52 protein-coding genes, 2 pseudogenes and 1 riboswitch (1 of these 55 cut by a window edge) are annotated in these 54,240 nt (G+C 72.3%); of the genes and pseudogenes, 23 read left to right on the top strand and 31 right to left on the bottom strand.

Translation table 11 applies throughout. The features are described 5' to 3' along the window. From ABZY44_RS10250 to ABZY44_RS10290, 9 genes and pseudogenes are all read right to left on the bottom strand, one after another. Window positions 1-229: the start of an ABC transporter permease gene (locus ABZY44_RS10250; RefSeq protein ID WP_356651922.1), read on the bottom strand. It extends 1,037 nt beyond the left edge of the window; the window shows 229 of its 1,266 coding nt (coding positions 1-229); its start codon is at window positions 227-229; its stop codon lies beyond the left edge, outside the window. Further along, the gene (locus ABZY44_RS10255; RefSeq protein WP_356651924.1) at window positions 226-1,341 is read right to left on the bottom strand and encodes an ABC transporter permease; all 1,116 of its coding nucleotides are present in this window, start codon (window positions 1,339-1,341) and stop codon (window positions 226-228) included. Before ABZY44_RS10255 ends, ABZY44_RS10250 begins: the two co-directional genes overlap by 4 nt. Further along, window positions 1,338-3,026 carry an ABC transporter ATP-binding protein gene (locus tag ABZY44_RS10260; RefSeq protein ID WP_356652015.1) on the bottom strand — a complete coding sequence of 563 codons (1,689 nt, stop codon included), beginning with the start codon at window positions 3,024-3,026 and terminating at the stop codon, window positions 1,338-1,340. Before ABZY44_RS10260 ends, ABZY44_RS10255 begins: the two co-directional genes overlap by 4 nt. A gap of 230 nt (window positions 3,027-3,256) precedes the next feature. Next, window positions 3,257-4,312, bottom strand: coding sequence for a BMP family ABC transporter substrate-binding protein (locus ABZY44_RS10265; RefSeq protein WP_356651926.1), 1,056 nt, complete (start codon window positions 4,310-4,312; stop codon window positions 3,257-3,259). Window positions 4,313-4,584: 272 nt separating this feature from the next. Then, complete coding sequence (locus ABZY44_RS10270; RefSeq protein WP_356652017.1) at window positions 4,585-5,844, bottom strand: amidohydrolase; 1,260 nt, start codon at window positions 5,842-5,844, stop codon at window positions 4,585-4,587. 137 nt (window positions 5,845-5,981) lie between these two features. Next, window positions 5,982-7,175: a hypothetical protein gene (locus ABZY44_RS10275; protein ID WP_356651928.1), complete on the bottom strand. Its 1,194-nt coding sequence runs from the start codon at window positions 7,173-7,175 to the stop codon at window positions 5,982-5,984. A gap of 95 nt (window positions 7,176-7,270) precedes the next feature. Beyond that, the gene (locus tag ABZY44_RS10280) at window positions 7,271-8,179 is read right to left on the bottom strand and encodes an N-acetylneuraminate synthase family protein (protein ID WP_356652019.1); all 909 of its coding nucleotides are present in this window, start codon (window positions 8,177-8,179) and stop codon (window positions 7,271-7,273) included. A gap of 360 nt (window positions 8,180-8,539) precedes the next feature. After that, window positions 8,540-8,956: pseudogene (locus ABZY44_RS10285) on the bottom strand (NTP transferase domain-containing protein); the annotation flags it as partial. Beyond that, entirely contained in the window at window positions 8,953-10,350 is a 1,398-nt protein-coding gene (locus tag ABZY44_RS10290) for a DUF6716 putative glycosyltransferase (protein ID WP_356651930.1), read from the bottom strand. The pseudogene ABZY44_RS10285 and the gene ABZY44_RS10290, both read right to left, overlap by 4 nt. A gap of 230 nt (window positions 10,351-10,580) precedes the next feature. Between ABZY44_RS10290 and ABZY44_RS10295 the strand changes: the two genes are divergently transcribed. Continuing rightward, window positions 10,581-11,621 (top strand): glycosyltransferase family 2 protein, encoded by a 1,041-nt coding sequence (locus tag ABZY44_RS10295; RefSeq protein WP_356651932.1) that lies wholly within the window; start codon window positions 10,581-10,583, stop codon window positions 11,619-11,621. Further along, a pseudogene (locus tag ABZY44_RS10300) lies at window positions 11,618-13,017 on the top strand (polysialyltransferase family glycosyltransferase). Before ABZY44_RS10295 ends, ABZY44_RS10300 begins: the two are co-directional and overlap by 4 nt. Before the next feature lie 23 nt (window positions 13,018-13,040). Here ABZY44_RS10300 and leuE read toward each other — a convergent pair. Both leuE and ABZY44_RS10310 read right to left on the bottom strand, forming a co-directional pair. After that, entirely contained in the window at window positions 13,041-13,757 is a 717-nt protein-coding gene (leuE, locus tag ABZY44_RS10305; RefSeq protein WP_356651934.1) for a leucine efflux protein LeuE, read from the bottom strand. A gap of 151 nt (window positions 13,758-13,908) precedes the next feature. Further along, window positions 13,909-15,522, bottom strand: coding sequence for a methylmalonyl-CoA mutase family protein (locus ABZY44_RS10310; RefSeq protein WP_356651936.1), 1,614 nt, complete (start codon window positions 15,520-15,522; stop codon window positions 13,909-13,911). A gap of 176 nt (window positions 15,523-15,698) precedes the next feature. On the opposite strand from ABZY44_RS10310, the gene ABZY44_RS10315 reads away from it, so the two are divergent. After that, complete coding sequence (locus ABZY44_RS10315; protein WP_356651938.1) at window positions 15,699-16,556, top strand: peptidoglycan-binding protein; 858 nt, start codon at window positions 15,699-15,701, stop codon at window positions 16,554-16,556. Between the two features lie 255 nt (window positions 16,557-16,811). On the opposite strand, the gene ABZY44_RS10320 is transcribed toward ABZY44_RS10315, so the two are convergent. Together ABZY44_RS10320 and ABZY44_RS10325 are read right to left on the bottom strand one after the other, a co-directional pair. Further along, window positions 16,812-17,921 carry a hypothetical protein gene (locus ABZY44_RS10320; protein ID WP_356651939.1) on the bottom strand — a complete coding sequence of 370 codons (1,110 nt, stop codon included), beginning with the start codon at window positions 17,919-17,921 and terminating at the stop codon, window positions 16,812-16,814. Beyond that, window positions 17,921-18,685, bottom strand: coding sequence for an RNA polymerase sigma factor (locus ABZY44_RS10325; protein ID WP_356652021.1), 765 nt, complete (start codon window positions 18,683-18,685; stop codon window positions 17,921-17,923). Before ABZY44_RS10325 ends, ABZY44_RS10320 begins: the two co-directional genes overlap by 1 nt. 447 nt (window positions 18,686-19,132) lie before the next feature. Here ABZY44_RS10325 and ABZY44_RS10330 point away from each other — a divergent pair, with 447 nt between their 5' ends. From ABZY44_RS10330 to ABZY44_RS10350, 5 genes are all read left to right on the top strand, one after another. After that, a complete protein-coding gene (locus tag ABZY44_RS10330; RefSeq protein ID WP_356652023.1) occupies window positions 19,133-19,699 on the top strand; it encodes a 2-oxo-4-hydroxy-4-carboxy-5-ureidoimidazoline decarboxylase in 567 nt (188 codons plus the stop codon). Between the two features lie 152 nt (window positions 19,700-19,851). After that, the gene (gene sdhC, locus ABZY44_RS10335; protein ID WP_283844494.1) at window positions 19,852-20,232 is read left to right on the top strand and encodes a succinate dehydrogenase, cytochrome b556 subunit; all 381 of its coding nucleotides are present in this window, start codon (window positions 19,852-19,854) and stop codon (window positions 20,230-20,232) included. 5 nt (window positions 20,233-20,237) lie between these two features. Beyond that, window positions 20,238-20,720, top strand: coding sequence for a succinate dehydrogenase hydrophobic membrane anchor subunit (locus ABZY44_RS10340; RefSeq protein ID WP_356651941.1), 483 nt, complete (start codon window positions 20,238-20,240; stop codon window positions 20,718-20,720). Window positions 20,721-20,743: 23 nt separating this feature from the next. Then, a complete protein-coding gene (sdhA, locus tag ABZY44_RS10345; protein ID WP_356651943.1) occupies window positions 20,744-22,498 on the top strand; it encodes a succinate dehydrogenase flavoprotein subunit in 1,755 nt (584 codons plus the stop codon). Further along, window positions 22,498-23,265 (top strand): succinate dehydrogenase iron-sulfur subunit, encoded by a 768-nt coding sequence (locus ABZY44_RS10350; RefSeq protein WP_150518208.1) that lies wholly within the window; start codon window positions 22,498-22,500, stop codon window positions 23,263-23,265. The genes sdhA and ABZY44_RS10350 overlap by 1 nt, the downstream gene beginning before the upstream one ends. 73 nt (window positions 23,266-23,338) lie before the next feature. On the opposite strand, the gene ABZY44_RS10355 is transcribed toward ABZY44_RS10350, so the two are convergent. Together ABZY44_RS10355 and ABZY44_RS10360 are read right to left on the bottom strand one after the other, a co-directional pair. Then, on the bottom strand, window positions 23,339-25,618 hold the full coding sequence (locus ABZY44_RS10355; RefSeq protein ID WP_356651945.1) for a DUF4132 domain-containing protein: 2,280 nt from the start codon (window positions 25,616-25,618) through the stop codon (window positions 23,339-23,341). Window position 25,619: 1 nt separating this feature from the next. After that, entirely contained in the window at window positions 25,620-25,967 is a 348-nt protein-coding gene (locus ABZY44_RS10360; protein ID WP_356651947.1) for a hypothetical protein, read from the bottom strand. A 71-nt stretch (window positions 25,968-26,038) separates the two neighbouring features. On the opposite strand from ABZY44_RS10360, the gene ABZY44_RS10365 reads away from it, so the two are divergent. From ABZY44_RS10365 to ABZY44_RS10405, 9 genes are all read left to right on the top strand, one after another. Further along, a complete protein-coding gene (locus ABZY44_RS10365; RefSeq protein WP_356651949.1) occupies window positions 26,039-26,629 on the top strand; it encodes a hypothetical protein in 591 nt (196 codons plus the stop codon). A 141-nt stretch (window positions 26,630-26,770) separates the two neighbouring features. Next, entirely contained in the window at window positions 26,771-27,529 is a 759-nt protein-coding gene (locus ABZY44_RS10370; RefSeq protein WP_356651951.1) for an alpha/beta fold hydrolase, read from the top strand. 140 nt (window positions 27,530-27,669) lie between these two features. Continuing rightward, window positions 27,670-28,074: a hypothetical protein gene (locus ABZY44_RS10375; RefSeq protein ID WP_356651953.1), complete on the top strand. Its 405-nt coding sequence runs from the start codon at window positions 27,670-27,672 to the stop codon at window positions 28,072-28,074. A gap of 5 nt (window positions 28,075-28,079) precedes the next feature. Continuing rightward, entirely contained in the window at window positions 28,080-28,532 is a 453-nt protein-coding gene (locus ABZY44_RS10380; protein ID WP_356651955.1) for a DCC1-like thiol-disulfide oxidoreductase family protein, read from the top strand. Between the two features lie 11 nt (window positions 28,533-28,543). Continuing rightward, window positions 28,544-29,347 carry a TetR family transcriptional regulator gene (locus ABZY44_RS10385; protein WP_356651957.1) on the top strand — a complete coding sequence of 268 codons (804 nt, stop codon included), beginning with the start codon at window positions 28,544-28,546 and terminating at the stop codon, window positions 29,345-29,347. Between the two features lie 109 nt (window positions 29,348-29,456). Beyond that, entirely contained in the window at window positions 29,457-29,684 is a 228-nt protein-coding gene (locus ABZY44_RS10390) for a hypothetical protein (RefSeq protein ID WP_356651959.1), read from the top strand. Window positions 29,685-29,839: 155 nt separating this feature from the next. Then, entirely contained in the window at window positions 29,840-30,355 is a 516-nt protein-coding gene (locus ABZY44_RS10395) for a hypothetical protein (RefSeq protein ID WP_356651961.1), read from the top strand. Then, the gene (locus ABZY44_RS10400) at window positions 30,322-31,272 is read left to right on the top strand and encodes a hypothetical protein (protein ID WP_356651963.1); all 951 of its coding nucleotides are present in this window, start codon (window positions 30,322-30,324) and stop codon (window positions 31,270-31,272) included. Before ABZY44_RS10395 ends, ABZY44_RS10400 begins: the two co-directional genes overlap by 34 nt. 56 nt (window positions 31,273-31,328) lie before the next feature. Then, the gene (locus ABZY44_RS10405) at window positions 31,329-31,703 is read left to right on the top strand and encodes a cupin domain-containing protein (RefSeq protein WP_356651965.1); all 375 of its coding nucleotides are present in this window, start codon (window positions 31,329-31,331) and stop codon (window positions 31,701-31,703) included. Window positions 31,704-31,761: 58 nt separating this feature from the next. Here the strand turns inward: ABZY44_RS10405 and ABZY44_RS10410 are convergent, their stop codons facing one another. The 3 genes from ABZY44_RS10410 to ABZY44_RS10420 all read right to left on the bottom strand — a co-directional run bounded on the left by ABZY44_RS10410 (window position 31,762) and on the right by ABZY44_RS10420 (window position 35,073). Continuing rightward, on the bottom strand, window positions 31,762-33,321 hold the full coding sequence (locus ABZY44_RS10410) for an ABC transporter substrate-binding protein (RefSeq protein ID WP_356651967.1): 1,560 nt from the start codon (window positions 33,319-33,321) through the stop codon (window positions 31,762-31,764). Window positions 33,322-33,457: 136 nt separating this feature from the next. Then, window positions 33,458-34,816 (bottom strand): metallophosphoesterase, encoded by a 1,359-nt coding sequence (locus ABZY44_RS10415; protein WP_356651969.1) that lies wholly within the window; start codon window positions 34,814-34,816, stop codon window positions 33,458-33,460. After that, window positions 34,813-35,073: a hypothetical protein gene (locus ABZY44_RS10420; RefSeq protein WP_356651971.1), complete on the bottom strand. Its 261-nt coding sequence runs from the start codon at window positions 35,071-35,073 to the stop codon at window positions 34,813-34,815. The genes ABZY44_RS10415 and ABZY44_RS10420 overlap by 4 nt, the downstream gene beginning before the upstream one ends. Window positions 35,074-35,194: 121 nt before the next feature. Here ABZY44_RS10420 and ABZY44_RS10425 point away from each other — a divergent pair, with 121 nt between their 5' ends. Next, the gene (locus ABZY44_RS10425; protein WP_356651973.1) at window positions 35,195-36,439 is read left to right on the top strand and encodes a D-alanyl-D-alanine carboxypeptidase; all 1,245 of its coding nucleotides are present in this window, start codon (window positions 35,195-35,197) and stop codon (window positions 36,437-36,439) included. Here the strand turns inward: ABZY44_RS10425 and ABZY44_RS10430 are convergent. The 4 genes from ABZY44_RS10430 to glyA all read right to left on the bottom strand — a co-directional run bounded on the left by ABZY44_RS10430 (window position 36,390) and on the right by glyA (window position 40,856). Further along, entirely contained in the window at window positions 36,390-37,448 is a 1,059-nt protein-coding gene (locus ABZY44_RS10430) for a YihY/virulence factor BrkB family protein (protein WP_356651975.1), read from the bottom strand. The two genes, ABZY44_RS10425 and ABZY44_RS10430, sit on opposite strands and share 50 nt — an antisense overlap. Window positions 37,449-37,593: 145 nt before the next feature. Next, on the bottom strand, window positions 37,594-38,202 hold the full coding sequence (locus tag ABZY44_RS10435; RefSeq protein ID WP_356651977.1) for a 2'-5' RNA ligase family protein: 609 nt from the start codon (window positions 38,200-38,202) through the stop codon (window positions 37,594-37,596). A 128-nt stretch (window positions 38,203-38,330) separates the two neighbouring features. Continuing rightward, on the bottom strand, window positions 38,331-39,344 hold the full coding sequence (trpS, locus tag ABZY44_RS10440) for a tryptophan--tRNA ligase (protein ID WP_356651979.1): 1,014 nt from the start codon (window positions 39,342-39,344) through the stop codon (window positions 38,331-38,333). Window positions 39,345-39,578: 234 nt separating this feature from the next. Then, window positions 39,579-40,856 (bottom strand): serine hydroxymethyltransferase, encoded by a 1,278-nt coding sequence (gene glyA, locus ABZY44_RS10445; protein ID WP_356651981.1) that lies wholly within the window; start codon window positions 40,854-40,856, stop codon window positions 39,579-39,581. A 35-nt stretch (window positions 40,857-40,891) separates the two neighbouring features. Further along, window positions 40,892-40,982: riboswitch (ZMP/ZTP riboswitch) on the bottom strand. Between the two features lie 110 nt (window positions 40,983-41,092). On the opposite strand from glyA, the gene rocD reads away from it, so the two are divergent. Beyond that, window positions 41,093-42,301 (top strand): ornithine--oxo-acid transaminase, encoded by a 1,209-nt coding sequence (gene rocD, locus ABZY44_RS10450; RefSeq protein ID WP_356651983.1) that lies wholly within the window; start codon window positions 41,093-41,095, stop codon window positions 42,299-42,301. 27 nt (window positions 42,302-42,328) lie between these two features. On the opposite strand, the gene ABZY44_RS10455 is transcribed toward rocD, so the two are convergent. Both ABZY44_RS10455 and ABZY44_RS10460 read right to left on the bottom strand, forming a co-directional pair. Further along, window positions 42,329-43,516 carry a glutathionylspermidine synthase family protein gene (locus ABZY44_RS10455; RefSeq protein ID WP_356651985.1) on the bottom strand — a complete coding sequence of 396 codons (1,188 nt, stop codon included), beginning with the start codon at window positions 43,514-43,516 and terminating at the stop codon, window positions 42,329-42,331. 25 nt (window positions 43,517-43,541) lie between these two features. Further along, entirely contained in the window at window positions 43,542-43,862 is a 321-nt protein-coding gene (locus tag ABZY44_RS10460; protein WP_356651987.1) for a hypothetical protein, read from the bottom strand. A gap of 112 nt (window positions 43,863-43,974) precedes the next feature. Between ABZY44_RS10460 and ABZY44_RS10465 the strand changes: the two genes are divergently transcribed. Then, window positions 43,975-44,871 (top strand): hypothetical protein, encoded by an 897-nt coding sequence (locus ABZY44_RS10465; RefSeq protein ID WP_356652025.1) that lies wholly within the window; start codon window positions 43,975-43,977, stop codon window positions 44,869-44,871. A gap of 25 nt (window positions 44,872-44,896) precedes the next feature. On the opposite strand, the gene ABZY44_RS10470 is transcribed toward ABZY44_RS10465, so the two are convergent. Next, window positions 44,897-46,312: a PLP-dependent aminotransferase family protein gene (locus ABZY44_RS10470; protein ID WP_356651989.1), complete on the bottom strand. Its 1,416-nt coding sequence runs from the start codon at window positions 46,310-46,312 to the stop codon at window positions 44,897-44,899. A 46-nt stretch (window positions 46,313-46,358) separates the two neighbouring features. On the opposite strand from ABZY44_RS10470, the gene ABZY44_RS10475 reads away from it, so the two are divergent. Continuing rightward, entirely contained in the window at window positions 46,359-46,856 is a 498-nt protein-coding gene (locus ABZY44_RS10475) for a carboxymuconolactone decarboxylase family protein (RefSeq protein WP_356651991.1), read from the top strand. A gap of 110 nt (window positions 46,857-46,966) precedes the next feature. Here ABZY44_RS10475 and ABZY44_RS10480 read toward each other — a convergent pair whose 3' ends face one another. After that, window positions 46,967-47,386, bottom strand: coding sequence for a hypothetical protein (locus ABZY44_RS10480; RefSeq protein ID WP_356651993.1), 420 nt, complete (start codon window positions 47,384-47,386; stop codon window positions 46,967-46,969). Here ABZY44_RS10480 and ABZY44_RS10485 point away from each other — a divergent pair. Next, window positions 47,364-47,798: a hypothetical protein gene (locus ABZY44_RS10485; protein ID WP_356651995.1), complete on the top strand. Its 435-nt coding sequence runs from the start codon at window positions 47,364-47,366 to the stop codon at window positions 47,796-47,798. The genes ABZY44_RS10480 and ABZY44_RS10485 overlap by 23 nt on opposite strands. 176 nt (window positions 47,799-47,974) lie before the next feature. On the opposite strand, the gene ABZY44_RS10490 is transcribed toward ABZY44_RS10485, so the two are convergent. The 5 genes from ABZY44_RS10490 to ABZY44_RS10510 form a co-directional block, all read right to left on the bottom strand. Next, window positions 47,975-48,421, bottom strand: coding sequence for a hypothetical protein (locus ABZY44_RS10490; RefSeq protein ID WP_356651997.1), 447 nt, complete (start codon window positions 48,419-48,421; stop codon window positions 47,975-47,977). Next, window positions 48,411-50,141, bottom strand: a complete 1,731-nt coding sequence (locus ABZY44_RS10495; protein WP_356651999.1) for a hypothetical protein — start codon at window positions 50,139-50,141, stop codon at window positions 48,411-48,413. Before ABZY44_RS10495 ends, ABZY44_RS10490 begins: the two co-directional genes overlap by 11 nt. A 161-nt stretch (window positions 50,142-50,302) precedes the next feature. After that, window positions 50,303-51,292, bottom strand: coding sequence for a malate dehydrogenase (locus ABZY44_RS10500; RefSeq protein ID WP_356652001.1), 990 nt, complete (start codon window positions 51,290-51,292; stop codon window positions 50,303-50,305). Window positions 51,293-51,889: 597 nt separating this feature from the next. After that, on the bottom strand, window positions 51,890-52,345 hold the full coding sequence (locus ABZY44_RS10505; RefSeq protein WP_356652003.1) for a DUF3017 domain-containing protein: 456 nt from the start codon (window positions 52,343-52,345) through the stop codon (window positions 51,890-51,892). Then, a complete protein-coding gene (locus tag ABZY44_RS10510) occupies window positions 52,335-53,198 on the bottom strand; it encodes a bifunctional methylenetetrahydrofolate dehydrogenase/methenyltetrahydrofolate cyclohydrolase (RefSeq protein ID WP_356652005.1) in 864 nt (287 codons plus the stop codon). Before ABZY44_RS10510 ends, ABZY44_RS10505 begins: the two co-directional genes overlap by 11 nt. 250 nt (window positions 53,199-53,448) lie before the next feature. Between ABZY44_RS10510 and ABZY44_RS10515 the strand changes: the two genes are divergently transcribed. Then, a complete protein-coding gene (locus tag ABZY44_RS10515; protein ID WP_356652007.1) occupies window positions 53,449-54,090 on the top strand; it encodes a hypothetical protein in 642 nt (213 codons plus the stop codon). Window positions 54,091-54,240: the final 150 nt, after the last annotated feature.

Genomic DNA, 54,240 nt, shown 5'->3' on the forward strand with positions numbered 1-54,240 from the left:
CGGCCCACAGGCCGCCCAGCCCGGCGAGGCCGATCGGCACGGCGAGGGAGAGCGCGCCGGAGACCTGGCCGACCGAGGTCAGGTCGTCGGCGCCGCTGATCACGCGGACGAGCGAGACCAGCGCGAGGCCGCCCGCGACCATCAGCATGATCCAGGGCAGGGTGAGCTTCTTGCGGCCGCCCTGCTTCTTGGGGGCGGCGCTCGTCGCGGAAACGGTGCTGGTGCTCACGCCGCGACCTCCTTGTCGGTCTTGATGGCGCCGCCGGCGGCGAGTTCCTCGCCGACCTTCTGCTGCTGGCGCCGGATCCCGTAGCGGCGGACGAGCTCGTAGGACACGACGACCGCGATCACGATCAGGCCCTTCATGATCGTGCCGATTTCCTTGGCGTACCCGGCCTGGTCGAGCGAGGCCGAGGCCTTGTCGATGAAGGCCATCAGGAACGCGGCGAAGAAGATGCCGACCGGGCTGTTGCGCCCGAGCAGCGCGATGGTGATGCCGGTGAAGCCGATGCCGACCGGGAAGGACAGGTTGTACGTGTGGGTCTCGCCCAGCAGCTGCGGCATGCCGGAGAGGCCGGCGACGGCGCCCGAGATCAGCATCGAGGTGATGATCATCTTCTTGGCGTCCACACCGGAGGCCTGCGCGGCGGACTGGCTGGCGCCGGTGGCGCGCAGGTCGAAGCCGAAGCGGGTCCGGTTCAGCCCGAACCAGTAGACGATGCCCAGCGCGAAGGCGACGAACGTGAAGCCGTAGATCTCCAGGCCGTCGCCGAGCGAGAGCGCCGGGAACCAGCCGGTGGAGGCGATCTCGCCGGTGGTCAGGTCGTTCGAGCCGACGGGCTGGACACCGAGGTTCTTCGGCAGGATCAGCCAGGCGATCAGGCTGGTGGCGATGGCGTTCAGCATGATCGTGGAGACGACCTCGCTGACACCGCGCTTGGCCTTCAGGACGCCGGCGATACCGGCCCAGAAGGCGCCGGTCAGCATGGCGACGACCACGATCAGCAGGATGTGCAGCGGACCGGGCAGGGCCACGGCCGTGCCGACCACGGCGGAGATCATCGCGGCGAGGCGGTACTGGCCGTCGACGCCGATGTTGAAGAGGTTCATCCGGAAGCCGATGGCCACGGCCAGGGCCGCCAGGTAGTAGGTGCCCGCCTGGTTCACGATGAGGATCTGGACGTCCTCGTAACCGGCGTTCTCCACCATCAGGCGCAGGGGTTCGATCGGGTTGATGCCCGTCGCGCCCAGCACGAGCATGGTCAGCCCGAAGGCGGTGACCAGTGCGAGCGCGGGTCCGGCGATACCGAGGAGCAGCCGGTCCTTGTCGAATTTCTTCATCGGGCCTCGTCCTCCGGGGAGTCGGTACGGGCGTCCGTACCGGCGTCGGAGCGGTTGTCGGTGGCTTCTGCGGTGTCGGCGGGGCCTTCGAGGTGCCCGGAGGCGGCGCCCGTCATGGCGGTGCCGAGTTCCTCGGGGGTCACGGTCGCGGGGTCGGCGTCGGCGACCAGGCGGCCGCGGTAGATGACGCGCAGGGTGTCGGACAGGCCGATCAGCTCGTCGAGGTCGGCGGAGATCAGCAGGACCGCCAGGCCTTCGCGGCGGGCCTCGCGGATCGCGTCCCAGATCTGCGCCTGCGCGCCGACGTCCACACCACGGGTGGGGTGGGCCGCGATGAGGAACTTCGGGTTGTGGCTCATCTCGCGGCCGACGATCAGCTTCTGCTGGTTGCCGCCGGAGAGCGAGGCCGCGGTGACCTCGATGCCGGGCGTGCGGACGTCGTACTCGCGCACGATCCGCTCGGTGTCCTTGCGGGCGGCCTTCGGGTCGAGGATGCCGCGCTTGGAGTTGGGGGCCTCGGTGACGTGGCCGAGGATGCGGTTCTCCCAGAGGGAGGACTCCAGCAGCAGGCCGTGGCGGTGGCGGTCCTCGGGGATGTAGCCGATGCCGCCCTCGCGGCGCGCCCGCACCGGGGCCTTGGTGATGTCCCGGCCGTCCAGCGTGATCACGCCCGCGTCGACGGAGCTCATGCCCATGAGGGCTTCGATCAGCTCGGTCTGGCCGTTGCCCTCGACCCCGGCGATGCCGAGGATCTCGCCCTTGTGGATGGTGAAGTTGACGTCGTCCAGCAGGAGGCGGCCGGCTTCGGCCTGCTCGTACAGGGTCGAGTCCTGGGGGGCCTGACGCGACAGGACCTCCGGCTCGGCGACGACGGAGTCACCCGCGGCGAGGGTCAGCCCCGCCACCTGCAGCATCGGGACGCCCGTCACGGTCGACTCGCGGGTCTCCGGCGAGGGCAGCTCCGCGCCGACCATCAGCTCGGCGAGCTGCTTGGTGGTGGCGGTCCGCGGGTCGGCGGTGCCGACCGTCGTGCCGCGCCGGATGACGGTGATGTCGTCGGCGACCTTCAGGACCTCGCCCAGCTTGTGCGAGATGAAGATGACGGTCAGGCCTTCGGCCTTGAGCTCGCGCAGGTTGTCGAAGAGCGCGTCCACCTCCTGCGGCACGAGCACGGCGGTCGGCTCGTCGAGGATGAGGATCTGGGCGCCGCGGTAGAGGACCTTGAGGATCTCCACGCGCTGCCGGTCGGCGACCCCGAGGTCTTCGACCAGGACGTCGGGGCGCACGCCGAGGCCGTACGCGTCCGAGATCTCCTTGATCTTCCTACGGGCCTTGGCGCCGATGCCGTAGAGCTTCTCGCCGCCGAGAACCACGTTCTCCAGGACGGTGAGGTTGTCGGCGAGCATGAAGTGCTGGTGCACCATGCCGATGCCGCGGGCGATGGCGTCGCCGGGGCTGGTGAAGGAGACCTGCTCCCCGTCGACGGCGATGGTGCCCTCGTCCGGCTTCTGCATGCCGTAGAGGATCTTCATCAGGGTCGACTTGCCGGCGCCGTTCTCGCCGATCAAGGCATGGACCGTGCCCTTGCGGACCGTGATCGCGATGTCCTTGTTGGCGACGACGCCGGGGAAGCGCTTGGTGATGCCGTGCAGTTCTACGGCGGGGGGCGGGCTGGACGCGTTGATGACGCACTCTCCTTGGCGCGGAAGGAGCGGAGGCAGGGAGGACAGGGCGGGGGAGAGAAAGTATCGCGTCCACGATGCTTCTACGCGCGTAGCACTGTCGGAAGTGAAAACTTGCGGCCACCCGGCCACAAGATCACATGAAACCACGTGACACGTATCGGGGCCCGGGAGCGGTAGAGACCGCTTCCCGGACCCCGGAGATCACGCTGACCGCAGGTCAGGACGGCACCTTACGGGGCGGTCTTGACCTCGATCTTCTTCGCGATGATGTCGGCCTTGGCCTTGTCCACCGCGGCGATGACGTCGGTCATCTTCTTGTACTCGGGGTTGGAGTCGGCCAGGCCGACGCCGTCCTTGTCGAGGCCGTAGCGGACCTCGCCCGTCTCGGGCTTGCCGTCCTTGACCGACTTGATCAGGTTGAAGACCGAGTCGGAGACGTCCTTGGTCACCGAGGTCAGGATGCTGTTCTTGTACTTCGCCAGACCGGCCTGGTTGTACTGGTCCGAGTCGACGCCGATGGCCCACTTGCCCTTGGCGGAGGTGGCCTCGATGGCACCGGAGCCGGCGAGACCGGCGGCCGCGTAGACCACGTCGGCGCCCTTGTCGAGCTGGCCCTCGGCGGCGGCCTTGCCCAGGTCGGGCTTGGCGAAACCGTCGAAGTTCGGCGGCTGGGTCAGGTACTGGGTGAGCACCTTGGCGTTCGGGTTGGTGTCCTTGACGCCCTGGGTGAAGCCCGCCTCGAACTTCTTGATCAGCGGAACCTCGACACCGCCGATGAAGCCGACCGTGCCGGTCTTGGACGCCTTGGCGGCGGCGACGCCGGCCAGGTAGGAGCCCTGCTCCTCGTTGAAGACGAGGTTGGCGATGTTGTTCGCGGTCACCGAGGTGTCGTCGATGATGCCGAACGTGGTGTTCGGGAACTTCTCGGCGACCTTCTTGATGGCCGGCGCGTAGGCGAAGCCGACGCCGATGACCGGGTTGTTGCCCTTGCGGGCCAGCTCGGTGAGGCGCTGGACCTTGTCGGCCTCGCCCTCGCCATCGGTGGGCTCCGCCTGGGCGCCCTTGATCTGGAGGTCCTTCTCGGCCTTCGCGAGGCCTTCGTAGGCGGCGTCGTTGAACGACTGGTCGCCACGGCCGCCGATGTCGTAGGCGATGGCGGCGCTGCTGGCCTCCTTGGTGGAGGAGGACGAGCTGTCCGAGGACTTCTTACCGCCACAGGCGGTGGCCGAGAGGGCCAGCGCCGCGGACGCGACGCCCACGGTGGCGATCCTGGTGATCCGGCGCAAGGGGAGGCTCCTTCAAAACCTGACCGAAGCGCCACGGCCGGCGCTGGTTTCGCGGCGATCGTAACGCGCGTAGATGTCAGTTAAAGGCCCGTTCATGAGTCGTTATCGGATCGTCGTGAACCAGACAGTGACCGATCAGTAACTCCCGACACGCCCAGCCCTTGCGTACCAAGGGCTGGACGCGCCCGACCCGGCGGCTCCAGATGTTGTACAAGTTTCGGCCAACATGCGGCCGGGGGGCCGGGGAAGCCCGGCCCGGCGGGGAGGGAAGCTCAGCTCGCCGGCCCGGCGCGGCGCGCTTCGGGCGTCCGCCCGTCCAGCAGCACGGCGGCCGTGAAGAACTCCACGCCCACCCCGATCGCCGCCTCGTCCACGTCGAAGTCGCCCCGGTGCAGGTCCCGCTTCGCCGTGTCCCCGGGCGTGCGGACCCCCAGCCGGGCCATGGCCCCGGGCACGTGCTCCAGGTACCAGGAGAAGTCCTCGCCGCCCAGGCTCTGGTCGGTGTCCTCGACCGACGCGGCACCGCACCGGGCGCCCATCGCCTCGCGGAGCAGTTCGGTGACCACCGGGTCGTTCACGACAGGGGGCACGCCGCGCACGTAGGTGATCTCCGACTTGGCCCGGTGCAGCGAGGCGATCTCGTCGATCGCCGCGTGGATCTGGTCGGGGGCCTCGTGCCAGGCGTTCAGGTCCAGGCAGCGCACGGTTCCGGACAGCTCCGCGTGCATCGGGATGACGTTGCAGGCGTGGCCGGCCTCGATCCGGCCCCAGGTGACCGACATGCCCGAGCGGGCGTCCATGCGGCGGGCCAGCACGGCCGGCAGGTCGGTGGCGACCCGGGCGGCGGCCGTCACCAGGTCGGTGGTCAGGTGCGGACGCGCGGTGTGGCCGCCGGGGCCGGCGAGGGCGATCTCCAGCCGGTCGCAGGCCGAGGTGATGGGCCCGCTGCGCAGGCCGATCCGGCCCGCGTCGACCCGGGGGTCGCAGTGCACGGCGATGATCTTGCCGACGCCGTCGAGCACCCCGGAGTCGATGGCCTCGGTGGCGCCCCCCGGCAGCACCTCCTCGGCGGGCTGGAAGAGCAGCCGCACGGGCCGGGGCAGCGCGCCCTGGCGGTCGAGCTCGGCGAGGACGAGGCCGGCGCCGAGGACGACGGCGGTGTGCACGTCGTGCCCGCAGGCGTGGGCGCGGTCCGGGACGGTCGAACGGTACGGGACGTGCGTCTTGGCATCCGGGATGGGCAGGGCGTCGATGTCCGCGCGCAGGGCCAGCATGGGCCGGACCCCGTCCCAGGTCCCCACGTCACAGATGAGGCCGGTCCCCGAGTTCAGCACCTTGGGGCGCAGGCCGGCTTTCTCCAGCCGGGCCTTGATCGCCGCCGTGGTGCGGAACTCGTGGTGTCCCAGCTCGGGATGCATGTGCAAGTCCCGGCGGAAGGCGATCAGTTCGGCACGCAGGTGGTCCGGAAGCTTGCCGGGCAGCTCGGGCCGGGCGGGCGCGGCGGTCTGGGGGATCTGGGACGCGCGGGACATCAACTGGTTCACCCGTTGAAGGGTAGGCGCACCCGCGCCCCAACTGGCCGGAGATCACCAAAAGTTCATGCCGTTAGGGGAAAGAAACCCGGCCTCTGGACGCATGACGGGATGTGAGCGGGGGTAAACTCGCGCGCTCATCGAGCCGCCAGGGCCGTCTGAGCAGGAAGTCTGCGCACGTCCCGGGCCGTCTCCGTGACACCGGCGAGAAATCCGCGAGCCCGCGCCGAGGCGCCGCGCGCGAGCCATCCGGGATCGACCTCGCATACGGCCACGCTCACGCCGGTACCGGCCAGGGCGTACGGCAGCGTGTGGACGACCGTGGACGGAAAGCTGACGATCGTCCGCCCGACCGGGCCGCGCCGCGCGACGAGCTCCAGCGGCAGGTCCGGACGCACGATCTCCAGCCCGGTCGCCTCGCTCAGCGCGCGCAGCTTCTCCGGGGACTCCCGGCGGTGCGCGAAGTAGCGGGTGGCGCCGTGCTCGGCGGCCAGCGCGCACACCGCTTCCCGGTAGCGGTCCGGGTCGACCACACCGGTCTCCACCAGCGAGGTCCCGACCAGGTCGGTGCCCTTCGTCAGACGCGGCGGCCCGTAGCGGGCCCGGGTCCAGGCGAAGTCGTTGAGGCGGACGGTCATCCCGGCGTGCGGGGCGGTGACGGGCATCGAGCTGAACACCTCGACGCCGTGCCCGCTCCCGGCCGCCGGGGTGAAGCGGCGCCGCGCGATCGCCGAGACCGGGGCGTACGCCAGCTCGCGCAGCCGGCCCGGCAGTCCCCCGCCGCCGGCCCGGTGCCAGCGTACGAGCCGTTCGCCGCGGGCCGTCCGGGCGACGAACTCCATGGTCGCGGTGCCGTCGTCGACCACCACGAGCTCCGTGGCGCGGACGAGGGTGAGGAGGAGCTGGACGTAGCGGGAGAAGGGGTCCCCTATGACCACGCGACGCGCCGACCGGACGTCGCGGGCGAGCGCGGCGAGCGCCCGCAGGGGCGCCAGGCGGCCCCCGCGGGCCTCCTGCCACCGCACTTCGTGACCCTCGTCCCGGGCCAGGGCCGCCATGCGGCGCAGCTGGCCCCGCGACATGGGGTCGGTGGGCGGGAGCACGACGATCCGCAGGGGCGGGGGCGGGGGCGCCGCCGCGGCGGCCGGCCGGGGGCCGGCTCCCCCGCCCCGGGCGGGCTGGTGCGGGACGGCCCCGAGGAGCCTCCCGCCGCGTCGCGCGTACTCCCACTCCAGGACGTTGAGGAGCTGGACGGGGCTCTCCACGAAAGCCAGGGTGGGGGTGCCGGTGGGAGTGCCCGTGGGGGCGGGGGTGCGGGCTGGGGGTGTCACGGCGTACTCCTCGTCAGGGGGAGGAAGGGATCGGCGCTCGGTCCGTACGGGCCCGCGGAGCCGGACCCGGCCGTGCGGCGCCGCGCAGGGCCCGCTCAGACGGCGGCCGGCTCCCCGTGGACACGGCGGAGCTTCTTCATCGGGCCGAGCTCGGACGCGTAGACCCGCTTGACGCCGTCGCCCAGGGCGGTCTCGATGGTGCGGATGTCGCGGACCAGCCGGGTCAGGCCGCCGGGCTCGACGGACGCGGCCTGGTCGGAGCCCCACATCGCCCGGTCGAGGGTGATGTGCCGCTCGACGAAGGCCGCGCCGAGCGCGACGGCGGCCAGCGTGGTCTGCAGGCCCGTCTCGTGGCCGGAGTAGCCGATCGGGACGTTCGGGTACTCCTCCTGGAGGGTGTTGATGACCCTCAGGTTGAGCTCCTCCGCCTTGGCCGGGTACGTCGAAGTGGCGTGGCAGAGCAGGATGTTGTCGCTGCCGAGCACCTCCACCGCGTGCCGGATCTGCCGTGGGGTGGACATGCCGGTGGACAGGACGACGGTGCGGCCGGTGGCGCGCAGCGCGCGCAGCAGCTCGTCGTCGGTGAGGGAGGCGGAGGCGACCTTGTGGGCGGGGAGGTCGAACTTCTCCAGGAAGGCGACGGCCTCGGTGTCCCACGGTGAGGCGAACCAGTCGATGCCGCGCCGCGCGCAGTGCTCGTCTATGGCGCGGTACTCGTCCTCACCGAATTCCACGCGGTGGCGGTAGTCGATGTAGGTCATCCGGCCCCACGGGGTGTCGCGTTCGATGTCCCACTGGTCACGCGGGGTGCAGATCTCGGGGGTGCGCTTCTGGAACTTCACGGCGTCGCAGCCGGCCTCGGCGGCGGCGTCGACGAGCGCGAGGGCGTTGCCGAGGTCGCCGTTGTGGTTGATGCCGATCTCGCCGACGACGTAGACGCGGTGGCCCGGGCCGGCGATGCGCGAGCCGAAGGTGCGGTGGCGGGCGGCGGGGGTGGCCTTCATGGCGGGGCTGTCCTTCGGTACGGGAGGCGTGGCGGGGGTGACGGGCGTGGGAGGCGCGAGTACGGGCACGAGCGCGCGGGCGCGGGCCAGGTCGTGGGGATCGTCGATCTCCAGCACCCGGGCGGGGTCGGTGGCGACGGGCACGGTCCGGCCGAAGAAGCGGTGCCGGGCGGCGCGGAAGCCGGCGGCGTCCATGGCGTAGGCGGCGCCGGTCTCCAGCAGGTCCTGGGGCCGGTCCTGCCGGCGGGGGCGGTACGCGGCCTCGTGGTTGACCCCGGCTCCGGAGCCGTCGGGCTCCGCCCGCCAGAGGAACCCGTGGAAGGGGGCCGCGGTCAGCGCGGAGTCGGCGGCGCCGGACGCGACGGCGGCGGCGACCGATTCGACGTCGGAGGCGGTGACGAAGGGGCTGGTGCACTGGACGAGGAGCACCACGTCGACGGTGACCGAGTGCAGCTCCTCGAACGTGTCGAGCGCGTGCAGCAGGGCGGCTTCGCTGGTGGCCGTGTCCCCGGAGATCCCTGCGGGCCGGGGAAGCGCCACGGCTCCGGCGGAGCGGGCCGCGGCGGCGATCGCATCGGAGTCGGTGGACACCAGGACGTCCGTGACGCTCCCGGCCCCGAGGCAGGCCCGCACGGCCCGCACCACCAGCGGCATCCCGCCGACATCGGCCAGGTTCTTCCCGGGCACCCCCTTGGACCCCCCGCGCGCGGGGATCACGGCCAGCACCCTGGGCCGGCGCCCGGAACCGGCGACGGCCGGCGCCTGCGCGGGGTTCACAGCTCCCCCAGGCGGCGGATCACCGGCGCGACCCGCTGGACGCCGTGGCGGTAGGCGCCGCGGGCGGCTTCGCGCAGGTGCGCGCGGAGCGTGCGGCGCAGCCGGGACTCCCCCTCGCGGGGCCCGGCGGCGCCGGGCAGCGGCCTTCCGTCGGGGCCGAGGTGGTGCCGGGCCAGGATCCCCGGCAGGTACCCGGGAGCGGTGGACCCGGTGTAGTAGGGGGCCGGGGCAGGGAGCCGGCCGGCCTGCCCCAGCAGCTCCGCGAGCCGCGTCCGGGCGGCGGCGTGGGGGTCTTGACCGGCACCGGCACCGGTCCCGAGCACGGCCGCGGCCTGCGGCACCGGCCCTCCCCCGGCCCGTTCGGCACGGGCGGCCCGCGGTGGCGCGCCCGCCCGGCCCACGCCGTGGGCGGCCAGCCAGTGGGGGTCCGGTTCCGGCAGGAGGCCCGCGTCGAGCTGGGTCCAGGAGGCCAGGCAGCCCGAGCCCAGGAAGTGGTGGTTGCCCAGGCTTTCGCGGATGCCCAGGTCGGTGAGGATTGCCGTCGGGATGCCGCGGTGGAGGGACTCGAGGGCGGCCGTGGACGAGACGGTGACCAGCAGGTCCGTGGTGTCGAGGACCTCGCCCATGTTCCCGTACGCCAGACGGCAGTTGGCGGGGAGGCCACCGGGCAGCCGCTCCGCCAGACGCTGGTACGGGAGCTCCTCCACGTGGGTGGTGTGCTCCCCGGGGCGGCTGCGCAGTTTGATCAGCACCTCGCGCTCGGGGTGCAGCCGGGCGTGTTCCGCGGCCCGCCCCAGCAGGTACGCGCGGTCCGCGCGGCCCGCCGGTACGGACGGCTGCACCGCGAAGACCACCCGGCGGGGCGGGTCGCCGGCCGGTTGGTACGGCTCCCCGTCGAGGAAGGGCAGCGCCGTCTCCACCACGGCCGCCGCGTCCGCGCCCACGCCTTCGTACACCTCGCGGAAGCGCTCCGCGTCGTGGCGGGAGTTGGCGAGGACGAGGTCCGCCCCGTGCCTGAGCAGCAGCCCGTCGGCGAGCTTCTCGTAGACGACTCCGACGTACCCGGTGACGAGGACCGGCCGGGTTCCCGGTCCGGGCCACAGCGCCCTCGCCCCGTGCAGTACGGCCTGCACCGCACCGCCGACGAGCGCGAGGACGACCACGTCGTACGGCTCCCGCCCCGGGTCCGACAGCTCGGTGAGGAACTCCGTGCAGGTCACCTCGGTCAGCCGGTCGGCCCGGACGCCGACCTCGCCGAGCTGGCGCGCGGTGGGGGTCGCCCGGCCGCGCAGCAGGAAGCCGGTCAGGCGCACGGAGCCGGGCTTCGGGGAGAGGCGGCGCGCGGTGAGCGCTCCCCATTTCCACCGGGTGTCGGAATCGGCGAGTACGGCCACTCGAAGGACGGACCGATGGGCTGCGGCGGGCGCCGCTCGATTGCTTGCTGGCACGCGGCAGAAGCTATTCCGCCTTGCCGGTGACCGGCCCAACGAGCGCACAACAGCGGGTTAACAACCCGTCGAAGAAATGCGAAAGCACCCGGGTTAACGCGCCCGCCGTGCGTCGTTCACACGGATTCCGCGCCCGGGCCACGGCGAATGGCGAGCGGCACCCTAATGTCTCGCGAATGCTCAAACTCTCTCTGGTCGTTCCGTTCTACAACGTGCAGACATACGCCCCGGATGCCCTCAGAAGTCTCGAACTCAATGCCCGGGACGATTTCGAGTTCCTGCTCGTCGACGACTGCTCGACGGACGGGACGCCCGCGCTGCTGGAGCGGGCGGCGCGCGAACTGCCGGGCGCCGTGCTCCTCGGACGCGAACGCAACGGCGGCCTGGCGACGGCGCGGAACACCGGTCTCGACGCGGCCCGCGGGGAGTACATCGCCTTCCTGGACGGGGATGACTGGCTGGCGCCCGGCCATCTGGCCCGCACACTGGCCGCCATACAGGCTCTGAACTGCGATTTCGTCCGCACCGACCATGTCCGGTGCACCGGCAGGACGCGCAGCGTGCAGCGCGTCCCCTACGGCCCGGAGTCGGTCGTGGCCGACCCCCGCACCGGCATCCTGCCCGCCTCGCGCGCCACCTCGGTGGACTACCCGTACGCGTGGGCGGGGATGTACCACCGGCGGCTGCTGGACCGCGGGCTGCTGCACTTCACGGACGGCCTGCGGACGGCGGAGGACCGGCCCTGGATCTGGCGGCTGCACCGGGAGGCGAAGTCGTTCGCCGCGGTCGGCCTGCCCGGCACCTTCTACCGGCGCGGAGTTTCCACCTCCCTGACACAGATCGGGGACGAACGGCAGCTCGATTTCATTCGCGCGTTCGACCAGGTCCTCAGCGATACCGCCGCCGACCGGGAATTCGATCTTCTTCTTCCCAAAGCCGTCCGCACCTACTGCGCAATCATCGCGCACCACATCGGGTCCACCGAAAGGTTCGAACCCCCCGTGGCCAGGAAACTCCGCGCGATGAGCGCGGCCGCGCTCGGCCGAATGCCCCAGGACGTCCTCGGCCAGGCCCTGAACTCGATGGACTCCGACCGCGCCTCCCTGCTTCGCCGTCTGCGCCGCCGTCACGCCGCCACCGCCAGGGCCGGCGGTGTGACCGGCGGGGCCGCCCCCGGCGCTCCCGCGGCCGCGGCCCGCCCGGAGGTGTCCGCATGAGCGGCGCCGGCGTCACCCAGGTGTTCCTCGCCTCCACCCTCTACGGCACGGCGGCCCTCGCGGCCGCGCTCGACGCGGACGCCTTCCCGCCCGCCGCCCGCCGGATCCTGTTGACCAGCAACCACGCCGTCACCGCCGAGATCACCCCCGGCCTGACCGCGATGCCGGGCTTCGCCGCCCTGCGCACCCGCTTCGACGAGGTCCTCGACTGGAACGCGGTCGTCGCCCCGCAGCACCCCTGCGTCTGGGCCCCGCGCACCGAGGACGTCCCCCTGTGGGAACGGCAGTTGCGCGCCGCGTGGGGCCTCGGTACGGACCGGGTCGAGCTGATCGTGGAATCGCTCCAGGTACCGCCCGCGCAGAGCCTGTGCCTGCTCTTCCCCGGGGCGGCCGTAGAGGTCTACGCCGACGGGCTGATGAGCTACGGCCCCACCCGCTTCCGGCTCGACCCGGGCCTCGGCAGGCGCGTACGGCGGGTGCTGTACCTGGACCTCGTACCGGGCCTGCAGCCGCTGCTGCTGACCGAGTTCGAGGTCCGGGCGGAGGTGATCCCGGCGGCGGCCTTCCGCAAGGTCGTCGCCGGGCTCGACGTGCCGGACCACGCGCCCGTGGGCGAGGCCCCGGCACTGCTGCTGGGCCAGTACCTCTCCGCGCTCGACCTGATGCCGTCCCGCGAGGAGGAGGAACTGCACGGGGAGATGGTCCGGGGCGCACACGCGCTGGGCCACCGCGACCTGGTCTTCAAACCGCACCCCAGCGCCCCCGCCGTCTACGCGCGGCGGGCGCGGGAGGAGGCAGAGCGGCTCGGCGCCCGGCTCACCGTGCTCGGCACCCGCTCGCCGAGACCCTCTACGACCGGCTGCGCCCCGCCCTGGTGGTCGGCTGCTTCTCGACGGGGCTGCTGACCGCGGCCACCCTGTACGGGCTCCCGGTCGCCCGGACCGGGACGCAGGCCGTACTCGCGCGCCTGGCGCCGTACCAGAACAGCAACCGGGTCCCACTGGTCCTGGCCGACGCCCTGCTGCCCGACCTGGCGGACGCGGCGGCCGTGCGCTCCTGGACCCCGCCGGGGACGGCGGCGGCCTCGGCGACCTCGGGGATCGCACGGACCCTGGGGGACACGGCGGCCATGGGCGGAGCCACCGCAGCCACCGAGCTCACCGGCCTGCTCACCGCCGTCGGGTTCACGATGCAGCCCACGATCCTCGCCGCGCGCCGGGCGGAGGCCGAGCGCTGGCTGGCCGGGAACCTCACCCCGCGCACCTGGCGCTACTTCACCCGCCGCCGGCTGACCTCGCTCGGTCTGCCCGGCGGCATCCCGGCCCGGCTGTCCTTCCTGCCCCGCAGCCGCGCGGTGCGCAGCGCCGCGCGCCTGGTGCGCCGGGCGATCAGCTGAAGCGGACCGGCGGACCGTACGGGCTAGCTGACGGCGAGCTTGGCCGCGAAGCCCAGGAACAGCACGCCCGCCGCCGAGCTGGCGCCGGCGGACAGCCGCTTGCGACTGCGGAAGGCGGCCGCCAGGCGCGTCCCGCCGAATATCAGCGTGGTCAGGTACAGGAAGCTGCCGAGCTGCAGCAGGCCGCCCAGCAGCAGGAAGGACAGGGCCGGGTAGACGTAGTGCGGGTCCACGAACTGCACGAAGAAGGACATCAGGAAGAGGATGGCCTTCGGGTTGAACACGCTGATGAGCAGCGCCCTGCGGTAGGGCCGCTCCTTCTCGCCGGTCCCGGCCGCCGCGGGCGCGCCGCTCGCGTCCGCTGCCGTGGCCTGCGCCTGGGCCGTGGCCTGGGCCTGCGTCTGGGCCCGCGCCCCGGCCTCCGACCGCTCCCGCCGTGCGCGCCACATCGTCCACGCGCCGCGCAGCATGCCCACGGCGAGCCAGGTCAGGTAGCCCGCGCCGAGCAGTTTGACGATCCCGAAGAGCATCGGGCTGGTCTGCAGCAGGGCTCCGGCGCCGACCGCCGCCAGGGTCATCAGCAGGGCGTCCCCGGTGAAGACGCCGCAGGCCGCCTTGTACCCCTCGCGGACCCCGCCGCGCGCGGCGGTGGAGAGGACGTAGAGGGAGTTGGGGCCCGGCAGGAGAATGACCAGCACGAGGCCGGCGAGATACGTCGGAAGATCTGTGACACCCAGCATGTGCAGGAGTGTCGCATGAGGACGCACCTGTCGCGCCAGTGGGTTTCACCGTGTGGACACGGGCCGGGAACGGAGCGGGCGGAGCGGCGCGACCGGGCACCGCCCCGATGATCACCGCAGGTCACGGCAGGTCACGGCAGTGCGTCCCGGGTCACCAGGTGGAGTCGGCGGGCACGTACGTCCCCCACACCTCCCGCAGCACCCCGCACACCTCCCCCACAGTGGCCCGCGCCCGCAGCGCCTCCCGCATCGGGTAGAGCACGTTCGCCGTCCCCCGCGCCGCCTCCCGGACGGCCGCCAGCGCCGCGGCCACGGCCGCCCCGTCGCGTCCCGCCCGCAGCGCGGAGAGCGCCGCCCGCTGCCGGCCCTCGATGGCCGGGTCCACGCGCAGCGGCTCGTACGGCTCCTCCTCGGCGAGGGCGAAGCGGTTGACCCCGACCACCACCCGCTCGCCGCTCTCGGTCTCCCGCGCGATCCGGTACGCGTTCCGCTCGATCTCCCCCTTCTGGAAGCCCGCCTCGATCGCGGCCACCGCCCCGCCCATGTCCTCGACCCGCCGCATCAGGGCGAGCGCCGCCGCCTCCACGTCGTCCGTCATGCGCTCCACCGCGTACGAACCCGCGAACGGGTCGACGGTGTGCGGCACGTCCGTCTCGTACGCCAGCACCTGCTGCGTCCGCAGGGCGAGGCGGGCCGCCTTCTCCGTCGGCAGTGCGATCGCCTCGTCGAAGGAGTTGGTGTGCAGCGACTGGGTGCCGCCCAGTACGGCGGCGAGCCCCTGCACGGCCACCCGTACGAGGTTCAGCTCCGGCTGCTGCGCCGTCAGCTGCACCCCGGCGGTCTGCGTGTGGAAGCGCAGCATCAGGGATCTGGGGTCCCGGGCCCCGAACTCCTCGCGCATGACACGGGCCCAGATGCGCCGGGCCGCCCGGAACTTCGCGACCTCCTCCAGGAGGGTGGTGCGGGCGACGAAGAAGAACGACAGGCGGGGTGCGAACGCGTCGACCTCCATCCCGGCGGCCAGCGCGGTACGGACGTACGCGATCGCGTCGGCGAGCGTGAAGGCGATCTCCTGCGCGGGCGAGGCCCCGGCCTCGGCCATGTGGTAGCCGGAGATGGAGATGGTGTTCCACTGGGGGATCTCGGCCCGGCAGTAACGGAAGGTGTCCGCCGTCAACCTGAGCGAGGGTCCGGGGGGGAAGATGTACGTCCCCCGTGCGATGTATTCCTTGAGCACGTCGTTCTGGACCGTCCCGGTCAGCGCGGCGGCCTCGATCCCCTGTTCCTCGGCGACCAGCTGGTAGAGCAGGAGCAGCAGCGCGGCGGGGGCGTTGATCGTCATCGACGTGGACACCCGGTCGAGCGGGATCCCGTCGAAGAGCACCCGCATGTCCTCGACCGAGTCGATCGCGACGCCGACCTTGCCGACCTCCCCGTGCGCCTGCGGGGCGTCGGAGTCGTGGCCCATCTGGGTCGGCAGGTCGAAGGCCACGGACAGTCCGGCGGCCCCGCTCGCGATGAGCTGCCGGTAGCGGGCGTTGGACTGCGCCGCGTCCCCGAACCCGGCGTACTGGCGCATGGTCCAGGGCCGTCCGGTGTACATCGTCGGGTAGACGCCCCGGGTGTACGGGTACGCCCCGGGTTCGCCCAGTTCGGTCGCGGGATCCCAGCCCGCCAGGTCGCCCGGCCCGTAGACGGGCTCGATCGGGTTCCCGCTCTCGGTGTGCGCGCGGGGCGCGCGCCCGTCCCCATGACCCGTCCTCATGACCCGTCCTCCGTAGCTCCGAGGGGTCCGGGGCTGGTAGAACCGTCCCCGCGACTGCCGCTGGTCACAATGGCGCAACATCGCGGCGTTCCCTGCAACTGTCCACGCCCGTCAGGCATCACCTAGATACACGTCTGAGAAATCGGGGGAATGCAATGCACCGCCAGAAAGTCATAATGCGCACTCTGGGCCTGGCCACCGCCGTCGCGCTCGCCGCGACCGCATGCGGTCCGCAGAAGTCGGAGTCCGCGGGCCCCGCCTCGTCTGCCCCCGCATCGCCCACGGCGGTCGCCTCCCCCGAGACATCGCCGTCCTCGGACGGCAAGCCCGGAGACGCCTCGCCGTCGGCGTCCGCCTCGCCGTCCGCCTCGGCCTCCCCGTCGGCGTCCCCCTCGCCCACCGTGAAGCAGATCATGGCCAACGGGGACGACAGCGACCAGGTGCGCGAGCTGCAGGCCCGCCTGCGCCAGCTCAAGCTGATGTCGGTCGCGCCCACCGGCTTCTACGGCTCGAAGACGACCGCGGCGGTCAAGTCCTTCCAGACGAAGAACAAGCTGACGGCCACGGGCGGCGTGGACGAGCCCACCTGGAAGAAGATCCAGAGCTCCTCCAAGAAGCCGACCGCCGACGAGCTGCGGCCGCCGGCCGAGAACGAGGCCGACGCGCCCGACCCGCGCTGCATGACGGGCCGCGTCATGTGCATCAGCAAGGAGAGCCGCACGCTCACCTGGATGATCGACGGCAAGGTCGTCTCCACCATGGACGTCCGCTTCGGCTCGGAGAACACGCCGACCCGCGAGGGCGAGTTCAAGGTGGACCGCAAGGAGAAGGACTGGGTGTCGACGATCTACCACACGCCCATGCCGTACGCGATGTTCTTCAGCGGCGGCCAGGCCGTGCACTTCTCGGCGGACTTCGCCGCCCGCGGCTACGCGGGTGCCTCGCACGGCTGCGTGAACGTCCGGGACAAGGGCAAGCTGTCGGCGCTCTTCGGCGCGGTCCAGACCGGCGACAAGGTCGTCGTCTACTGGTGAGTCCGGCCGTGGGCCTGAGGTTGAGGGCGCGGGCGGGATCGGGGGAACGAATCCCGCCCGCGCCATTGGCGCAGAGCCCAGGGGTACGGGGGGAACCCCGGCTCATGCGCGGCCGATGACCAGTCGGCTCGTTATGTACTGCGCCACCGGGTCCAAAAGTGTTACAGCCGGTGCGGGGAGCTGTTTCCGGACACTGTCCGATACCCGGTGTCCCACCGTCGGGAGGCCCCCGGGGCGCCCTGCGGTTCGAGGCCCTCAGCCGCGCGAGCGCAGCCCGAGCGAACCGTCCGCGCCCTGTTCCACGTCGGCCGGGGTGGCCGGGTTCAGCGGCGGGGAGTCCATGGGGACGCCCCCGCCGGTCGCGGGCGACGTCCCGCCGCGGGTGTCGCCGCCGGTGGCCCCGTCGAGGACCGTCTTGCAGTAGCGGGGGATCCGCAGCAGCCCCTTGGCCAGGCGCACCAGCTTCTCGCGCCCGTCGTTGTCGATCTTCCCGGACCGGAAGGCCCGGCACAGCTCCACCGCGCGGGTCCGGCCTTCGGCGTCCTTGAACGCGCCCGTGCCGCCGCCGTCGGCGCCGCCTTCGAGAGAGGGGTCCTTGCCCCCGCGGTCCGGGGTGGGGCCGTTGGCCGAGGGGCCCGTGCTCGCTCCGCCTCCCGCGCCGCCGGCGCCGTACCCGCCGGTCGCGGCGTCCCCGCCGGATCCGTCCGGCGTGCGGCCCTGCGCGTCCTGGGTGTCCCGGGGACCCGGGGTGGTCCCCTGGGTCCCGTCGCCACCCGGTGAGGTGAACCCCGGCTGCGGGACCAGCATCAGGTCGTCGCCGCCCGAGGCGTCCGAGGAGGATCCCGTGCTCACCGAGACGGCCGGGGCGTGCACCGCGCCGTCGTGGGTGCCCCGGTCGAGCAGCCCCGCGCCGGCCGCGGCCGCCAGGCCGCCCACGGCGACGCTCGCCACGGCCGCCGCGAGGACGAAGCGGACCGGCCGCCCGCGCCGCGGGACGACGCCGGGGCCCTGACCGCCACCGCGGCCCTGATGCCGCTCCGGACGCGGACCGGCCGCTCCGAGCGGGCCGAGTGCACCGAACGGGCTGAGTTCCACCACTGTCTCGTCGGAGCCGAGCCCCTCGGCGGCCGCGGCCCCTTCCCGGGGCGCCGGGCCGTACGCGGCGCGGAAGGCGGCCAGCGCGGCGGCCTCTCCGGGCAGTTCTCCGACACCTGACGGCGGGCGCTCGGCGAGTGCGCCGAGGGCCGCGCGCAGCCGCTCGGCACGCGCGTGGGCAGGGTGCTCGGCGGCAGGTACGGCCGGTTCTCCGCGCAGCAGTCTGTCCGCCGCGGCCTTGTCCAGCCACCTGTCGCGCTCGTCGGCCATCACATGTCCTTCTGCGTCCGCCAACGTGAATGCGTCACACCGGTTTGTTCCACGAGTCCCCCACCGCGGCCGCGCTGTGCCGGTACGGCGTCGAGATCCCTCCCGCCCCCGCCGTCCCGTTCCTGGTCACGTGCCACGTGGCCACCGTCGTCGCCATTATGGCCGAGGGTGCGGTCCGCTCCGGAGCCGATGTCGGAGTCAGGCTCGAAGCCGCCCTCCTGGCAGAGCAGCTCGGCCAGTTTCTTCAGGCCCCGGTGCGCGGCGGTGCGGACGGCGCCGGGGCGCTTGCCCAGCGTCTCGGCCGCGGTCTTGGCATCGAGGCCGACCACGACGCGCAGGACGACGGCTTCGGCCTGGTCCTGCGGGAGCTGGGCTATGAGCGCCATCGTGCGCCCGGTGGAGAGGGACTCCATGGCCTCGCCCGCGGTGTCGGAATCCGCGGCGCGGCCCGTCAGCTCGGTCTCGTCGCCGCCCACGGCGGGCCGGCGGCCGCGCATCCGTATGTGGTCGAGGGCCCGGTTGCGGGCGATGCGGGCGGCCCAGCCGCGGAAGCGGTCGGCGTCGCCGGTGAAGGAGTCGAGGTCGCGGGCGATCTGCAGCCATGCCTCGGAGGTGACGTCCTCGGCGTCGCCGTCTCCGACGAGCGTGCGGACGTATCCGAGCAGGCGCGGGTGCACGGCGCGGTACACAGTACGGAACGCGTCTTCGTCGCCGTCTTGTGCCGCGAGCACCGCGGTGGTCAGCTCCGCGTCGTCCCCCAGCAAAGTCCCCAACCCGTTCACTGTCCTGTACGTCTGGCGCAAATCAGCACGTTACGGCGTTCAAGCACCTTCGTCCACGAGTTGTACAACGAGCAACCAAACCTGCGCGGAGCGAGGTGTGACACAAAACGCACCGGCGGCGCTGACAGGGGTACGGGCTTGTCGCACGAGCCCGTGACGGATGGCGGCCGGGGCCTCTCCTGTGGGGGGTGGCGGCCTCGGCCGCCCTCCCCTCTTCCGGCCCCCCGGCCGGCCTTCTCCCTCGCCATCATGCCCCCTCCGCAGGTCGGCCCCGCACACGGCCTCCGACCCGGCGCCCCCGGGTCCCACATCCGGCCTTGTCATCCTTTCGGCTCACTTCCGGGTGAAAACCCAGGATGCGTACGACACTCCCGGCCCGGCGTCGATAGCGTGGCGGGACACCCGCGCCACGCCACGAGGAGCCCCCCGCTGTCCAGCCACCTTCCGGCACAGGCCCGCGGAGGCTCCGACCCTTCTCACGGCTCAGGGCTCGCGCGGTTCAACGCCCTGTCCCCCGAAGCCGCCCACGCCGCCCTGCTGCACTGCTGCGGCAGCACCCGCTGGGCCCAGCGGGTGGCGGCCCACCGGCCCTATCCCGACTCCGGCGCGCTCCTGGCCGCCGCGGACGAGGCCTCGTACGACCTCGCCCAGACGGACCTCTCGGAGGCGCTGGCCTGGGAGTTCCCGCCGGAACTGGAGCCCGGGGCCCCGTACGCCGCGCTGCTGGCGCTCCGCGCGGCCCACTGCGCGTACGAACGCACCTTCGGCCACGCCTTCGTGATCTTCCTCGACGGGCACACCCCGGGGGAGCAGGCGGACCAGCTGCTGGCCGCCATCCGCCGGCGAATGGATCTGGAGCTGGACGAGGAGCGGGCGATCTCCGCGGACGAGCTCCGCCGGGTCGCGCAGGCGCGGCTCGCCGACCTGACGCACTGGCTGACGTCGGCGGACGGGGTGTCTGCGGCCGAATTCGGGCTATTCGCCCCTGTGGGATAGTCCGTCCGTGCCTGTTTGATCACACCGATGGCCCCCGCGCAAGGGAACCGACAAAGCGTCGCTACGATGTCCGGGGCCGGAGGACCGTACCCGGCCGGGCCCGACCGACAAAGAAGCCGGCTGGCCCCCGCCCCGCTTCCGGAGGGTTTTCCGTGCCGGCTGGAACGTTGTACCGCGGCCGGGAAGGAATGTGGTCCTGGGTGGCTCATCGAGTCACCGGCGTCCTCATCTTCTTCTTCCTGTTCGTACACGTCCTCGACACCGCTCTCGTCCGCGTCTCTCCCGAGGCGTACGACGATGTCGTGGCTACCTACAAGACTCCGATCGTCGCGCTGCTGGAGTACGGCCTCGTCGCCGCAATCCTGTTCCACGCGCTCAACGGTCTCCGTGTCATCGCCGTGGACTTCTGGTCCAAGGGTCCGCGCTACCAGAAGCAGATGCTCTGGTCGGTCGTGGGCATCTGGGTCGTGCTGATGGTCGGGGCCCTGTACCCCGTACTCGGCCACGCAGCTGCTGAACTGTTCGGGAAGTGACGCGCATGTCTTCTGACACTTCTTTCGAAAAGGGCATCGGCGACGTGGAGGGCGTGTCCCTCTACGACGTCGACAACCCGGCGCCGTACATCGAGGCCCCGCGCAAGCGGACGTCCAAGACCCCGCGCTCGACCCGTGGCAACTTCGAGATGGCCGCGTGGCTCTTCATGCGCCTCTCGGGCGTCGTGCTCGTCGTCCTGGTCATCGGCCACCTGCTGATCCAGCTCGTCCTCGACGGCGGCGTCTCCAAGATCGGCTTCGCCTTCGTGGCCGGCCGGTGGGCGTCCCCGTTCTGGCAGGGCTGGGACCTGTTGATGCTGTGGCTCGCGATGCTCCACGGCGCGAACGGTCTGCGGACCGTCATCAACGACTACGCGGAGCGCGCCAACACGCGGCTGTGGCTCAAGGGCCTGCTGTACACCGCCACCGTGTTCACCATTCTTCTGGGCACGCTGGTGATCTTCACCTTCGACCCGAACATCCGCTAGGCAACGGGGCTGAGGCGAAACCAATGAAGATCCACAAGTACGACACCGTCATCGTCGGGGCAGGTGGTGCGGGCATGCGTGCCGCCATCGAGTCGACGAAGCGCAGCCGCACGGCCGTGCTGACGAAGCTCTACCCCACCCGCTCCCACACGGGCGCCGCGCAGGGCGGCATGGCCGCCGCGCTGGCCAACGTGGAGGACGACAACTGGGAGTGGCACACCTTCGACACGGTCAAGGGCGGTGACTACCTGGTCGACCAGGACGCCGCCGAGATCCTGGCGAAGGAGGCCATCGACGCGGTCCTCGACCTCGAGAAGATGGGCCTGCCGTTCAACCGCACCCCGGACGGCACCATCGACCAGCGCCGCTTCGGCGGCCACTCGCGCAACCACGGCGAGGCGCCGGTTCGCCGGTCCTGCTACGCCGCGGACCGCACCGGTCACATGATCCTCCAGACGCTCTACCAGAACTGTGTCAAGGAGGGCGTGGAGTTCTTCAACGAGTTCTACGTCCTGGACCAGCTCCTCGTCGAGGAGGACGGCGTCAAGAAGTCGGCCGGTGTGGTCGCGTACGAGCTCGCCACCGGCGAGATCCACGTGTTCCAGGCCAAGTCCGTCATCTACGCCTCGGGCGGCACCGGCAAGTTCTTCAAGGTGACCTCCAACGCGCACACCCTCACGGGTGACGGCCAGGCGGCCTGCTACCGCCGCGGCCTGCCGCTGGAGGACATGGAGTTCTTCCAGTTCCACCCGACGGGCATCTGGCGCATGGGCATCCTGCTGACGGAGGGCGCCCGCGGTGAGGGCGGCATCCTCCGCAACAAGGACGGCGAGCGCTTCATGGAGAAGTACGCGCCGGTCATGAAGGACCTCGCGTCCCGTGACGTCGTCTCGCGCTCCATCTACACCGAGATCCGTGAGGGCCGCGGCTGCGGTCCGGCCGGTGACCACGTGTACCTGGACCTGACGCACCTGCCGCCGGAGCAGCTCGACGCGAAGCTCCCGGACATCACCGAGTTCGCGCGCACCTACCTCGGTATCGAGCCGTACACGGACCCGATCCCGATCCAGCCCACCGCGCACTACGCCATGGGCGGCATCCCGACGAACGTCGAGGGTGAGGTCCTCATGGACAACACCACCGTCGTCCCGGGCCTGTACGCGGCCGGCGAGGTCGCGTGCGTGTCGGTGCACGGCGCCAACCGCCTGGGCACCAACTCGCTGCTGGACATCAACGTCTTCGGCAAGCGCTCGGGCATCGCGGCGGCCGCGTACGCCCACGCCAACGACTACGTCGAGCTGCCCGAGAACCCGGCGCAGCAGGTCGTCGAACAGGTCGAGCGGCTGCGCAACTCCACGGGCAACGAGCGGGTCGCCGACCTGCGCCTCGAGCTCCAGGAGACGATGGACGCCTGCGTGATGGTGTTCCGCACCGAGCAGACGATCAAGACCGCGGTGGAGAAGATCGCGGAACTGCGCGAGCGCTACCTCAACGTGTCCGTCCAGGACAAGGGCAAGCGCTTCAACACGGACCTGCTGGAAGCCATCGAGCTGGGCAACCTGCTCGACCTGGCCGAGGTCATGGCCGTGTCCGCGCTCGCGCGCAAGGAGTCCCGCGGCGGTCACTACCGCGAGGACTACCCCAACCGCGACGACGTCAACTTCATGCGCCACACCATGGCGTACCGCGAGGTCGACGACAACGGTCAGGACTCGGTCCGGCTCGACTACAAGCCCGTCGTCGTCACCCGCTACCAGCCGATGGAGCGTAAGTACTGATGGCCACCCCGACCCTGTCCAAGACGGACGCGATGGAGGCCGCGGCCGCGGCCTCGCCCTTCATCACGGTCACGTTCCGGATCCGCCGCTTCAACCCCGAGATCTCGGACGAGTCGCAGTGGCAGGACTTCCAGATCGAGATCGACCCGAAGGAGCGCGTGCTCGACGGTCTCCACAAGATCAAGTGGGACCTCGACGGCACGCTGACCTTCCGCCGGTCGTGCGCGCACGGCATCTGCGGCTCCGACGCGATGCGGATCAACGGCAAGAACAGGCTCGCCTGCAAGACGCTGATCAAGGACATCAACCCGGAGAAGCCGATCACGGTCGAGGCCATCAAGGGCCTGACGGTGATGAAGGACCTCGTCGTCGACATGGAGCCCTTCTTCCAGGCGTACCGGGACGTCATGCCGTTCCTGGTCACCAAGGGCAACGAGCCGACGCGCGAGCGCCTGCAGTCCGCCGAGGACCGCGAGCGCTTCGACGACACCACCAAGTGCATCCTGTGCGCCGCGTGCACGTCCTCGTGCCCGGTGTTCTGGAACGACGGCCAGTACTTCGGCCCGGCGGCGATCGTCAACGCGCACCGCTTCATCTTCGACTCGCGTGACGAGGCCGGCGAGCAGCGGCTGGAGATCCTGAACGACAAGGACGGCGTGTGGCGTTGCCGCACGACCTTCAACTGCACCGACGCGTGCCCGCGCGGCATCGAGGTCACGAAGGCGATCCAGGAAGTCAAGCGCGCTCTGATCACGCGCCGCTTCTAGCGCCCGCCCCGCCGTACCGAGGGCCCCGCGCCCGGTGTTCACGCACCGGGAGCGGGGCCTTCGGCGTACCGCTTCAGGCCCCGCGGATCTGACTGGTGATCGTCGGATCCGTGATGGCGGTGTCGTCCGCGAGCAGCATCGCCTTGCTGAGGATCACGGCCAGGGTCCGGTCCCCCTCGAAGGGCAGGTAGCCCGCGTCCGGGGCGGCGCCGGCCTTCGGCACGATGCACAGGTACTGGTCGTTCGGCTCCATCAGGATGTTCCCGGAGCCCAGGTGGATCTTGTAGGTCCGCAGCTCGCCCCTGACGTGCAGGAACCGGCCCTCGATCGTGCAGCGGCCGGCGATCGCCAGCCGTGGCACCAACCGCTCCAGCAGGGTCCGCCGCGTCTGGGCGCTCTGGCCGAGCTCGCCGAAGCCGTACGAGGTCCAGTACGCGCGGAACCGGCCCTGGGGGCCGCCGTCGGACCAGGCGGGGTCGTTGCCCACGCTGGCGACCCCGACGAACAGGTCGACGTCGCGCAGGACCTCGCTGAGCACCAGCTCGGGTATGTCGGTGAGCGGGAGCGGGTCCACGGGGGTCCGGCCGCCGTGCCGGTCCATGGTGTACCCGCCGCCGTAGGTGCTGGCCCGGTTCTGCGGGGCGTCGAGGGGGTAGAAGCGCACCTGGTCGGTGCGCAGCCGCAGGTAGCTGCCGGAGTCGGTGGTGTCCGCGTCGTAGTCCCCGCTCTCCTCCCCCTCGATCCAGTACTCGGCCCGCAGCCCCCACTGCGGGAGCTCGCGGACGGCGGGCGGCAGGCTGTCGTCGACGCAGAGCCTGAGCCTGTTGCGCCAGCCGCGGGCGGCGGCCAGGGCATGGAACTGGTGCTGGCGCAGGACGTGGCCGGCGAAGCGGTTGGAGTACGTGCCGGAGTTCCGCTCGGCCTCGGTCAGCGGGTACACCTCGCGGTGGGCCTGCTTGAACGGCTGGGTGATGCCGAGCTCTTCGAGGCGCTCGCGGGCGGCGGCCACCTCGGCGGCCTCGCGGCCGACGGGGTGCCAGAGCCGGACCTCGGCATCGGCCGTGACGCACAGCGGGTCGCCCTCGATGCCGCGGAGGTCCGTGCCGTCGTACACGGCCGGGACTCCGGCGACCGTCCAGATCAGCCGGCGGGCGAGGGTGGCGACCAGCGGGTGGTCGAGGTACCGCTCGCGCCAGGCCCCGTAGGTCCAGGTGCGGCGGGCGAGGAACTGCCGGTCGAGGCGCTCCGCCTGGGCGGTGAGCATCTTGTCGAGGTCCTTGACGGCGGCCTTGAGCTCCTTGAGCTCCTCGGCGTGCTCCTGGCGGACGGCGGCGGGCACGCTCTTGACGGGCTTGCCGGCGGCGTTGCGCCAGGAGAGCACGGCCTTGGTGCCGCGCACCTCGAGCAGGGCGAGGGCCTCCCCGAAGGGGAGGGCGGCGCGCCCTGCCTCCGTCAGGCCGTACGCGGGCACGGCGAGCTCCTCGATCTCCTCCCGGCTCAGCCCGAGCGCCTCGGCGCGGGCCTCCAGGGCCGCGTCGATGACCTTGAGTGTTCCCTTGAAGGTCACCCGGCTCGCGAGCCGCACCAGCTCGGCGAGGGCTCCCTCGCCCTCGGTGCGGGACAGGGAGAGGACTCCGGCGTTGGCCACCTTGGGATTGCACGGGCCGTGCCCCGGGACCTTGCGCAGGCAGGTTTCCACGAGCCGGCCGAGGGCGCGCGGTATCTCGGGGTGCGCGGGCAGCAGGGGCAGCAGCCAGGCCAGTCCGCGCAGGGCGTTGGCGTTGTAGGGGTCGAGCTGCTTCTCGTACCAGGTCTCCGTCAGGGGGAGGGTGCGCGGCCGGTCCACGAGCGCGAGCCAGCCGGTGACGGCCTCGCGCAGGGCGTCGGGGCCGGCCGCGTCGCCCGCGACGAGCGTGCGGGCGGTCTCCTCCCACGCGGCGGTGGGCCGGGCGGCCGTGGCCGTGGCGGCGTGCGCGAGCAGCGCGTCCCAGCGGCCGTCGGCCATGGCCTCGTCGGCCCACTGCTCGCCGACGTTGAGGGCGGGTCCGCGCAACTGCGCCGCGGTGGCGCGCAGGCCGGGTACGGGGTAGGAGGTCAGCGCGCTGCGCCTCAGGGTGGCCACGGCGGCGGGCGGGACGGTGCGGCCGGCGGCCTGCCAACCGCGCACGCGGTCCGACCAGTCGCCGCTGTGCGTGTGGTACCTCTGCCCCAGCTGCTCGAAGGCCTGCCGGGTCGCCTCGTCGAGGCCGACGGCCGCGTGGGCCGCCCCGCCGGACGTCTCGCCCGTCGCCCCGCCGGACGTCTCGCCCGTCGCCTCGCCGGGCGTCTCGCCGGGCGCCGTGTCCTTCGCCATGTCAGCCACCCACCAGCGCGACGAGCTTGAGGAAGGTCACCTCGGTGCCGAGCGGCAGGTCGATCTGCTCGTCGAGGTCGGTGATCTGGCGGTCGCCGACCAGGACGAGGAACCCGTTGCGCCCGAAGGCGGCGAGAGCGGCCCGCGTCTGCGCCTGCGGATCCACCCGGCCGCCCTCCTGGGCCGGGCGCACCAGGCGGCTGGCGGCCGCCTCGGACTCGGCCACTTCCTGGAATATCCGCCGCCGGATCAACTCGCGCAGCGCGAGCCGCTCTTCGGCGATCTCCATTCCCCAGCCCTCACTGCGGCCCCCGGCAGTCGTCTCGTCGACGAACATCACGCTTCCCATGCCCGGAGATTAGGGGCGGGCACTGACATTCGGCTTAACGGGCCGCGCGCGCCTGTGGAATTATCGGCCGCATGAGCGAGCAGCAGCCGAACCCCTACGCGAACGACCCGAGCCAAGGCGGGGCCAACGAGGCGCACAAGTGGGGCCCGGGCACCCCGAGTTACGGCTACCCGGCGCAGCCCGGCTACGGCTACCCGCCCCCGGGCCCCGACCAGGCCGGCTACGGCTACCCGCAGCCCCCCGCCTACCAGCCGACCATCGCCGGCCCGGGCATTCCCGCACCCATGCACGCCCCGGCCCCCATGGGGGCCCCGGGCGCCGCCGCCGGGCTGTCCCTCGGCGACATCACCATCGCGGGGGACCAGATCATCACCCCGTCCGGCAACATGCCGCTGCGGGGGGCGATCTGGAACGCCACGGACCTCTCCCGGACGGAGGAGAAGATCCCGGCGCACGCGATCGTGCTGGCGATCATCTTCTTCCTCTTCTGCCTGCTCGGCCTGTTCTTCCTCCTGATGAAGGAGCGCCGCACGACGGGCTACATCCAGATCACCGTCCACAGCGGCGGCCGCCACCACTCCACGATGATCCCGGCCGTGGACCCGGGCACGTACATGTGGGTGATGAGCCAGCTCAATCAGGCCCGCGCGCTGAGCATGTGACGCCGCCCCGGGGGGATCCGTCCCCCCGGCCCTCCCGCGCCACCGCTGGAGGGCGGGCGGCCCGCGGGCCCTCCGCCGCCCGGCAGGCCGGGCCCGGGAAATCGGGTGGTTCGCGCGGCGGGGCTCAAGGATGATCTCCGGATGATCCTTTCTCATGATGTGGACGGGCCCGCGGGCGCGCCGGCCGTCGTACTGCTGCACTCCTCCGTGTGCGACCGGCGGATGTGGGAGCCGCAGTGGCGGCCGCTGCTCGACGCCGGGTTCCGGGTGGTCCGGCCGGACTTCCGGACGTGCGGGGACTCCCCCGCCGCCGAGGCCCCGTACAGCGACGAGGGTGACGTACGGGAGCTGCTGGACCACCTCGGTATCCGGCGGGCCGCGTTCGTCGGATCCTCGTACGGCGGGCGGGTCGCGCTGACGCTGGCCGCGCTGCATCCGGACCGGGTGAGCGCGCTGGCGCTGCTGTGCCCGGTGCGGCCGGGGCACGAGCCGGGACCGGAGCAGAGGGCGTTCGGGGCGGCCGAGGACGCGCTGCTCGACGCCGGGGACCTGAGGGGCGCGGCCGAGCTCAACGCCCGTCAGTGGCTCGGCCCGGACGCCTCCGCCGAGGCCCGTGACCTCGTCAGGGACATGCAGTGGGGCAATCTGCGGTCCGCGCCGTCCGCGACCGGTGACCACGAGCTCCCCGAGCCCGCGGTCGACCTGTCCCTCATCGTCGCCCCCGTCCTCGCCGTCGGCGGCGCCCACGACATCTCCGACTTCCGCCGCATCCCGGCCGAGCTCCCCTCCCTCGTCCCCGGCGCGGTCCACGTGGAACTGCCCTGGGCCGGGCACCTGCCCTCCCTGGAGCGCCCGGCGGAGACCACCCGGCTGCTCCTGGACTTCCTGCCCCGCCCCTGACCCCGACCGCCGGCGCCGTCGAGCGCCCCCTCGTCCGGGAGGCGTGAGAAGCGGCCGCCCCGGAACGCTTGAACCTGTTCAAAAAGAGGTCTAGAGTCAACGCTGTCAGCAGTTGAACACGTTCAAGGGGGCTGAGGGCAATGGACCTCACCGTGGTCGCGTACGTCATCTACCTGGTCATCAGCATCGGACTGACCGTCTGGGTGGCCCGCACGCTCAGCCGCAACGGCCGCGTCTTCATCGCCGACGTCCTGCAGGGGAACGAGAAGCTCGCGGACGCCGTGAACCACCTCCTGGTGGTCGGCTTCTACCTGGTCAACATCGGCTTCGTGACCCTGTACCTGCGGGCCAGCGAGACGGTCACCGAGGCCCGCGGACTCTTCGAAGCGCTCTCGGTCAAGATCGGCGTCGTGCTCCTGGTCCTCGGCGTCATGCACCTCGGCAACGTCTGGGTGCTCAACAAGATGCGCCGCCGCGGCATCATGGAGCGCCAGCAGACCCCGCCGGTCGCCCCCCAGGGGTGGACCGCGCCCGCCGGGGCCTGAGCGCGATGACCACCACGGCGGTCCGGCACCTGACGGTGCTCTACGACGCGAACTGCCCGCTCTGCGTGCACATCCGGCACTGGCTGCTCGCCCAGCGCTGTCTGATGCCGCTCCGGCTCCTGCCCGCGGCCTCGTTCGAGGCGCAGCGCCGCTACCCGCAGCTCGATCACGCTTCGACCCTGCGGGAGATCACGGTCATCGGGGACCAGGGGCAGGTGTGGACCGGAACCGACGCCTTCATCGTCTGCCTGTGGGCCCTGGCCGAACACCGGCCGAAGGCGAACTGGCTGGCCAGCGCGGCCGGCCGGCCCTTCGCCAAGGCCGCCATGTACACCGCCTCGGCGTGGCGGGCGGCGGTACGGGACGACTCGCGCGACGGGCCGGCCGGACCCGCGGGCGGCGGTCCGGCCGACGCGGAGGAACCGGCCTGTGGCGACCACTGCTCCGCTCCCCGATAGGGTCATACACCGTGACTGATCAGAAGGCGCCCAAGAGCGAGCAGACCCGCACCCTCATCCTCGAAACCGCGCTCCGCCTGTTCCAGGAGCGCGGCTTCGACAAGACGACGATGCGCGGTATCGCCAAGGAAGCCGGAGTATCGGTCGGCAACGCGTACTACTACTTCGAATCGAAGGAACACCTGGTCCAGGGGTTCTACGACCGGATCGGCGCCGCCCACCTGGCGGCGGTCCGGCCGATCCTGGACAGCGAGACCGATCTGCAGAAGCGGCTCGCGGGCGTGCTGACCAGCTGGCTGGACATCGCGGCGCCGTACCACGAGTTCGCCTCGCAGTTCTTCAAGAACGCCGCGGACCCGGAGAGCCCCCTCAGCCCCTTCTCCCCCGAGTCGGAGCCCGCGCGCAAGCAGGCGATCGACATGCACCGCGAAGTGCTGGCCGGGGCGAAGACCAAGGTCCCGGACGAACTGGCCGACGTACTGCCGGAGCTGATGTGGCTCTCGCAGATGGGCCTGGTCCTCTACTGGGTCTTCGACCGCTCCCCGAACAGCGAGAAGACCCGGCGGCTCGCCGACCGCGGCGCGCAGCTCACGACGCGGGGCATCATCCTGGCCCGGTTCCGCGTGCTGCGACCGCTGGTGCGGGAGGTGCACGAACTGTTCGCGGACTTCCTTCCGGGCATGGCCCAGACCGCGGCGACCACCAAGGGCCGCTTCCGCAAGCGGGCCTCGGACCCGGACGCCGGCCCGGACCCGGACGCGAGCCCGGACGCGGACACGAGCCCGGATCCGGACGCGGACGCGTCCCGGTCCTAGGTCCTCGTGCGGTGACGGTGCTCCGCGCACGCGACTGCATCCTTCGGCCTACTGCGTTCTCGGCCTCGAAGAGGACGATCTCGCGGCGCGGCCGCGAGATCGTTGATCCGTGCGGACAACCATCGGATACACCGTCGAAAGCATCGGCTACGTCATAGGGGCCCAGGGGCTCGTCAGCTTCGCCTCGCAGACCCTCTTCGACACGGAGTGGGGCTGGATGCACAAGGTCGTCGACCTGCCGTCCACCGCGTACCTCGGCATCGCCGTCGTGGGGCTGGCGCTCGTCGCCGGCGGGGTGAGGACGCGCAGGACGCCCCGGGGCCGGAAGGCCGCCTGAGCGCCCGGCTCAGGCGGACCGCCGGGGCCTGCTACAGCCTGCGGGCGCCGCTGCGCGATCTGGAGGCCGTCGCCCGGTACACGCGGCGGCGGTACGGCGACGACCCGCTGCTGGCCGCCCGTACGGCGCTGATGGGGTGCTCCTTCGGCGGGAACATGGCGATCGCGCACGCCGGGACGGCGGGCCGCCACTATCCGGCGGTGATCCTCGACTCCACCCCTCTGGTGCGCTGGCAGGACATGCTGCGCGCGCTGCTGCGCACGGAGCGCCGCGCCAGCCGCTCGCCCCGGCTGCGCGCGGCGGCGGACCGGGCCGTCGTCCGGGCGGTGGTCCTGCGCACCGGAGCCGGGGCCCTGTACCGGCAGGCCGTGCGGTCGGCGCGCGGACTGCACCGGACGCAGCTGATGTACATCGTCGGCGAGCGGGACACCTTCTTCGACGTCGACGAGGGCTGCCGCTTCCTGGACCTGTACTACGCCGGACCCCGGGAGATCTGGCGGGTCCGGCGCGGACGTCACCTCACCAACCACCTTGTGGACGAGGGCGCTTACGGGGAACGCATCGTCACGTTCCTTCGTTCGGCCTTCCCGGAAGCCGAACCGTCCGAGAGCCGCACCACGACCTCGCAGGAGCCGTCATGCCAGCAGCCTCCCAGCCCTCCGGAAACGTGACCGGAACGGACCCGGTCACCGCCGCGCCGGGCGAATCGGTCGCCACCGAGAGCCGGATCCCGCTCGAGGTGCCCGACCTCGACGCCGGGCTCAGGATCAAGGTGCGCTCCCTGATCGGCTGGTTCGCGCCCCTGATGTACGAGGGGATCAGCCGGTCGGTCGACGTGGGTGCGATGCGGGGCCGCGGAGTGGCCTCCGTGGTCAGCTACCTCGACTTCCGGCGCGGCGAGGACCCGGCGGCCGTGGCCGCCCCGCTGCACACGGCGGTCGAGACGCGGCACAGCGAGCTCTCCGGCGAGGGCCTCGGGCATCCGACCAGCAGGCTCGGCTTCGACATCCGCTACGCCTTCTCCACCCCGCTGGGGGCGGGCGACCCGCGCCGCTACCGCGAGCAGCTCTCCGAGGAGCCCCGCCCGTGCGGGGAGGGCCGGGTGGTCCTCACACTGGTGCGCCCGTTCGGGCCGGCCGCCGACCGCCTCGTACGGGAGCCCCAGCCGGAGCTTTCGCACCTGCGGCTGCACGTGTTCAAGGAGCCGCACCCCACGGTCGAGTCGCTGAGCGAGACGGGGCCCGGATTCGTCGAGGCGGTGGCCGAACCGGTCGAGGTGCGGGGCACGTACGGGCTGCACCACACGGACGTGAACCAGTTCGTCTTCACCGGCGAGTACACGGCGGCCATGGAGGACATGGCGACGCGACTGGTGGCCGAGGCGGGCCCGTCCGCGGCCGGGCACCGCGTGAACCGGATCGCGGCGGTGTTCAAGGCACCCTTCGCCGCGGGCGAGGCCTACGCGGTGCGGGGCCGGCTGCTGCGCGACGGGGACCGCACGGTGGCGCTGGTGGGCATCCACTCGATCGGTCCGAACGGGCCGCGGCTGCGCCCGGCCGTCTTCGGCCGGGTGGAAGGCATCTGCTGAGCCCGCCCGGCCCGGCAGGCCCCCGCACGACCCGAGCACTCTGCACAGGAGGATCCATGGCAAGGCCCGACACGACGGTCAACATCGACGAGAAGCTCGCGAAGATCACCACGCACTGGGAGCCGAAGACGGTCCTCGAGGCGAACGGCCTCGAGCTGAAGGCCGTGAAGGTCAAGGGCGAGTTCGTGTGGCACAACCACCCCGAGGGCGACGAGCTGTTCATCGTCGTCGGCGGGGACCTCGTCATCGAGCTCAAGGACCGCGACAGCGTACGGCTCGGACCCGGTGACATGTTCGTCGTCCCGCGCGGCCTGGACCACCGGCCGGTCGCCGAGGAGGAGTGCCGGATCCTGATCATGGACGCGGCCGGGGTGGTCAACACCGGGACCGCCGAGGGCGCCGCCCAGACCGCTCGGGAGGAGTGGATCTGACGGACGGCGGCGCCGCCGTGCGGCCGCGACGGCCGGGTGGGCCCGCAGGCCCGCCCGGTCAGATCCGGTTCAGCTCCCACAGGCGCCACACGCCCGTGCCGTCCGAGAGGAACTGCGCGCCGGTGACGGCCTCGCGGTACATCACGTAGTCCTTCTTCTGCCAGATCGGCAGCATAGGGACCTGCTGGGCGACCAGCTTCTGGAGGTCCCGGAAGTCGTTGGCGGCGGCGCCCCGGTCCGAGAAGGACTGGGTACGGGTGATCAGCTCGTCGACGGCCTTGTCGGAGTAGCCGTTGTTCATCGAGGAGTCGGCGCCGACGAGCGGGGCGAGGAAGTTGTCCGCGTCCGGGAAGTCGGCGATCCAGCCGATGGTGTAGACGTCGTACTCGCCCGCCGCGTACCCCTTCTGGAAGTCGGCCCACTTCTCGACCGGCTTGATGGTCACGTGGAACAGCCCGGTGGACTCCAGCTGCTTCTTGATCTCCTCGGCCTCGGCCACGTTCGAGCCGCGCACGTTGACGCCGAGGGTGATCGCGACGGAGGTGGTGACCCCGGCGTCCTTGAGGAGCTTCTTCGCGGCGGCGGCGTTGGGCGACGGCCACGCGTCGAAGAACGGCGTGTTGTGCGCGGCGATGCCCGCCGGGACGAGCGAGTAGAGCGGGGTGACCGTGCCCTTGTAGACCTCGCCGGCCACCTTGGACCGGTCCAGGACGGCGGCGACGGCCTGGCGGACGGCGGGCTGCGCCACCGGCGAGCCGGCGCGGACGTTGAAGACCATGCTGCGGGTCTCCGTACCGCCCAGGGCCTGGTAGCGGGTGTCCTCCAGGCCCGGGTTGAGGGCGGCGAGGACGGCCGGGGGCATGTCGCGGTGGGCGACCTCGATCCCGTGGTCCTTCCAGGCCTGCTCCAGCTCGGCGGAGTCCTTGAAGTACCTGACGGTGACGGGGGACTTGGAAACCTTGCCCTGGCCCTTGTACGCCCCGTTCGGCTTGAGCTCGGCGCTGGTGCCGGACGTGTAGCCGGCGAGGGTGAACGGGCCGGAGCCGTCGACCTTCTCGTCCTCGCGCAGGGCCTTGGCCGGGTACTTGTCCTTGTCCACGATCGAGGCCGCGCCCGTCGCGATCTTGAACGGGAACGTGGCGTCCCCGGCGGAGAGGTTGAAGGTGATGGTGTTGCCCTCGGCCTTGACCGAGGCCAGGGTGTTGAACAGCGGGGCCGGCCCCTGGTCGGAGTTGATCGCCTTGATCCGGTCGAAGGAGAACTTCACGTCCTCGCCGGTGACGGCGCGGCCGGAGGAGAACTTCACGTCGGGACGCAGTTCGCACTGGTAGGTGGTGAGCTTGTCCCCGATGAACTTGCAGGAGGAGGCCGCGTCGGGCACCGGGACGTCCGACCCGGTCCGCATGGTCAGCAGCGACTGGTAGACGTTGCTGAACAGCGCCCAGGAACCGGCGTCGTACGCCCCGGCGGGGTCGAGCGAGGAGACCACGTCGCTGGTGCCGACGCGGATCGCCTCACCACCGCCGACATCGGCCGGCAGCAACTGCCAGGTGGCCACTCCGGCCACGCCGAGGACAAGCCCGGCCGCGATGACTTTCGAGCGGACAGACCGCAACATCGTTGACTCCACCCCACGTGCCGTGCCCACATGCCCCGCTGCGCACGACCAGCTATCCGATTATCGGTCAAGCCAATCATGGAATTTCGGCCCCGGGAAGGCCGATTCCCGGCGGGTCCTTAGCGTTTGATGCAGTTCACGCATGATATGAGGCGAGTTCGACGACTGTGATGTCGGACGGCGCACCGACCCGGACGGGCGGACCCCAGGCGCCGGCGCCGCGCGACACGTACAGCTGGGTGTCGCCGTAGCGCTCCAGCCCGGCGACCGTGGGATTGGCGAGCTCGGCCACGTAGTTGCCGGGCCAGAGCTGCCCGCCGTGGGTGTGGCCGGACAGCTGGAGGTCGACCCCGTGCCGGACGGCGTCGTCGATGACCACCGGCTGGTGGGCGAGGAGCACGACGGTGCGGCTGCGGTCACGGTCGCCGAGGGCCGCCCGGAAGTCGGGACCGTTCCCCTCGCTCTCGCCCGCGACGTCGTTGACCCCGGCCAGGTCGAAGTACGGGAGCGCGCGCCGGGCGTTCTCCAGCGGGGTAAGGCCGAGCTCGCGCACGTGGTCGACCCACGGGGCGGCGCCGGAGAAGTACTCGTGGTTGCCGGTGACGAAGTACGAGCCGTGCCGCGCGCGCAGTCCGCGCAGCGGCTCGGCGGCGGGCCCGAGATCGTGGACGCTGCCGTCGACGAGGTCGCCGACGACGGCGATCAGGTCGGGCTGCGTGCGGTTGACGGTCTCGACGATGCGGGCGGTGTGGGCCCGGCCGAGGATCGGGCCGAGGTGGACGTCGCTGACGACGGCGATGCGGAAGCCGTGGGCCGCGCGCGGCAGCTTCGCCAGGGGCACCTGGACCCGCTTGACGCGGGGGCCGCGCAGGACCCCGTAGGTGCCGTAGCCGACGGTTCCGACCGCGACGGCGCCGGCCGCTCCGGCCACGGTCCGCGCGAAGCGGCGGCGGCTCACCCCGTCCCGGGCGGGGGCCGCCGGGGAGGCGGGGGCCGGGAGGGTGAGCTGCGGGGCGCTGCCCGCCGACGGCGCGGCTCCGGCAGCGGCACCGGCCGTGGCTCCGGCTCGGGCTCCGGCTCCGGCTCCGGCGGAGGGCGCCTCCGTCGGGGACCCGCCCTCCTCGGCCGCCGGGGAGGCCGTCGAGGCCGGAGCCGCCGGGGCGGCCTGGCCCCGCCCGTTCGGCCGGCGCAGCCACACCGCGCGGACGGGCTCGGCCACGAGCATCGCCAGGCTCAGGTACAGCAGGGCGGCCAGCCAGAGGAAGCCCGGCCAGGCGACGGTGCGCTCCAGCCAGAACGGGGCTCCGGCCCGGCCCGCGACCAGCGCGGCCACGGCGAGCAGCGGGAGAGCGAAGGCCAGTGCCGTGCCCGCGCGGCGGGCCCGGCCTCCCGGGGCGGTGGTGTCGCGGACCAGGCGGATCCACAGCCAGCGGTGCACCAGGGCCAGGAGGCCCAGTACGGCCAGGGCCACGACGGCGAACAGAGCGATCGTCACGCGCCCGGCTCCCCACGTGATTCACGCCGCAGAGCGCGCACCCCGCGCAACCCGATCACTCCTACGGCCGTCCCCAGGAGAAAGGACGCCACAGCCAGGAGAAGGTGGACCCAGAAGTATCCGGTCGGGTCGCCCGCGTCGTCGAAGGCCAGACCGCTGCCGTCCTTCCACAGGTTCCGGACGAAAGACACCCAGATGAACCAGCTCCACACCCCGAAGGCGAGCAGGAACCAGGAAGCGGTGCGGCTGAGTCTCATGAGCTCAGTATCCGTTTCGTCCCCAGGACGGACGCGCCGGGGTGGGCTGTCCCGGCAGTGGTTGCGGCGGGTTGGCCGGGCCGCGCCGGCGGTCGGAGCATCGGGATGTACTTTCACCTGCGTGTACGCCAAGAAGACCGCACTGACGGTCCTTTCCGCCGTGCTTCCCGTGCTGCTGGTCCCCACCCTGTTCGCGTCGCCCGCGCACGCGGATCCGGTGCCCACGCCGCCGGCCGACGGGAAGGGGCAGCCGCCGAAGGCGCCCGCGCCGCCCGCCGCGATGTCCTCGGTCGGCGGTGCGTCGCTCGGGCAGCCCGGTACACAGGTCAACCTGCTGCCCGGGGCTCCGGCCCTGCCGACGAACCTGACGGGCCGTTCGTGGATCGTGGCCGACGCCGAGACCGGCGCGGTCCTGGCGGCGCACAACGCGCACTGGCGGCTTCCCCCGGCCTCGACCATGAAGATGCTCTTCGCGGACACCGTGCTCCCGGGGCTGCCGAAGGACCAGCTCCACAAGGTCAGCGAGCAGGAGCTGGCCGGGGTCGGTGCCGGATCCAGCCTGGTGGGGATCAAGGAGGACACCGAGTACACCGTCCACGACCTGTGGCTCGGAGTGTTCCTGCGCTCCGGCAACGACGCCGTGCACGTGCTCTCGGCCATGAACGGCGGCGTCGACAAGACCGTCAAGGACATGCAGGCGCACGCCGAGGAGCTCCAGGCCCTGGACACGCACGTCGTGTCCCCCGACGGCTACGACGCTCCGGGCCAGGTCTCCAGCGCCTACGACCTCACCCTGATCGCCCGCTCCGGTCTGCAGAAGGCGGACTTCCGGGAGTACTGCGGCACGGCCAGCGCGAAGTTCCCGGGCCGGCAGGAGGCCGGGAAGCCGCGCGAGACCTTCGAGATCCAGAACACCAACCGGCTGATGACCGGGGCGGGCGGCCTCTCCCCGTACAAGGGCATTGCCGGAGTGAAGAACGGCAATACGACGATGGCCGGCTCCACCTTCACCGGCGCCGCCCAGCAGGGCGACAAGAAGCTGCTGGTGACGGTGATGAACCCGGGTACCGGGGGCGCGAACTCCGTCTACGAGGAGACCGCCGACCTCCTTGACTGGGGGTTCGCGGCGGCCGGGAAGGTCAAGCCGGTGGGCGAGCTGGTGCCGCCGAAGAGCGCGGACACCTCCTCGCACGGCTCCCCGGCCCAGTCGCACGAGAACAACCCGTCGGCGGCCGGCGCCTCGGGCGGGGGCGTGGGCACGGCCCTCGGGATCACGGGCGGGGTCCTGGCCGTCGTGGCCGGCGGGGCGTACGTGATCAACCGGCGCCTGCCCCGGCGCGGCCGCCGCGCTCGCGGCCGGGCGTAGCGGTGGGCGCCGCGGGCGCCGGAGCCGTGGCGGGCGCCGCGGACCCGGACCGCTCGGAGCCCGGCTCCGGCCGGGGCTCTGGGTCCGGAGCCCCGTCCGCGTCCGCGTCCCCGTCCCCGTCCGCGTCCCCGTCCGCGTCGGTGTCGTTGTCGGTGTCCGCGTCGTCGCGGCTCGCGGTCCAGGCCGCGCAGAACAGCAGCAGCTTCGCCGTGAAGTTGATCCAGATGAGCAGCGCGATCGGCACGCCGAAGGCCCCGTACATGCTCTTCGTGGCCACCCCGCGCATGTAGCCGCTCAGCAGCAGTTTCAGCAGTTCGAAGCCTGCCGCGCCGAGGAGGGCCGCCTCGATCAGGCGCCGGCGCGGGGGGTCGACGCCGGGGAGCAGGGTCAGGAGGTAGAGCAGCAGCAGGAACGCGGCCACGACTCCGACGAGGAAGGCCCCGCCCCGCAGCAGGCCGCCGCCCGCGCCGTCGCGCGGCACGCCGAGCCAGTCCCCCGCCTTGCCGACCGCGCTGGAGCCGAAGATCGAGGCGGCGGCCGAGCACAGGCCGACGCCGCCGAGGCCGAGGAGGACGAGAGCGTCCTTGCCCTTGCGGACGACGGGGTTGCCCTGGTCTTCCTCGTCCTTGTCCCACACGGCGCGCAGGCAGTCGCGCATCGAGCCGACCCAGCCGATGCCGGTGAGGAGGAGGAGGCCGCCGGCGACCAGTCCGACCGTGCCCGCGTTCGCGACGAGGGCGTCGATGTCGAGCTGGTCGGAGATGCCGGGGACCTGTTCGGCGAGGTTCTTCTGGAGCCGGTCGAGCTGCTCCTGGCTGAGCAGGGCCGCGCCGATCGCGGCGGCCACGGTGATCAGCGGGAAGAGCGCGAGGAAGCTGATGAAGGTGATCGCGGCGGCAAGCCGGGTCCAGTGCACGCGGTCGAGCCGCTCGTACGAACGCCACAGGTGGGTCCGCATGAGCGCGGACGCCACGGACCCGATCAGCGGGAGCCTCGTCAGCCAGTCCATACGGTCACCGTAAATGAGCTGCCGGAAATAGCCAGGATTGCCGCTCGCGGAGACTACGGTCGTCGATTGTGACTTTTCGCCCGACGGCTCGGCCGTTCCACGCCCTGGTTCTGCGAAGGATCAGCTTCCGGTTCCGGTTCCTGCGTCAGGAACGGCGTACGGTCTTCTCGCCCGCGGCGGTCGCCGCGTTGTCGGTCGACGAGCCCGGCTGCGTCGGAACCCCGGCCGCGCCATTGCCGAAGGGGTACTCCCGCAGCTTGCGCCAGACCCCGTCCGAGCCCTGCTCGTAGAGGGCGAAGCCCTCGCAGACCCAGTCCGCCGCATAGTCCGCGAGGGTGCTGAACGCGAGGTCCATCGCCTCTTCGGAGATCCCGTGGGCGACGGTGACGTGCGGGTGGTACGGGAACGCCAGCTCCCGGTTGAGCGGGCCCTGCGGGTCGCGGACCCGGCCCTGGAGCCGGGTGCAGTCCGCGCCGCCCTCGGCGATCTGGACGAAGACGACCGGTGAGAGGGGCCGAAAGGTTCCCGTTCCGGCGAGCCGCATCACGAAGGGACGGCTCCCGGCGGCGACCGCGGCCAGGTGGGCGCGGATCTCCGGAAGCCGGTCCGCCGCCACCTCCGTCGGCGGTACGAGGGTGACGTGCGTGGGGATCCCGTGCGCGGCGGCGTCCCCGAAGCCGGCGCGCAGCTGCTGGAGGCTGCTGCCGTACGGCTCCGGGACCGCGATCGAAACGCCGAGCGTTACGGTCCCCACGTATCTCTCCTCCGCTTTTGGTCCTGTGCGTCGTCCGTGCGCGGCGCGTGTGCCGAACAGGTGCTGCCGACCCAGTGTGGCGGCAGCACCCCCCGATTCGCCAGGGCCCTCTTCCTCTTCGGTCCCCGTCAGTGCTTCGCGGGCAGGAAACCGAGGCGGTCGTACGCCTGTGCCAGGGTCTCCGCGGCGACCGCCCGGGCCTTCTCCGCGCCCTTGGCCAGCAGGGAATCCAGGGTTTCGGGGTCGTCCAGGTACTCCTGGGTGCGCTGCTTGAAGGGTGTGACGAAATCGACCATCACGCCGGCCAGATCGGTCTTGAGCGCGCCGTAGCCCTTGCCCTCGTACGCCGCTTCGAGCGCGGGCACCGACTCGCCCGTGAGGGTGGAGTAGATCGTGAGCAGATTGCTGACGCCGGGCTTGTTCGCGGTGTCGAAACGGATCACGGCCTCGGTGTCCGTGACAGCGCTCTTGATCTTCTTCTCGGTGACCTTGGGCTCGTCGAGGAGGTTGATCAGGCCCTTGGGGGAGGACGCCGACTTCGACATCTTGATCGCCGGGTCCTGGAGGTCGTAGATCTTCGCGACCTCCTTGACGATGTGCGCCGCCGGGAGGGTGAACGTCGTGCCGAAGCGCTGGTTGAAGCGCTCGGCGAGGTCGCGGGTCAGCTCGATGTGCTGGCGCTGGTCCTCGCCGACCGGGACGGCGTCGGCCTGGTAGAGCAGGATGTCGGCGACCTGGAGGATCGGGTACGTGAACAGGCCGACGGTGGCGTTGCCCGCGCCCTGCCTGGCGGACTTGTCCTTGAACTGGGTCATCCGGCTGGCCTCGCCGAAGCCGGTGATGCAGTTCATGACCCAGCCGAGCTGCGCGTGCTCCGGCACGTGGCTCTGGATGAAGAGCGTGCAGCGCTCGGGGTCCAGGCCGGCGGCGAGCAGCTGCGCGGCGGAGAGCCGGGTGTTCGCCCGGAGCTCCTTCGGATCCTGCGGCATGGTGATCGCGTGCAGGTCGACGACCATGTAGAAGGCGTCGTGCGTCTCCTGCAGGGCGACGTACTGGCGGATGGCTCCGAGGTAGTTCCCGAGGTGGAACGAACCGGAGGTGGGCTGAATGCCGGAGAGCGCGCGAGGACGATCAGAAGCCATGGGTTCATTCTCTCAGGTGGACCGACCGGCTCCGGCCCGGCGCTGGCCGGAACCGGCGGGTCGTCGGGACCCGGCGCCATGGGACACGGGCGGTCACAGTGCGTACTCGCCCGTAACCGGTCGTCTTGATCCTGCCCGGAGCGGGCGACCGGTTTCCCGGGGGCGCCGGCGGGCCGGCTCCGGCCCGGCGGAGACCGCCGCGCGGGGCCGGGGCCCCGCGCGGCGCGCCGGGGGTTACGACAGCGGGAGCCCCGGGGCCGGGAAGGCGGCCATCAGGTCCTCGACCTCGGCGCGGACGGCGGCCAGCGCGGGCTCGTCCGACGCCGCGGCGGCGGACACCGCGCGGGCGATCCAGTCGGCGACCGCCGGCATGTGGGCCTGCGTGAGGCCCCGCGAGGTCAGCGACGGCGTGCCGATCCTGATGCCCGACGGGTCGAACGGCTTGCGCGGGTCGAACGGCACGGTGTTGTAGTTCACGACGATGCCCGCCCGGTCCAGCGCCTTCGCCGCGACCTTGCCCGGGACGCCCTTGCCCGTGAGGTCGATCAGGATCAGGTGGTTGTCCGTACCGCCGGAGACCAGGTCGAAGCCCCGCTCGAGCAGCGCCGCGGCGAGCGCCTTCGCGTTGGCCACGACCGCGTGCGCGTACGAGACGAAGGCGGGCTGCGCCGCCTCGTGCAGTGCCACCGCGATGCCGGCCGTCGTCTGGTTGTGCGGGCCGCCCTGGAGGCCCGGGAAGACCGCCTTGTCGATGGCCTTGGCGTGCTCCTCGCGGCACATCAGCATCGCGCCGCGCGGGCCGCGCAGGGTCTTGTGCGTGGTCGTCGAGATCACGTCCACGTGCCCGGCCGGGGACGGGTGCGCCCCGCCCGCGATCAGGCCGGCGATGTGCGCCACGTCGGCGACCAGGACCGCGCCGGACTCCTTGGCGATCGACGCGAACGCCTCGAAGTCGATCGTGCGCGGGAGGGCGGTGCCGCCGCAGAAGATCAGCTTGGGGCGCTCGGCCAGCGCGAGGTCCCGTACCGCGTCGTAGTCGATCAGGCCGGTGTCGGCCCGGACGCCGTACTGGACGCCCCGGAACCAGGATCCCGTCGCCGAGACGCCCCAGCCGTGCGTCAGGTGCCCGCCCATCGGCAGGGCCATTCCCATCACGGTGTCCCCGGGCTTCGCGAAGGCCAGGTACACGGCGAGGTTGGCCGGGGAGCCGGAGTACGGCTGGACGTTGGCGTGGTCGACGCCGAACAGGCCCTTCGCCCGCTCGACGGCCAGCGCCTCGATCCGGTCGATGTTCTGCTGGCCCTCGTAGTAGCGGCGGCCCGGATAGCCCTCGCTGTACTTGTTCTGCAGCACCGTGCCGGAGGCCTCCAGCACGGCGGCGGAGACGTAGTTCTCGCTGGGGATCAGCCGCAGGGTCTGCGCCTGCAGGGTTTCCTCGGCGGCGACGAAGGACGCCAGCTCGGGGTCGGTGGCGAGCAGGGCGGGATGGGCGAGGTGGTGGTTCGCGCTCATGGCGGTTCCTCCGGGGTCGATGTCGGTTCTCGTCCCCGCGAAGCCCAGGCGAGCGGCCCTGTATGCGGTCGTGCGCGCACGACTCCCCCGGAGTTGGTTCTCCGTACGCCAGTCGCCGTGCGTGCCGCACAGCTTAGCGGGCACGCCACGAAAAAGGTTTCTCCGTCCGGTATACGAGCGAGGATGCACAGTGACGCCACCCTCGTCACAGGCCTTGACGGACGATCGGAGACCCCGTGTCTGCAACTTCTGATGCCATCCGCTCCGCCGACGCGCACAGCGCGCACAACTACCACCCCCTGCCCGTGGTGGTCGCCACGGCGGAAGGCGCGTGGATGACCGATGTGGAGGGACGCCGCTACCTCGACATGCTCGCCGGCTATTCCGCCCTCAACTTCGGCCACGGCAACCGCCGTCTGCTCGACGCCGCCCGCGCCCAGCTGGAGCGGGTCACCCTCACCTCCCGCGCCTTCCACCACGACCGCTTCGCGGACTTCTGCACCGAGCTCGCCGCGTTGTGCGGCAAGGAGGCGGTGCTGCCCATGAACACGGGCGCCGAGGCCGTGGAGACGGCGGTGAAGACCGCCCGCAAGTGGGGGTACGAGGTCAAGGGCGTCCCGGACGGCCACGCCAAGATCGTGGTCGCGGCCGACAACTTCCACGGCCGCACCACGACGATCGTGTCCTTCTCGACGGACCACGAGGCGCGCGACCACTTCGGCCCCTATACCCCCGGGTTCGAGATCGTCCCGTACGGGGACCTCACCGCGCTCGCCGCGGCCGTCACCTCCAACACCGTCGCCGTGCTCCTGGAGCCCATCCAGGGCGAGGCGGGCGTCCTCGTACCGCCCGCCGGTTACCTGCGGGGCGTTCGGGAACTGACGCGGGAGCGGAACGTCCTCTTCATGGCGGACGAGATCCAGTCGGGGCTGGGCCGGACCGGCAGGACCTTCGCGTGCGAGCACGAGGGGGTCGTCCCGGACGTGTACGTCCTCGGCAAGGCGCTGGGCGGCGGCGTCGTCCCGGTGTCGGCGGTCGTCGCCGACCGCGACGTCCTCGGCGTGTTCAAGCCGGGCGAGCACGGTTCGACCTTCGGCGGGAACCCCCTCGCCTGCGCCGTGGCGCTGGAGGTCGTCGCGATGCTCCGCGGCGGCGAGTACCAGCAGCGCGCCACCGAACTCGGCGACCACCTGCACCGGGAGCTGAACCTGCTGGTCGGCGGCGGGGCGGTGACCGCCGTACGCGGCCGCGGGCTGTGGGCGGGCATCGACATCGACCCGGCGCGCGGGACCGGCCGGGAGATCTCCGAGAAGCTCATGGAACTCGGGGTGCTCGTCAAGGACACCCACGGGTCGACGATCCGGATCGCGCCGCCGCTGGTGATCAGCAAGGAGGACCTGGACTGGGGCCTCGACCAGCTCAGGTCGGTCCTCTCGGACGACTAGCCGGCGCGCAGCCGGCCGGGCGGGCGGTCAGACGATGACGTGGGGCAGGAAGCGGGCGTACTCGTCCGTGACCGGCCCCGCCGATTCACGGATGCCGAGTCCGGCCGCCTCGTCCTCGACGACCCACGCGCCGAGCACCACGCGGTTGCCGTCGAAGTCGGGCAGCGGGTCCAGGGCCTGGAAGACGTACGTCTCGTCCGGCTCCGGCGCGAACGGTTCGCCGCCCACCGGGTGCAGGGTGACCCCGGCGCCCTCGCGCCCCAGCAGTGGCTTCGCCACGTAGCCGGTGGTGCCGGCGAGCTCGCGCGGGCCGTCCAGGTAGGCGGGAAGCAGGTTCGGGTGCTCGGGGAAGAGCTCCCACAGGACCGCCAGCAGCGCCTTGTTGGAGAGCAGCATCTTCCACAGCGGCTCGATCCAGGCGGTCGTGCCGGAGCCGCCGCCGAGGTCGTACGTGCCCAGCACCTGCGGGGCGAACTCGTCGGTGACGAGCCACTCCCACGGGTAGAGCTTGAAGCAGGCGCGGATGAAGCCGAGCTTCTCGTCCACGAAGCGTTCGGTCAGGGCGTCCCAGCCGATCCGCTCGACGGACAGCGCCCGCGCGTCGAGGCCGGCCTGCTCGGCGGTCTCGCGCAGGTAGGCGACCGTCATCAGGTCCTCGCCGAGCTCGTCCGTCTCGGAGTGCGCGAAGTGGACCGTGGCCGACGGCAGCAGCTCCGCCTGTCGGCGCCAGGCGTCGACGAGCCGCTCGTGGAGGGAGTTCCACTGGTCGGCGCCGGGAAAGCGTTCCTCCATCCAGAACCACTGCGGGCTCGCCGCCTCCACCAGCGAGGTGGGGGTGTCGGCGTTGTACTCCAGCATCTTGGCCGGGCCGCTGCCGTCGTAGTTCAGGTCGAAGCGGCCGTAGAGGGAGGGCTGTTCCGCGCGCCGCCGCCAGGACTCGGCGATCAGCGCGGCGAGCTTCGGGTCGGTGATGCCGAGGTCCGCGAAGCGGTCGTGCGCGACGATGTGCTCCGCCGCCGCCAGGCACATGGCGTGGAGCTCCTCGACCACGTTCTCCAGTGCCTCGACCTCGGGCAGCGAGAAGGAGTAGTAGGCGCTCTCGTCCCAGTACGGGCGCAGTGAGTCGTCGGGGTAGCGGGTCAGGGGATAGATCAGCCCCTGTTCCTCGACGGTCTTCTGCCAGTCGGGACGGGGCTCGATGGTGTGCCGCTTCATGGGTGTGCAGTCCCTCGGGTTCCGGTCAGCCGCCGCTGGAGCCGGAGCTCTTGTGGCCGCCTATGCCGCCGCGCGTGACGGCCGACTTGTCGAAGCTGCCGCCGGACGCCTTGCCGTTGCGCACGGAGCCGCCGTAGTAGTACGTGCCCCGGCTGGAGCCGCTGCCGCCGCCGCTCTTGCAGTACTTGTCGTCCAGTTTGTCCAGCGTGGTCCGGTCGACGCAGCGCCGGTCCGGCTCGTTGCTGTTGCCGCAGGCCACGAGCGTGGCCGCGAGCAGTCCCATGCCGCCGAGCACGACGGCGCCGGACCGCATGCGGCGCTGGTTGGTACGGCTGCTGCTGTCCATGTCTGCTGCTCCCCCTAGTGGCGTGCTGCCGACAGACTAGATCGAGGCGCCCGGCCGATGGAATCCGGCCGTCGCCCAGCCTGTGACCTAGAGTCGGTTCGTGCTCCTTGGGATGATTTGCGCGCTCGGTGCGGCGATCTGTTTCGGCACGGCCTCGGTCCTCCAGGCCGTCGCGGCCCGGACGGCCGAGCCGGGAACGGGCTCGGGGGTCGACACCGCCCTCCTCCTGCGGGCGCTGCGCCAGTGGCGCTACGTCGCCGGGCTCGGCCTGGACGGGATCGGCTTCGTCCTCCAGATCGTCGCCCTGCGCCACATCCCCATCTACGCGGTGAGCGCGGCGCTCGCCGCCAGCCTCGCGGTGACCGCGGTGGTCGCGGCGCGGCTGCTGCGGGTACGCCTCAGCGGGACCGAGTGGGCCGCGGTGGGCGTGGTGTGCGGGGGCCTGGTGATGCTCGGGCTGGCGTCGGGCGAGGAAGGCTCCGGGACGGGGTCGCTCGCGCTGGAGCTGGGGCTCCTCGCGGTCGCGGGGCTGGTGCTCGTGACCGGAGCCGTGGCAGGCGGCCTGCCGGACCGCAGCCGGGCGCTCACCCTGGGACTGGCGGCCGGAACGGGCTTCGGGGTGGTGGAGGTGGCGGTCCGGCTCATCGACGACGTCTCGCTCTCCGCCCTGACGAACCCCGCCCTGTACGCGCTGCTGCTGGGCGGCGGCGCGGGCTTCCTGCTGCTCACCTCGGCCTTGCAGCGCGGCTCCGTGACCACGGCGACGGCCGGGCTGGTGCTGGGCGAGACGATCGGCCCGGCGGCGGTGGGGGTGATCTGGCTGGGCGACCGCACCCGCGAAGGGCTGGCCTGGCTGGCGGTCACCGGCTTCGTGGTCGCCGTCGCCGGAGCCCTCGCACTGGCCCGCTTCGGCGAACCCCCGGCGGACCCGGCGGACCCGGCGGACCCGGCGGACCCGGCGGACCCGGCGGACCCGGCGGCGGGAGCGTCCCCCGCGTCGGCCCCCTGACCGGGGCCGGGCTCCGGGCCGGCCCTCAGGGGAGCGCCGCCACCAGAGCCGCCAGGGTCGGGGCCCAGGCGCTCTGGGACGGCGTCCCGAAGCCGACGACGAGGGCCTCGCGCGCCGCCCCGGCCGCCTCCGGGTGCCGGAAGGAGGACAGCGGCTGCAGGCCGAGGTCCTGCCACGCGGCCGCCCGCAGGGCCGCCCGTTCGCCGCCCGGTCCGAGGTCCAGCACCGCGTGCAGGCCCGCCGCGATGCCGGACACCCCCGCGCGGTCCCCGACCGCCGCCACCAGCTCGTCGCGGCGCCGCCGGTAGCGCAGCCGCATCCCGCGCACGTGCCGGTCGTACGCCCCGGACCGGATGAACTCCGCGAGCGTCAGCTGGTCCAGCACGCCGGAGGTCCACGCGTCCCGGCCCTTCGCCCCGAGCACCTCGTCCATCAGCCCGGCCGGGACGACCATCCATCCCATGCGCAGCCCCGGAGCCAGGGACTTGCTCGCCGTCCCCATGTAGACCACGCGGTCCGGGTCCAGGCCCTGCAACGCGCCCACCGGCTGCCGGTCGTAGCGGAACTCCCCGTCGTAGTCGTCCTCCAGGACCAGACCGCCCGTGGACCGGGCCCAGTCCACCGCCGCCGCCCGCCGCACGGGCGTCAGCGCGGCGCCCGTCGGGAACTGGTGCGCCGGTGTCAGCAGCACCGCCCCCACGCCGTGCCCCGCCGCGGCGCCCGCCGTCGAGGCCAGGTCCTGGGTCCGCGCCCCCTCGGCGTCCACCTCCAGCGGCCGGGTCCGCAGCCCCGCCCCGGTCAGCAGGTCGCGGTGCACGTCGAGCCCGTACCCCTCCACGGCGATGTCGCGGACCCGCCGGGCCCGCAGCAGCTTCGCCATCAGCAGCATGCCCTGCGCGAACCCCGCGCACAGCACGATGCGTTCCGGGTCCGCGTACACCCCGCGCGCCCGCGCCAGGTACCCGGCGAGGGCCTCCCGCAGCTCCACCCTCCCGCGCGGATCGCCGTACCCGAAGGCCTCGTTCGGGGCATCGGCCAGCGCCCGCCGGGCCGCCGCCAGCCAGGCCGCGCGCGGGAAGCCGCCCAGGTCGGGGGAACCGGGCATCAGGCTGTACGAGGTCTTCGCGCGCACGGGGCGCCGTACGGGCGCGGCCGCCACGGCGCGCCGCTCCGGAACCCGCTCGGCGACCCGGGTGCCGGACCCCTGCCGGGCCGTCAGCCGGCCCTCGGCGACCAGCTCCGCGTACGCCTCGGCGACGGTGTTGCGGGCGATCCCGAGATCGGCGGCGAGCGAGCGGGAGGAGGGCAGCCGGGTGCCGGGCGCGAGCCGGCCGCTGCGCGCCGCCTCGCGCAGCGCCTCGGTGAGACCGGCGCGCAGACCGCGCCCGGCGGAGAGCTCCACATGCAGGTCGGCCCCGAAAGTGGCCCACGATTCAGTCATGGATATGGACCATAGAGGCGGGCCGCCCCGCTCGTACGGTAGGACCATGAACAACACGGACAGCACCAAGAACGCACCTGAGCACACGCCCCGCATGCAGCTGGCGAAGCTCGCCCCCGAGTTCTACAAGGCCGCCGTGGCCCTGGACGCCGCCGCGTCCAAGGGGCTGGACCCGTCCCTGGTCGAGCTCGTCAAGCTCCGGTCCTCGCAGATCAACCACTGTGCCTTCTGCATCGACATGCACTCCAAGGACGCCCTCGCGGCCGGCGAGGACGTGGAGCGGCTGCTGCTCCTCGCCGCGTGGGAGGAGTCGCGGCACTTCTACACGGAGAAGGAGCTCGCCGCGATCGAGCTGACGGAGGCCGTGACCGTCCTGACCGACGGGTTCGTCCCCGACGAGGTCTACGACCGGGCGGCGAAGCAGTTCGAGGAGAAGGAACTGGCCCAGCTGATCGCCCTGATCGCGGCGATCAACGTCTGGAACCGCATCGGCGTCACCACCCGCCTGGTCCCGGGGCACTACACCCCGGGCATGTACAAGTAGCACGGCCGAGGAGAACGGCCGGGCAGAGCGGCCGGGCAGACGGGTCCCCCGGCGACGGACGGGCCGGGCGGCCCCCCGCCGGGGGGTGGCCCGCCCGCTGGCGGGCCGGCTCAGCCGCCGGGACGGAAGGCGGCCAGCGCGGCCGAGTGGTGCGCCTGCGTGAGCGTCCACTCGGCGACCGGACCGGCCGTGAGGACGGCCCACTTTCCGCCGTCCCGCGCGACGAAGACCCGTTCGACACCGCGGCGCCGGCCGTGCGATTCGGCGCTGTCGTACTCGTACACGAGCTCCGCGGCCCCGGGCTCGCCCGGGACCGGGCCGAGCCGGACCTCCTGGAAGCCCGTGGTCCGGGCCCGCAGGTCGGCGGAGGCGCCCTGGGCGGCCCCCAGCGGGGTCAGTTCGGGCTCGACCACCGTGAAGACCTGGATCAGGGCGGTGCGGTCGGGCGAGCGGTAGAAGACACCGCTCGCGCCCTCCTCGCGGTTCCACCCGACGGGGACGGCGATCGTGAAGCCCTTCGCGTCCCGCACGGTCTCGTGCGCGGCGTCGGCACTCGGGCCGGGCGTGGCGCTCGGGCTGACGCTCGGCGAGGGCGAGGGCGAGGGCGAGCCGGTCCGCGTGGGCGGGGCGGTGCCCGGGCCGCTGCCGCTCGGCGGAGCGCTCGAAGCCGTCGGCCCCACGAGCACGGGCTCCCCCGTGTCCCGCTGCGCGAACCACACGGCCGTCGCGCCGATCGCGAGCGCGGCCACCGCGACCAGCGCCGTGGTCGGCGTCAGCCACCGGGCGCGCCACCCGTCGGGGCGCGCAGGCTCCGGCGCCACCGGCGGACCGGGGTGCGCGTACGGGTCGTGGACCGGTCCGGACGGGGGCGGTGACGAGGGCCCGTACGAGGGCTGCGGCACCACCGGCTCGTGGCCCGGCGGAGCGGGCGCCGGCGCCTGACCCGGGCCGGACGCCCGGGGCGGGTGGGTCTGAGGCTGCGGAATCCGGGGCTGCGGAATCTGGTGCTCCGGCGCCCCGGGCTGCGGAGCCTGGGGCGGGGCCTGCCCGTCCGACACCCAGCGCTGGGTCCGCCCGTCCCAGCGGGGTGCGCCCTGCGGCTGCTGCGGGGCCACGGCTCAGCCCCCCAGCGAGGTCAGCAGCCCGGCCAGCGCCGTGGCCGCGCTGACCGACTCCACCAGCGGGGCCCAGCGTTCCAGCGCCGCGCGCAGTCGGCCGACCAGGCCCGGACGGATCTCCGCGGCTCCTTCCAGTCCCTCGGCGACCCCGTCCAGTTCGGCGTCGAGCGCCGTCCGGTCCTCGCCGCGCGGCAGCCGTACGAGGGCCGCCCGCAGCTCGAGTACCGCCTCCAGCAGTGCCTCCGGCCCGACGGCTCCGGTGTCCGCGCCGCCGTGGTGGACGGTGTTGGTGTTGTCGCGGCCGCCGATGCTGAACGCGCTGCCGGTGACGGTGCCGATCCGCACGGTCGGCTCGGGACCGTCCGCGCCCGCGCCCGTGCCTGTTCCCGTCCCCGTACCCATGGCCGTACCCGTAGCCTCACCCGCGCCGACGCCGTCAGTTGCCACCGCTGCTCCTCCTGCCCCTCGCGCCGTTGTCGTGGCCTGTGCTGTTGGTGTTGCCGCTGCCTCCGACGCTGAACGCGCTGCCGTTCACCGACTGGATGAACACCCCGCCCTCGGCCACGTTGACGGCGCGTCGCGCGAACTCCTCGGTGTGCCAGCCCGCCTCGTGCAGGGCGAGGACGACGCCCCCGACCACCCGGTCCTGAACCGTCTTCAGGAAGCGGTCGAGGTCCATCAGGTGGAACAGCGAGCCGTTGTCCTGGGAGGCCAGGTCGCGCACCGACACCCGCGGCCCCTCGGGCCGGGCGCCGCCGTGGCCGGCGGTGGCGATCCGCCACCAGCTGACCAGGCCGCGGCCCAGGGTGGTGACGGAGGCAGCGAGGGAGCGGGGGGTGTTGCGCACGGCCCAGACGGCCTTCCCGAACCAGTTGTTGTTGCGGTGGCGCTGGGCGTCCGCGTCCGCGTTGTGGAAGTCGGCGCGGACCGGGAGCAGCACGTGCGGCGCCACTTCCAGCATCATCATCCCGCCCTGTGTGTGGACCCGTACGAACACGGTGACGACGAGGTTCTCGTCCCAGCCGCCCACCCGGACGCGCAGGAAGTGCCGGCGTCGCTCGCCGCCCTCCTCGATGGCGGCGGCCCGCTGTTCGGCGTACTGCCCGTGCACCACCTGGGCGGTGTCCCGGTGCGGCAGTCCGCCTGCGGGAAGGAACACGCACTCGTCGACGACCAGCTCGCGCAGCCGGTCCCCGACGGCGGCCGCGGCCTCGTCGGAACCGTGCGGCGAGGGCACGCGCAGGCGCTCCAGCAGCGGCACGATCCGCTCGAGGATGCGGGCGTTGGTGACGGGGACCGGCTTGCGGTCGGGGCCGAGGTCCTCGCGCGGGCGCAGTTCCACGGACAGTTGCCAGGGCCGGTAGGAGTCACCCGCCCCGCAGAACGGGTCGTTGACGTCGTACATGATCACCGGCGCGAACTGCTCCGCCCGGATCCGCTGGCGGATGCGCTGGAAGCGGACCCCCTGGACGGCCTCGGCCGGGTCGCCCGCGTGGTCGGCGTAGCGCTGTTCGTGGAGGTCGGTGGCGATGGTCCGGAAGACGTGTCCGCGCTGGAGTCCCACGACGGTCACGATCCCGGCGAAGACGACGGGCCCCCACCAGAAGCTGACGGCGCCCGCGAATTCCCCGCCCGCCGGGAAGAACGGCATGCCGAACAGCGGGCCCATGTCGCCGAAGGCGCCGAGCAGCGCGAGGCCGCCGAAGCCGAGGACGAACAGGACGGCGAGGAGCGTCCACCACACGTACACGCGCAGGATCACGGAGAGCAGGCGCAACAGCGGGGCCCGGCGGGCGCGCAGCCAGTCGGCCAGGCTGAGCAGCAGGAAGGGCACGACGAGCACGGAGACCATGCCGCCCGTGAGCAGGGAGCCGACGAACCAGGCCCCGAGGACGCCGGCGGCCCAGCCGAGTTCGCTGCGGCGGGCGCGGAGCGCGTGGGCCAGGACCCGGGAGGCGTCGTATCCGTAGGAGGGAGCGACGATCCGCTCCTCGTGGACGTACAGCTCGTCGATGACCCGGTCGCGGTAGCCGGCGTCGAGGTACGTTCCCGCGCACAGGAAGCGGCCTGCCTCGCTGAGGGAGGGGTGCACCGGGGAGCGTCCCGCGCGGGAATCGCCCCGTCCGCCGCCGCTGGTGGGCTGGTGGGGAATCGGGATCTCGGTCACCGACCGACTTTAGATATCCCTTACACGGAGCGACAGCAAGATTCACGCCAAAGCGCCCCGGCCTGGTTTGGCCGGGGCGCTTCGGTGTTCGTACTGGTTCGTACGGGGCCTGCCGGTCCGGAGTGGTGGCTCGGGGCCTACGAACGGCCGTACGGAGGGGCTCAGATCAGGCCGAGCTCGCGCACCGCGTCGCGCTCCTCGACGAGCTCCGCCACGGACGCGTCGATGCGCGCACGGGAGAACTCGTTGATGTCCAGGCCCTGGACGATCTCGTACTTGCCGTCCTTGGTGGTGACGGGGAAGGACGAGATGATGCCCTCCGGGACGCCGTAGGAGCCGTCCGACGGGATGCCCATGGAGGTCCAGTCGCCCGCCGCGGTGCCGTTGACCCACGTGTGGACGTGGTCGATGGCGGCGTTGGCGGCCGAGGCGGCCGAGGACGCGCCGCGGGCCTCGATGATCGCCGCGCCGCGCTTGGCGACGGTCGGGATGAAGGTGTCGGCGAGCCACAGCTCGTCGTTGACGACCTCGGCGGCGTTCTTGCCGGCGATCTCCGCGTGGAAGATGTCCGGGTACTGGGTCGCCGAGTGGTTGCCCCAGATGGTGAGGCGCTTGATGTCGGAGACGGCGGCGCCGGTCTTCTGCGCGAGCTGCGAGATCGCGCGGTTGTGGTCCAGGCGGGTCATCGCGGTGAAGCGGTCGGCCGGTACGTCCGGCGCGGAGGCCTGCGCGATGAGCGCGTTGGTGTTGGCCGGGTTGCCCACGACGAGCACCTTGATGTCGTCCGCGGCGTGGTCGTTGATGGCCTTGCCCTGCGGCTTGAAGATGCCGCCGTTGGCGGCGAGCAGGTCACCGCGCTCCATGCCCTTGGTACGCGGGCGGGCGCCGACGAGCAGCGCGACGTTCGCACCCTCGAAGCCCTTGTTCGGGTCGTCGAAGATGTCGATGCCGGCGAGCAGCGGGAAAGCGCAGTCGTCGAGCTCCATGGCGGTGCCCTCGGCGGCCTTCATGCCCTGAGGGATCTCCAGAAGACGGAGCCGGACCGGCACGTCCGCGCCGAGCAGGTGACCGGAAGCGATGCGGAAGAGCAGCGCGTAGCCGATCTGGCCGGCGGCGCCGGTGACGGTGACATTCACGGGAGTGCGGGTCATGGCCTTCTCCGTTAGACAGCTGGCGGTGGGGCGTCCCTGCCCCATGTGCTGGGAGGACGCCGCTCCATGGCCCGGTAAATCTTGACGTGAAGAGACATCCGCCCGTCAGGCTATCCGACCCTGACCCACCCCAATCCCCCACCCCGTGTGGCACACGGCACACGATCCCTCCCAACGGCGTGTCCCCACCCCCGCCGACGCCCCTCCCGGCCGCGTCGCCGGCGTTCGAGGCGCGGGGCCACCCATCCCATCCCATCCCAGCCCCGCCGGCGTTCGAGGCGCGGGGTCACCCCTCCCAGCCCCGCCGGCGTTCGAGGCGCGGGGTCACCCCTCCCAGCCCCGCCGGCGTTCGAGGCGCAGGGTCACCCGTCCCAGCCCCGCCGGCGTTTGAGGCGCGGGGTCCGGGGCGGAGCCCCGGGGGCGCGGGCGCAGCCCGTGACCCAAGGGTCCGGGCAGAGCCCGGGGAACGGTGGAAGGGCGGGTAGGGGACAGCCCCGCAGGGCACGCACCCCGCACCACACCCACCGGCCCCGGCCGGCACCGACACCGGCACCGGCACCGGCACCGGCACCCCCAGTCGACCGGACCCCCGCCCCGTCAGCGCACGGTGAACCGAACCGCACTCTCCAGGAACGGGATGTGCAGCAACGGCCTCGGCTCCATGACCAGCGCGAGCAACGTGATCGCCACGCCCAGCAGCCCGTACGTGACCATGTCGGTGAAGCGGGACCGCACCGCGAGCATCCCCACCGACGGCAGCAGCCTGCGCATCACCGACCCCGCGATCAGCGCGATGCCGATCATCAGGCACCCCCCGCGCGGGTGACCCATGGCCGTGGCCAGCAGCCCTGCCGCCGTCGCGGCGAGCACGGCCAGCATCGGCCACTGCCGGGCCGGCGCCGGCGCGTCGCCGGGAGCGGCCCGCCCGCCGCCCTCGGGGCGGGCGGTGCCCCGGGTGATGGAGGGGAACCGGCGCGACCTGCCCCCGCCGACGCCGTCCTCGGCCTCTCCCGCGCCCGCCGCGTCAGCCTCCTCCGCCCCCTCAGCCCGCACTGGGAACGATCCGTTCCGCCGCCTCGACGACGTTCACGAGCAGCTGCGCCCGCGTCATCGGCCCGACGCCGCCCGGGTTCGGGGAGATCCAGCCGGCCACGTCCGCGACCCCGGGATGCACGTCCCCGACGATCTTTCCGTTCTCGTCCCGGCTGACGCCGACGTCGAGCACGGCCGCGCCGGGCTTCACGTCCTCCGGCTTGACCAGGTGCGGGACACCGGCCGCCGCCACGACGATGTCGGCCCGCCGCAGCAGCCCGGACAGGTCGCGCGTACCGGTGTGGCACAGCGTCACCGTTGCGTTCTCCGACTTGCGCGTGAGCAGCAGGCCGATCGACCGGCCGACGGTGATGCCGCGGCCCAGGACGACCACGTGCGCGCCGTTGATCTCCACGCCGTGGTGGCGCAGCAGTTCGACGATCCCGTACGGGGTGCACGGCAGCGGGCCCGGCTCGTTCAGGACGAGCCGGCCCAGGGACATGGGGTGCAGGCCGTCGGCGTCCTTCGCCGGGTCCATCTGCTCCAGGACCCGGTTGGTGTCGATGCCCTTGGGGAGGGGGAGTTGCACGATGTAGCCCGTGCAGTGCGGGTCGGCGTTCAGCTCGCGCACGACCTCCTCGATGTCCTCCTGGGAGGCCGTCGCGGGCAGTTCGCGCTGGATGGAGGCGATACCGACCTCGGCGCAGTCCTTGTGCTTGCCGTTCACGTACCAGCGGCTGCCCGGGTCGTCGCCGACCAGCAGCGTGCCGAGGCCGGGGGTGATGCCCCGGGCCTTGAGCGCCGCCACGCGGGCGGTCAGTTCGGACTTGATCGCGGCTGCGGTGGCCTTGCCGTCGAGAATCTGGGCAGTCATGACCCCATCCTCCCGGATGGAACGGTCCCGGTTCCAGTCGCGTCCCCCGCGCGAACGGTTCGATTCGGTTCATTGCACTTGCACAACAAGTCACCGGCCCGCTGCGCGGCGGCTGGACAAGTCCGCCCCGACCGGACGACGATGCACGGAAGATGTGCCGCGGGCAGTGCCGGGGGGCGGGCCGCACCACTGCAGCGATTCCTCCGAGCGTGCCGTGCGTCCCCGCACTTCCACGGAGGAACACCCCAAGATGAGTTTCGGCGACCCGAACAACCCCTACGGGCAGCAGCCCCAGGGCCAGCCCGGCTACGGCTACCCGCAGCAGGCGCCGCAGGGCATCCCGCCCCAGGGCGGCTACGCCTACCCCCAGCAGGCCCAGGGCTACCCGGGCGTCCCCGGCTACCCGGGCTCCCCCATGCCGATGCCCGGCGGGGCCAAGGCCGCCCGCGTCATCATGTTCATACTCGGCGGGCTCCAGGCCCTGGCCGGCGTCCTGGTGGTCGTCGGCGGCGCGCTGTTCGCCTCGGCCCTCTCCGGCTCCAGCAGCTCGTCGTCGAGCGACGCGGGCGCCGTCGCGGGCGGCGTGTTCGTCGTCGTCGGCATCATCCTCCTCGGGTTCTCGCTGTGGCCGATCCTGACCGCCGCCAAGCTGAAGAAGGGCCGCGGCGGCGTCCGGGTCTCCGGCATCGTCTTCGGTTCGCTGCAGTCGCTCTTCGCTCTGATCAGCGTGCTCGGCAACCTCGCGGCGGTCGGCGGCTCGAGCTCGTCCGGCGTCACCCCGGTCATGTTCTCGCTGGTCTTCGCGGTCATCTCGCTGGGCCTGGGCGTCTGGATCATCGTCGGCCTGGCCAACTCGGCCTCGGGCGCCTACTTCAAGCGGCCGCTGTACTGACACCCCGCGCCGCGGCCACGGGTTCGACCGCCCGGACCGGCCGCGGCCACGGCGAAGGCCGCGCCCCCCCCCCCCCCCGGGGCTGTGGCCCCCGCCCCGGCCGCCCGGCCCGACGGCCACGGCGGCACCGTCCCCGTCCACGTCCCACCA

Origin of the sequence: Streptomyces sp. NPDC006544 (assembly GCF_040611715.1) — a bacterium.
Classification (GTDB): domain Bacteria; phylum Actinomycetota; class Actinomycetes; order Streptomycetales; family Streptomycetaceae; genus Streptomyces.

Excerpts from the sequence above, each read along its gene's own strand:
- ABZY44_RS10310 (WP_356651936.1), bottom strand. The coding sequence starts at position 15,522 with ATGAGGACGGGTCATGGGGACGGGCGCGCGCCCCGCGCGCACACCGAG.
- ABZY44_RS10255 (WP_356651924.1), bottom strand. The coding sequence starts at position 1,341 with ATGAAGAAATTCGACAAGGACCGGCTGCTCCTCGGTATCGCCGGACCC.
- ABZY44_RS10280 (WP_356652019.1), bottom strand. The coding sequence starts at position 8,179 with ATGAAGGCCACCCCCGCCGCCCGCCACCGCACCTTCGGCTCGCGCATC.
- ABZY44_RS10355 (WP_356651945.1), bottom strand. The coding sequence starts at position 25,618 with ATGGCGAAGGACACGGCGCCCGGCGAGACGCCCGGCGAGGCGACGGGC.
- ABZY44_RS10470 (WP_356651989.1), bottom strand. The coding sequence starts at position 46,312 with ATGACTGAATCGTGGGCCACTTTCGGGGCCGACCTGCATGTGGAGCTC.
- glyA (WP_356651981.1), bottom strand. The coding sequence starts at position 40,856 with ATGAGCGCGAACCACCACCTCGCCCATCCCGCCCTGCTCGCCACCGAC.
- ABZY44_RS10515 (WP_356652007.1), top strand. The coding sequence starts at position 53,449 with ATGAGTTTCGGCGACCCGAACAACCCCTACGGGCAGCAGCCCCAGGGC.
- ABZY44_RS10405 (WP_356651965.1), top strand. The coding sequence starts at position 31,329 with ATGGCAAGGCCCGACACGACGGTCAACATCGACGAGAAGCTCGCGAAG.
- ABZY44_RS10430 (WP_356651975.1), bottom strand. The coding sequence starts at position 37,448 with ATGGACTGGCTGACGAGGCTCCCGCTGATCGGGTCCGTGGCGTCCGCG.
- ABZY44_RS10375 (WP_356651953.1), top strand. The coding sequence starts at position 27,670 with ATGGACCTCACCGTGGTCGCGTACGTCATCTACCTGGTCATCAGCATC.
- ABZY44_RS10295 (WP_356651932.1), top strand. The coding sequence starts at position 10,581 with ATGCTCAAACTCTCTCTGGTCGTTCCGTTCTACAACGTGCAGACATAC.
- ABZY44_RS10400 (WP_356651963.1), top strand. The coding sequence starts at position 30,322 with ATGCCAGCAGCCTCCCAGCCCTCCGGAAACGTGACCGGAACGGACCCG.
- trpS (WP_356651979.1), bottom strand. The coding sequence starts at position 39,344 with ATGGCTTCTGATCGTCCTCGCGCGCTCTCCGGCATTCAGCCCACCTCC.
- ABZY44_RS10475 (WP_356651991.1), top strand. The coding sequence starts at position 46,359 with ATGAACAACACGGACAGCACCAAGAACGCACCTGAGCACACGCCCCGC.
- ABZY44_RS10420 (WP_356651971.1), bottom strand. The coding sequence starts at position 35,073 with ATGAGACTCAGCCGCACCGCTTCCTGGTTCCTGCTCGCCTTCGGGGTG.
- ABZY44_RS10410 (WP_356651967.1), bottom strand. The coding sequence starts at position 33,321 with ATGTTGCGGTCTGTCCGCTCGAAAGTCATCGCGGCCGGGCTTGTCCTC.
- ABZY44_RS10370 (WP_356651951.1), top strand. The coding sequence starts at position 26,771 with ATGATCCTTTCTCATGATGTGGACGGGCCCGCGGGCGCGCCGGCCGTC.
- ABZY44_RS10365 (WP_356651949.1), top strand. The coding sequence starts at position 26,039 with ATGAGCGAGCAGCAGCCGAACCCCTACGCGAACGACCCGAGCCAAGGC.
- ABZY44_RS10460 (WP_356651987.1), bottom strand. The coding sequence starts at position 43,862 with ATGGACAGCAGCAGCCGTACCAACCAGCGCCGCATGCGGTCCGGCGCC.
- ABZY44_RS10360 (WP_356651947.1), bottom strand. The coding sequence starts at position 25,967 with ATGGGAAGCGTGATGTTCGTCGACGAGACGACTGCCGGGGGCCGCAGT.
- ABZY44_RS10455 (WP_356651985.1), bottom strand. The coding sequence starts at position 43,516 with ATGAAGCGGCACACCATCGAGCCCCGTCCCGACTGGCAGAAGACCGTC.
- ABZY44_RS10315 (WP_356651938.1), top strand. The coding sequence starts at position 15,699 with ATGCGCACTCTGGGCCTGGCCACCGCCGTCGCGCTCGCCGCGACCGCA.
- ABZY44_RS10350 (WP_150518208.1), top strand. The coding sequence starts at position 22,498 with ATGGCCACCCCGACCCTGTCCAAGACGGACGCGATGGAGGCCGCGGCC.
- ABZY44_RS10465 (WP_356652025.1), top strand. The coding sequence starts at position 43,975 with ATGATTTGCGCGCTCGGTGCGGCGATCTGTTTCGGCACGGCCTCGGTC.
- ABZY44_RS10320 (WP_356651939.1), bottom strand. The coding sequence starts at position 17,921 with ATGGCCGACGAGCGCGACAGGTGGCTGGACAAGGCCGCGGCGGACAGA.
- ABZY44_RS10510 (WP_356652005.1), bottom strand. The coding sequence starts at position 53,198 with ATGACTGCCCAGATTCTCGACGGCAAGGCCACCGCAGCCGCGATCAAG.
- ABZY44_RS10270 (WP_356652017.1), bottom strand. The coding sequence starts at position 5,844 with ATGTCCCGCGCGTCCCAGATCCCCCAGACCGCCGCGCCCGCCCGGCCC.
- ABZY44_RS10340 (WP_356651941.1), top strand. The coding sequence starts at position 20,238 with ATGTCTTCTGACACTTCTTTCGAAAAGGGCATCGGCGACGTGGAGGGC.
- ABZY44_RS10380 (WP_356651955.1), top strand. The coding sequence starts at position 28,080 with ATGACCACCACGGCGGTCCGGCACCTGACGGTGCTCTACGACGCGAAC.
- sdhA (WP_356651943.1), top strand. The coding sequence starts at position 20,744 with ATGAAGATCCACAAGTACGACACCGTCATCGTCGGGGCAGGTGGTGCG.
- ABZY44_RS10395 (WP_356651961.1), top strand. The coding sequence starts at position 29,840 with ATGGCGATCGCGCACGCCGGGACGGCGGGCCGCCACTATCCGGCGGTG.
- leuE (WP_356651934.1), bottom strand. The coding sequence starts at position 13,757 with ATGCTGGGTGTCACAGATCTTCCGACGTATCTCGCCGGCCTCGTGCTG.
- ABZY44_RS10500 (WP_356652001.1), bottom strand. The coding sequence starts at position 51,292 with ATGACCCGCACTCCCGTGAATGTCACCGTCACCGGCGCCGCCGGCCAG.